At 50.3% G+C, this 57671-nt stretch carries 47 protein-coding genes and 1 tRNA gene (2 of these 48 cut by a window edge); 20 read left to right on the forward strand and 28 right to left on the reverse strand.

Annotated features, from left to right (window positions below; translation table 11 throughout):
- The 3 genes from E6C74_RS06765 to E6C74_RS06775 form a co-directional block, all read right to left on the reverse strand.
- Window positions 1-839 carry the start of a GGDEF domain-containing phosphodiesterase gene (locus E6C74_RS06765; RefSeq protein ID WP_136483922.1) on the reverse strand. Its footprint begins 883 nt before the window's first position, so 839 of the gene's 1722 nt are visible here — the first part of the coding sequence; its start codon is at window positions 837-839; its stop codon lies beyond the left edge, outside the window.
- A gap of 425 nt (window positions 840-1264) precedes the next feature.
- Window positions 1265-2569, reverse strand: a complete 1305-nt coding sequence (locus E6C74_RS06770; protein ID WP_136483923.1) for an inosine/guanosine kinase — start codon at window positions 2567-2569, stop codon at window positions 1265-1267.
- 189 nt (window positions 2570-2758) lie between these two features.
- The gene (locus tag E6C74_RS06775; protein ID WP_136483924.1) at window positions 2759-3235 is read right to left on the reverse strand and encodes a CreA family protein; all 477 of its coding nucleotides are present in this window, start codon (window positions 3233-3235) and stop codon (window positions 2759-2761) included.
- A 236-nt stretch (window positions 3236-3471) separates the two neighbouring features.
- On the opposite strand from E6C74_RS06775, the gene E6C74_RS06780 reads away from it, so the two are divergent.
- The 3 genes from E6C74_RS06780 (at window position 3472) to cutA (ending at window position 5318) form a co-directional block, all read left to right on the forward strand.
- Entirely contained in the window at window positions 3472-3981 is a 510-nt protein-coding gene (locus E6C74_RS06780; RefSeq protein WP_136483925.1) for a hypothetical protein, read from the forward strand.
- Between the two features lie 162 nt (window positions 3982-4143).
- The gene (locus tag E6C74_RS06785) at window positions 4144-4827 is read left to right on the forward strand and encodes an HAD-IA family hydrolase (protein WP_136483926.1); all 684 of its coding nucleotides are present in this window, start codon (window positions 4144-4146) and stop codon (window positions 4825-4827) included.
- A gap of 167 nt (window positions 4828-4994) precedes the next feature.
- Window positions 4995-5318 carry a divalent-cation tolerance protein CutA gene (cutA, locus tag E6C74_RS06790; protein ID WP_136483927.1) on the forward strand — a complete coding sequence of 108 codons (324 nt, stop codon included), beginning with the start codon at window positions 4995-4997 and terminating at the stop codon, window positions 5316-5318.
- 27 nt (window positions 5319-5345) lie between these two features.
- Here the strand turns inward: cutA and E6C74_RS06795 are convergent, their stop codons facing one another.
- Window positions 5346-5960 carry a DUF2238 domain-containing protein gene (locus E6C74_RS06795; protein ID WP_136483928.1) on the reverse strand — a complete coding sequence of 205 codons (615 nt, stop codon included), beginning with the start codon at window positions 5958-5960 and terminating at the stop codon, window positions 5346-5348.
- Window positions 5961-6256: 296 nt separating this feature from the next.
- Between E6C74_RS06795 and E6C74_RS06800 the strand changes: the two genes are divergently transcribed.
- Window positions 6257-7096, forward strand: coding sequence for a 2OG-Fe(II) oxygenase family protein (locus E6C74_RS06800; protein ID WP_136483929.1), 840 nt, complete (start codon window positions 6257-6259; stop codon window positions 7094-7096).
- 176 nt (window positions 7097-7272) lie between these two features.
- Entirely contained in the window at window positions 7273-7917 is a 645-nt protein-coding gene (locus E6C74_RS06805) for a DNA-J related domain-containing protein (RefSeq protein ID WP_136483930.1), read from the forward strand.
- A 149-nt stretch (window positions 7918-8066) separates the two neighbouring features.
- Here the strand turns inward: E6C74_RS06805 and E6C74_RS06810 are convergent, their stop codons facing one another.
- The 4 genes from E6C74_RS06810 to tesA all read right to left on the reverse strand — a co-directional run bounded on the left by E6C74_RS06810 (window position 8067) and on the right by tesA (window position 14258).
- Complete coding sequence (locus tag E6C74_RS06810; RefSeq protein ID WP_136483931.1) at window positions 8067-9719, reverse strand: ABC-ATPase domain-containing protein; 1653 nt, start codon at window positions 9717-9719, stop codon at window positions 8067-8069.
- 123 nt (window positions 9720-9842) lie between these two features.
- A complete protein-coding gene (locus tag E6C74_RS06815) occupies window positions 9843-11804 on the reverse strand; it encodes a bifunctional diguanylate cyclase/phosphodiesterase (RefSeq protein ID WP_168796976.1) in 1962 nt (653 codons plus the stop codon).
- A gap of 169 nt (window positions 11805-11973) precedes the next feature.
- On the reverse strand, window positions 11974-13170 hold the full coding sequence (gene fabV / locus E6C74_RS06820) for an enoyl-ACP reductase FabV (protein WP_136483933.1): 1197 nt from the start codon (window positions 13168-13170) through the stop codon (window positions 11974-11976).
- A 488-nt stretch (window positions 13171-13658) separates the two neighbouring features.
- Entirely contained in the window at window positions 13659-14258 is a 600-nt protein-coding gene (tesA, locus tag E6C74_RS06825) for a multifunctional acyl-CoA thioesterase I/protease I/lysophospholipase L1 (protein ID WP_136483934.1), read from the reverse strand.
- Here tesA and E6C74_RS06830 point away from each other — a divergent pair.
- The 3 genes from E6C74_RS06830 to E6C74_RS06840 all read left to right on the forward strand — a co-directional run bounded on the left by E6C74_RS06830 (window position 14257) and on the right by E6C74_RS06840 (window position 19173).
- Complete coding sequence (locus tag E6C74_RS06830) at window positions 14257-14934, forward strand: ABC transporter ATP-binding protein (RefSeq protein ID WP_136483935.1); 678 nt, start codon at window positions 14257-14259, stop codon at window positions 14932-14934. The genes tesA and E6C74_RS06830 overlap by 2 nt on opposite strands.
- Complete coding sequence (locus tag E6C74_RS06835) at window positions 14931-17372, forward strand: ABC transporter permease (RefSeq protein ID WP_136483936.1); 2442 nt, start codon at window positions 14931-14933, stop codon at window positions 17370-17372. The genes E6C74_RS06830 and E6C74_RS06835 overlap by 4 nt, the downstream gene beginning before the upstream one ends.
- 337 nt (window positions 17373-17709) lie before the next feature.
- Window positions 17710-19173 carry an FAD-dependent oxidoreductase gene (locus E6C74_RS06840; protein ID WP_136483937.1) on the forward strand — a complete coding sequence of 488 codons (1464 nt, stop codon included), beginning with the start codon at window positions 17710-17712 and terminating at the stop codon, window positions 19171-19173.
- Window positions 19174-19290: 117 nt separating this feature from the next.
- Here the strand turns inward: E6C74_RS06840 and E6C74_RS06845 are convergent, their stop codons facing one another.
- From E6C74_RS06845 to E6C74_RS06855, 3 genes are read right to left on the reverse strand one after another with little or no spacing between them, the layout of a single operon-like run.
- The gene (locus E6C74_RS06845; protein WP_136483938.1) at window positions 19291-20220 is read right to left on the reverse strand and encodes a biotin-dependent carboxyltransferase family protein; all 930 of its coding nucleotides are present in this window, start codon (window positions 20218-20220) and stop codon (window positions 19291-19293) included.
- Window positions 20217-20936, reverse strand: a complete 720-nt coding sequence (locus E6C74_RS06850) for an allophanate hydrolase subunit 1 (protein ID WP_136483939.1) — start codon at window positions 20934-20936, stop codon at window positions 20217-20219. Before E6C74_RS06850 ends, E6C74_RS06845 begins: the two co-directional genes overlap by 4 nt.
- Before the next feature lie 31 nt (window positions 20937-20967).
- Window positions 20968-21702: a 5-oxoprolinase subunit PxpA gene (locus E6C74_RS06855; protein WP_136483940.1), complete on the reverse strand. Its 735-nt coding sequence runs from the start codon at window positions 21700-21702 to the stop codon at window positions 20968-20970.
- 496 nt (window positions 21703-22198) lie between these two features.
- Here E6C74_RS06855 and galE point away from each other — a divergent pair, with 496 nt between their 5' ends.
- Window positions 22199-23215: a UDP-glucose 4-epimerase GalE gene (gene galE / locus E6C74_RS06860; protein WP_136483941.1), complete on the forward strand. Its 1017-nt coding sequence runs from the start codon at window positions 22199-22201 to the stop codon at window positions 23213-23215.
- Window positions 23216-23353: 138 nt separating this feature from the next.
- Here the strand turns inward: galE and E6C74_RS06865 are convergent, their stop codons facing one another.
- On the reverse strand, window positions 23354-24778 hold the full coding sequence (locus tag E6C74_RS06865) for a methyl-accepting chemotaxis protein (protein ID WP_136483942.1): 1425 nt from the start codon (window positions 24776-24778) through the stop codon (window positions 23354-23356).
- A 218-nt stretch (window positions 24779-24996) separates the two neighbouring features.
- Window positions 24997-26214 (reverse strand): aromatic amino acid transport family protein, encoded by a 1218-nt coding sequence (locus E6C74_RS06870; RefSeq protein WP_136483943.1) that lies wholly within the window; start codon window positions 26212-26214, stop codon window positions 24997-24999.
- Window positions 26215-26707: 493 nt separating this feature from the next.
- Between E6C74_RS06870 and E6C74_RS06875 the strand changes: the two genes are divergently transcribed.
- Together E6C74_RS06875 and E6C74_RS06880 are read left to right on the forward strand one after the other, a co-directional pair.
- Complete coding sequence (locus tag E6C74_RS06875; protein WP_136483944.1) at window positions 26708-27361, forward strand: ACP phosphodiesterase; 654 nt, start codon at window positions 26708-26710, stop codon at window positions 27359-27361.
- Window positions 27362-27447: 86 nt separating this feature from the next.
- Window positions 27448-28716, forward strand: coding sequence for a DEAD/DEAH box helicase (locus E6C74_RS06880; RefSeq protein WP_136483945.1), 1269 nt, complete (start codon window positions 27448-27450; stop codon window positions 28714-28716).
- A gap of 165 nt (window positions 28717-28881) precedes the next feature.
- Here the strand turns inward: E6C74_RS06880 and E6C74_RS06885 are convergent, their stop codons facing one another.
- The 3 genes from E6C74_RS06885 to E6C74_RS06895 all read right to left on the reverse strand — a co-directional run bounded on the left by E6C74_RS06885 (window position 28882) and on the right by E6C74_RS06895 (window position 30842).
- Window positions 28882-29679: a TetR/AcrR family transcriptional regulator gene (locus E6C74_RS06885; protein WP_136483946.1), complete on the reverse strand. Its 798-nt coding sequence runs from the start codon at window positions 29677-29679 to the stop codon at window positions 28882-28884.
- A gap of 93 nt (window positions 29680-29772) precedes the next feature.
- The gene (locus tag E6C74_RS06890; protein ID WP_136483947.1) at window positions 29773-30084 is read right to left on the reverse strand and encodes a cytochrome c; all 312 of its coding nucleotides are present in this window, start codon (window positions 30082-30084) and stop codon (window positions 29773-29775) included.
- A gap of 242 nt (window positions 30085-30326) precedes the next feature.
- Window positions 30327-30842, reverse strand: coding sequence for an NUDIX hydrolase (locus E6C74_RS06895; protein WP_136483948.1), 516 nt, complete (start codon window positions 30840-30842; stop codon window positions 30327-30329).
- A gap of 309 nt (window positions 30843-31151) precedes the next feature.
- On the opposite strand from E6C74_RS06895, the gene E6C74_RS06900 reads away from it, so the two are divergent.
- The 3 genes from E6C74_RS06900 (at window position 31152) to E6C74_RS06910 (ending at window position 34492) form a co-directional block, all read left to right on the forward strand.
- The gene (locus tag E6C74_RS06900) at window positions 31152-32807 is read left to right on the forward strand and encodes an ATPase RavA domain-containing protein (protein ID WP_136483949.1); all 1656 of its coding nucleotides are present in this window, start codon (window positions 31152-31154) and stop codon (window positions 32805-32807) included.
- Window positions 32808-32814: 7 nt separating this feature from the next.
- Window positions 32815-34260, forward strand: coding sequence for an ATPase RavA stimulator ViaA (gene viaA / locus E6C74_RS06905; RefSeq protein ID WP_136483950.1), 1446 nt, complete (start codon window positions 32815-32817; stop codon window positions 34258-34260).
- 158 nt (window positions 34261-34418) lie between these two features.
- Window positions 34419-34492: transfer RNA gene (locus E6C74_RS06910), tRNA-Cys, on the forward strand.
- Between the two features lie 208 nt (window positions 34493-34700).
- Here the strand turns inward: E6C74_RS06910 and E6C74_RS06915 are convergent.
- Both E6C74_RS06915 and E6C74_RS06920 read right to left on the reverse strand, forming a co-directional pair.
- Complete coding sequence (locus tag E6C74_RS06915; RefSeq protein ID WP_240798139.1) at window positions 34701-35762, reverse strand: alpha/beta hydrolase-fold protein; 1062 nt, start codon at window positions 35760-35762, stop codon at window positions 34701-34703.
- A gap of 112 nt (window positions 35763-35874) precedes the next feature.
- On the reverse strand, window positions 35875-38088 hold the full coding sequence (locus tag E6C74_RS06920) for a TonB-dependent siderophore receptor (protein WP_136483951.1): 2214 nt from the start codon (window positions 38086-38088) through the stop codon (window positions 35875-35877).
- A 137-nt stretch (window positions 38089-38225) separates the two neighbouring features.
- Between E6C74_RS06920 and E6C74_RS06925 the strand changes: the two genes are divergently transcribed.
- Window positions 38226-39170, forward strand: a complete 945-nt coding sequence (locus tag E6C74_RS06925; RefSeq protein ID WP_240798140.1) for an AraC family transcriptional regulator — start codon at window positions 38226-38228, stop codon at window positions 39168-39170.
- 44 nt (window positions 39171-39214) lie between these two features.
- Here E6C74_RS06925 and E6C74_RS06930 read toward each other — a convergent pair whose 3' ends face one another.
- Together E6C74_RS06930 and E6C74_RS06935 are read right to left on the reverse strand one after the other, a co-directional pair.
- Window positions 39215-40144 carry a CHAD domain-containing protein gene (locus E6C74_RS06930; RefSeq protein WP_168796977.1) on the reverse strand — a complete coding sequence of 310 codons (930 nt, stop codon included), beginning with the start codon at window positions 40142-40144 and terminating at the stop codon, window positions 39215-39217.
- 82 nt (window positions 40145-40226) lie between these two features.
- A complete protein-coding gene (locus E6C74_RS06935; RefSeq protein WP_136483953.1) occupies window positions 40227-41123 on the reverse strand; it encodes a LysR family transcriptional regulator in 897 nt (298 codons plus the stop codon).
- A 93-nt stretch (window positions 41124-41216) separates the two neighbouring features.
- Here E6C74_RS06935 and E6C74_RS06940 point away from each other — a divergent pair, with 93 nt between their 5' ends.
- The 4 genes from E6C74_RS06940 to E6C74_RS06955 all read left to right on the forward strand — a co-directional run bounded on the left by E6C74_RS06940 (window position 41217) and on the right by E6C74_RS06955 (window position 45099).
- Window positions 41217-42146, forward strand: coding sequence for a DMT family transporter (locus tag E6C74_RS06940; RefSeq protein ID WP_136483954.1), 930 nt, complete (start codon window positions 41217-41219; stop codon window positions 42144-42146).
- A gap of 143 nt (window positions 42147-42289) precedes the next feature.
- Window positions 42290-43702: a nodulation protein NfeD gene (locus E6C74_RS06945; RefSeq protein ID WP_136483955.1), complete on the forward strand. Its 1413-nt coding sequence runs from the start codon at window positions 42290-42292 to the stop codon at window positions 43700-43702.
- Window positions 43677-44474, forward strand: a complete 798-nt coding sequence (locus E6C74_RS06950) for a slipin family protein (RefSeq protein WP_136483956.1) — start codon at window positions 43677-43679, stop codon at window positions 44472-44474. Before E6C74_RS06945 ends, E6C74_RS06950 begins: the two co-directional genes overlap by 26 nt.
- Window positions 44475-44673: 199 nt before the next feature.
- The gene (locus E6C74_RS06955) at window positions 44674-45099 is read left to right on the forward strand and encodes a VOC family protein (protein ID WP_136483957.1); all 426 of its coding nucleotides are present in this window, start codon (window positions 44674-44676) and stop codon (window positions 45097-45099) included.
- Between the two features lie 81 nt (window positions 45100-45180).
- Here E6C74_RS06955 and E6C74_RS06960 read toward each other — a convergent pair whose 3' ends face one another.
- The 4 genes from E6C74_RS06960 to E6C74_RS06975 form a co-directional block, all read right to left on the reverse strand.
- The gene (locus E6C74_RS06960) at window positions 45181-46167 is read right to left on the reverse strand and encodes an LLM class flavin-dependent oxidoreductase (RefSeq protein ID WP_136483958.1); all 987 of its coding nucleotides are present in this window, start codon (window positions 46165-46167) and stop codon (window positions 45181-45183) included.
- Between the two features lie 109 nt (window positions 46168-46276).
- Window positions 46277-47140 (reverse strand): formate dehydrogenase accessory sulfurtransferase FdhD, encoded by an 864-nt coding sequence (fdhD, locus tag E6C74_RS06965; RefSeq protein WP_136483959.1) that lies wholly within the window; start codon window positions 47138-47140, stop codon window positions 46277-46279.
- 13 nt (window positions 47141-47153) lie between these two features.
- Window positions 47154-48056 (reverse strand): LysR family transcriptional regulator, encoded by a 903-nt coding sequence (locus tag E6C74_RS06970; protein WP_136483960.1) that lies wholly within the window; start codon window positions 48054-48056, stop codon window positions 47154-47156.
- 243 nt (window positions 48057-48299) lie between these two features.
- The gene (locus tag E6C74_RS06975; protein ID WP_240798141.1) at window positions 48300-48605 is read right to left on the reverse strand and encodes a bestrophin family ion channel; all 306 of its coding nucleotides are present in this window, start codon (window positions 48603-48605) and stop codon (window positions 48300-48302) included.
- A 758-nt stretch (window positions 48606-49363) separates the two neighbouring features.
- Here E6C74_RS06975 and E6C74_RS06980 point away from each other — a divergent pair.
- Window positions 49364-51688 (forward strand): FdhF/YdeP family oxidoreductase, encoded by a 2325-nt coding sequence (locus tag E6C74_RS06980; RefSeq protein ID WP_136483961.1) that lies wholly within the window; start codon window positions 49364-49366, stop codon window positions 51686-51688.
- Between the two features lie 149 nt (window positions 51689-51837).
- On the opposite strand, the gene uxaC is transcribed toward E6C74_RS06980, so the two are convergent.
- The 4 genes in view from uxaC to E6C74_RS07000 are tightly spaced (at most 56 nt apart) and all read right to left on the reverse strand, a layout consistent with a single transcriptional unit that may run on beyond the window.
- Window positions 51838-53250, reverse strand: coding sequence for a glucuronate isomerase (uxaC, locus tag E6C74_RS06985; RefSeq protein WP_136483962.1), 1413 nt, complete (start codon window positions 53248-53250; stop codon window positions 51838-51840).
- Window positions 53251-53261: 11 nt separating this feature from the next.
- The gene (locus E6C74_RS06990) at window positions 53262-54725 is read right to left on the reverse strand and encodes a fructuronate reductase (RefSeq protein WP_136483963.1); all 1464 of its coding nucleotides are present in this window, start codon (window positions 54723-54725) and stop codon (window positions 53262-53264) included.
- 12 nt (window positions 54726-54737) lie between these two features.
- Window positions 54738-57113: a glycoside hydrolase family 31 protein gene (locus E6C74_RS06995; protein WP_136483964.1), complete on the reverse strand. Its 2376-nt coding sequence runs from the start codon at window positions 57111-57113 to the stop codon at window positions 54738-54740.
- A 56-nt stretch (window positions 57114-57169) separates the two neighbouring features.
- Window positions 57170-57671 carry the final stretch of a TRAP transporter large permease gene (locus E6C74_RS07000; RefSeq protein WP_136483965.1) on the reverse strand. 800 nt of this gene lie beyond the right edge of the window, so the window shows 502 of its 1302 coding nt (coding positions 801-1302); its start codon lies off the right edge, out of view — the gene reads right to left on this strand; it ends in the stop codon at window positions 57170-57172.

Genomic DNA, 57671 nt, shown 5'->3' on the forward strand with positions numbered 1-57671 from the left:
ATCTCTTCGGCCGTGTCTTCGTTGCTGAACGCCGGATAAAGGCCAATACTCACATGGTTGCCAAAAAGGTGGCCTTGCTCTTGGACCGATTTGGTGTAGCGTTGCAATATGTCCTGACACAAAGCGCGCAGTGCGGTATCGCTGTCGGTACGGTGTAACAGGATCGCAAAATCGTCCGAGCGTACACGGTAAAAGTCACCGTCTTCACATCGGATTCCGTTTAATGCGGCTATAACGTGTTGCAGGACATGTTCATTGACTTCGCTGCCATACTGATTTTCGTAAGATTTAATATCGTCAATCTGCAGATAAATCAGTGAGCTAGAGGCTTGAGTGTCCTGTTTTGCGTTATCAATATCTTTGAGCAGTTTGGTCATATTGCCCAGGCCGGAGATACTGTCGTAGTAGGCTGCCTGATTAAGGAAAGTCTCCATCAATTTTTGATCAGAGATGTCGCGATGATAGCCGACCATAAATCTGTCGCCGTTCAACTCGCGATTGATAGCGATACCTTCAAGCCAGATGTATTGACCGTTAGTTTTACGAACCCGGTAATGCGAGGTCACTTGATTGTGGTTGGTCAGGTGTTCAAGCACCCTTTTTTTCAGCATGGCGCGATCTTGCGGGTGCACAACAGCGTACCATTCTTCCAATTGAATAGTATGAGCGCTAAAACCAAATTGTTGGTAAAAATCAGGGTTGTAAAAAGTTAAACAGCCCTGACTATCCATATGAAATATACCTTCACTGACGATATCAAAAATATGCACCAGACGTTTTTTCTGGGTATCGGTGAGGTTGGGGTTCGTGCCTTGGGACAGTCCCTGCGTCAATGGCATAACAAATGTACCTGGCTCTTTTTAGAATCGCATTGATTCGAGCTTAACGATGAAAATGGCTACTCATGTAGCGGCAAGGGCAAACTGAACGTATTGAAGTTACTTTTTATTTTATGCAACCATGATAACGTTTATGAAACGATGTCTCAATTATGAAATTACCCTCTACTAATAAGCGTGCGATTGCGCATGTCTTACTGCATTGACGGTTTCCTGGCGCCAGCTTTTATGATAAGTCGAAATTGTTTATATATCATTCGGATTATATTGTATTTTTTTCCTGATTTGAGTCAAAATTATCTCTGTTTAGCGCGAAACCATGACCGGCTAAGAACGCAAAAGCGGTCCGAAGACCGCTTAAATATGCTTTTTGTAGTGGCTGCTCAGTCATTACACTGCGCCGCGTTAACCCTAATCAGCTCCGATTACCGGTCCCAGTAAGCTTCTTCCAGGCTGTCTTCTCGTTCCGGCAATGCGCGCGACAGGCGAGGAGAGTGCTGAGTCAGTACTTCATAACTGACTCGGTTGGCGTATTTACACACCTGCGACAGTGATGAATAGGTCAGATAGTGACGATCGTGCTTGGCGGAGTTTGGCACATTCTTGAGGTGGTAGCTATTCGCTGCCATGTCATGCAGTAGTGCCGACAACGCTCCGTCTCCGGCTCCGTTGGTGTTCTTGATTTTCAGCGGACCACCCAGATACGGGCCGATATGGGAGTATATACGAACAGGCTGCGAACAATCCTGCTGACGCATCGCACGGCTGAATTCATACTGGTTAAACTCAGCAATATGGCCTGGCAGCAGAGGCAGTTCGGTGCTGCGTTTGACCGCATCATCCACATAACCGGCCATATACAGGCCAATTGGCCCTGCAGTGCACAGCACCATATCGACCCAGTCCAGTGCTTTGTCCGCGGCTTGCAGCGGATCGCTAAAGCCGGTCAGTGCTGCGCCTTCATCTTCGTTCATCGCCAGAACCGTGACGTTCTCTTTCAGGTATTCTTGCCACCAGGCCTGATTACCTTCAATCACGTATTTGGTGCCGAGAGTCAGGACGACAGGAACCGAGTTTTTCTTCGCCAGTTCAATCGCACGCTGTACCGCTTTTGGCATCGGATCTTCCGGTTTGCCGCGCATCAGATAAGATGACACGACTAACGCAGAGGCTTTCTCAAATACTCGTTGCGGAATACTTTCCGGACGCAGCTGGTTCATCTGACCTTCATTGATAGCAAAAGTACGCTCACCGTCTTCTGAGATCAGGGTGTAGCAGCGACCAATCGGGCCATCGACTGTCTGCAGGTAGTTGAGGTTCATCCGGGACGATGTACTGCACAGGTAACGGTACGCGTAAGAGCCAACTTCGATGTTCTTTGACATCACACCAAGCAGTACGGATTTGCTGTCGGCGAGTACCGAGTAGTTGTGCAGAGTATTGCCAATGGTATCGCCCGGGTGCTGATGGGTGATCAGATTCCTTTCCACCAGCTCCTGATAGAGCGCTTCAGCTTGTGCTTCTTCAAGCACCAGCGAATGGCCTTTACTCAGATTATATTTTGCGATGAACTCGTCATCTACTTTGGCTTCGATATCCACCATGGTCTGGCCGATGCCGACGATAGTCGGACGGTGCATGGTCGGGGTTTCACGCAGCTGATTGACCAAAGGATCACGGGTGCTGGTAGGGAAATAGTGTTTAGATTTGCGTTGTCCAGGAAACTTCATCGGTTAAGTGGGCAAAATGGGAAAATTTCGCGGATAGTATCACAAAAAATTCACTGAGGTTTCATTTTTACATTTCATTTCTTGGTAAATATCACGCGACTCAAGTCGGGCCGCGTGATGCTTGTAATTTAATGGCGCCGTGGGTTACCGGTTTGTTTTTTACACCTGCTTATTGTATTTACATCTTGCTTATTGAGATGTCTCGGCCGGAAACGCATTGTAAGCTTTTGTTCCCCACAACGGCACGGTCGACAGGCTGTGCTTAAAGCTGCCTGAGGTCTCTTTGGTCGAGTAAGACACGTACATTAATGTCTGGGTTTGCTCATCGAAAATACGACGAATTTTCATCGTTTTGAAGAAGATACTTTTCGATTTGCGGAATACAACTTCGCCGGATTTGGATTTGTCGATCTGAGCAATCATTTCCGGGGTAATTTCTCCGGTCTGACGACAGGCAATCGATGAATCAGACGGGTCAGCCAGGCTCAAATCGGCTTCGATACTGGCGATGTGACAGGTGACACCTGGTACTAAAGGGTCAGTTAAATTATTGAGTTTAATGTCTTTTGTCGTGAACAGTCCCAGGCTGACATCACCGACTTCGGAACGGTCACAACCGGCTAATGCCAGAGCACACAGGGCAACCGCTGCTAATTTCTTGATCATATTACTATTCCAACTGTTTATGCTGGAAATATGATAGCAGCATGTGTTGAGAATGACAGAGCCATGTGGTGAGAATAGGGCGATGTTGTTATCTTTTCCGCAAGACCGAGGTTTTATGAAACACCAGCCTGAGTTGTGATAGACTGCAGCCTACGACGCTTCGCTTACTATCCCGCCATGTGTGAGATGATTGGCCAGCTTATGATGTATTGTCCTATAAAAAGAAGTAAGGTCTTATGATCCAGTCATCTCTTCCAATTGTTGATACCAAAAATCAATGGCTATGGAGCCAGGTAGACGTCGAATACCCGACAGCGGAAAGCCTGCAGGGGCGCTCGCTGTACCAGGCGCTGATTGAATCACGCCAGGTTGAAGAACTCAGCGTTTCCGCGTTGCAGCCCGATGTGGTGCTGGATGATATCTATTTGGTCGACTTTCATCGCCTGACGATTATGTTCGCACTTCTGCAAGCGACCCAGTTTGATTCCGAACAGCAACAAAACCTGTTGGTGGAGTTTTTTACTCAAATCATCTATTCACAACCGTGTTCGCTTTATCTTGGCTTTGCCAATGGGCAGCCAGCGGCAGCGGCGATAGTCACTGAGCAAGATAACCAGGTTCTTGTGTCGGATATCGTGGTGAAAAACGCGCAACCATTTGGTGCTGAAAAAGAATTTGCCCTGGCAGTGCTGGCAAAATGGCGTCAGGCACATGAGTTTAGTGGCCAGGTTTACTGGCAACGCTAGTCTGGTTGTATTTCAGCACCAAGACAGAGAATGATTCTGGACGGTTAAAAAGTGACCTTAGTTGCGAAATTGATTTTACAGTTGTGAGAGCGGTTTCATTTCCTTCAATCGATCATCTCTCCTTCACAGTCTGACGATACACTGCTTAAAAAAGGAGCGTATATGTCTGACAAAAAAACGAACTGCGTTATTTTCGACTGTGAAGGTACGTTGGTCGATAGTGAACGTCTGTGCTGTGAGGCATTAGTTAACATCTTCAACGACTTGGGGGTTGAACTCACATTTGATGATGTGGCCGCTCACTTCGCTGGTGGGAAAATTGCCGAAATTCTAAATTCCACCCTAGAACTGGTTGGGATGAGTGCCGACCTGACCCTGCTCGAGTCACGTTATCGCCGTGCCGTTAAACGTCTGTTGATTCGCGAATTGCAGCCAATGGAAGGTGCAGTGCATTTGCTCGACACCCTCAGACACCATCAGGTTGAGTTTTGCGTTGCTTCAAACGCGCCACCCAAACGTATTGAATTTGCCCTTAAACTGGCGGGATTACTGCCTTATTTCGAGGGGCGTATTTTCTCTGCTTTCGAAGCCAACAGCTGGAAACCGGAGCCGGACCTGATCCGTTACTGCGCGATGAATATGGGATTCAGACTGGACGAGTGTGTTTACGTTGATGATACCGCCAAAGGGGTGGAAGCGGGGGTTCTGGCTGGCGTCACTACCTATCAGTTGCAACCGCTCAACCAGCGTAACCGTACCACTTATCAGCAAGTGGTGATTCTGGACAAAATTGATAACCTGTCGCAATTTGTTGTTCCGTCGGAACGTTTATCCGGAGCTCGCTAGTCACTTTTAGCTGGATCTCACGGTTAAACCTTACGGAGATCTCACAATGAAAGAATGGTAGGACAGACGATAACAAGTCGGTATATGCTTGATATTATGTCAGTATCCGTTCTCAAGATAGCAGATCGTCAGGCAAGATAACAGAGCGACCGATAAAGGAGGGATTTATGGACAGCCAGGCATTTTGTATCGTTTTGACCACCACCAATCGTCAGGAAAATGCCCTGCAGATTACCCAGAGCCTACTTTCCAAGCAGTTAGCTGCTTGCGTGCAGAGTATGCCGATTCAAAGTCACTATATGTGGAACGATGAGGTGTGTTGTGATGATGAAATCTTGCTGGTGATCAAAACCCGAAAAGCGTGCTATGCCGAGTTAGAGCGGGAACTGGCAACGCTGCACTCCTATGAGGTGCCGCAGATTGTCCAGGTACCGATAGTGGAAGGGTTTCACCCTTACCTGGCCTGGATTGAGCACAACACTCCCCGCTGAGCAGCTTCATCCAGGCCAGCGCCGGGTTTAATCGAAACGTTTTGGCTGCCGTGCCGATTGCCAGCTGAGGATCAACAGGGCGGTCAGTGCGCCCAGGGTATCGCACAGCATGTCTTTTTGTGCATCCCAGATATCACCTTGAGAACCCAAAAACGCAATGCCGTCTTCTCCACCGGCCAGGTCCGCGTACCACCATTCGATGATTTCATAACCTGCAGCGATACTCATAATACAAAATAGGCCAAACATGCCGGCAATCCAGGCGTTGGTCAGTTTTTTGCGGATCAGATATTCGGCGATCGGGTAGGCATACAGGCCAATTGCAAAATGAGCAACGCGATCAAAGTTGTTACGTTCTGAGCCGATTAGGTGATTAAACCAGTCAAACGGTACGTCGGCAAAGGTGTATTTGGCTCCTATGGTATGCAAGGTCAGCCAGACAAACATCAGCAGGTAGGCGGTTTTACTGAGTCTTTGGTGAGCGGAGGTCCACCATATCCCTGCCAGAATCAGCATCACCGGGACAATTTCCGCAATCCATACTGAGCGTGATGATGGCGCGATGGCAGAAAACAGGAACACCAGGGCGTAAGCCAGACTGAGGCCAATTAAACTTTTCGGGAAAGAAGGGCTGTCACTCATCTGTTTTTATCATCCTTGTTAGTTAGCTGTTATCATGGTGCCATTTTAATGAACACTGTACAATTGTCTGCGCTGGAAATTTGGTCAGAGTCGCGTAAACTTTTTTCAACTCAGCTAAAGTTCAATATATAATCAGCCGGGCCAAAAATAACCAATTTGCTTGAAAACAGCGAAATTCGCCCAAACTTGCCCGATTTAAGGCGCAAGTTCCGATTAACGTTTGCTTTACAGCACAGTGGCTCTTAAAATCGCGCGCTTATCGTTACACACAGATGCAAACAACAAAAAGTAAAGTTATGAAACTGGAAACTATCGATTATCTGGCACCAGATGCCCCGGAGCAGTTCGTACAGTCACTGCGCAATACCGGATTTGGAGTTCTTAAAAACCATCCGATCCCGAAAGAGTTGGTTGAGTCTATCTACCGTAACTGGTATCAATTTTTTACTTCAGAACGTAAGAATGAGTTCCAGTTTAATGTCGACACCCAGGATGGTTATTTTCCGCCATCGGTTTCAGAGGTCGCTAAGGGTCAAACCGTTAAAGACATCAAGGAATACTTCCATGTTTATCCGTGGGGACAGATTCCGCAAGAACTGAAAGACGAAATTCTTGATTACTACCAGCGTGCGAATGAATTTGCTTCCACTCTGCTGGCCTGGGTGGAAGAGCATGCTCCGGCGGATGTACAACAACGTTTTTCGGTTGCGCTATCGGAAATGATCCGCAGTAGTGAGAAAACACTGTTGCGCGTGCTGCATTACCCGCCAATGAGTGGTGCAGAGGAGCCGGGGGCGATTCGCGCTGCCGCGCATGAAGACATCAACCTGCTGACAGTGCTGCCGGCTTCGAACGAGCCAGGCCTGCAGGTGAAAGGCCGTGACGGTGAATGGATCGATGTGCCTTGTGATTTTGGTAACCTGATCATCAATATCGGTGACATGTTGCAGGAAGCGTCCGGCGGTTACTTTCCGTCCACGACACACCGCGTTATTAATCCGACCGGTGAGCGCCAGACTCAATCGCGTATTTCACTGCCGCTGTTTCTGCATCCTAAGCCGGATGTCGTGCTGTCTGAGCGTTATACGGCGCACAGCTATTTGATGGAGCGTCTGCGCGAGCTCGGTGTTATCTGACCTCGAGCCACCCTACTAAAGTCAATCTGAGGCCAGCATTACGCTGGCTTTTTTGTGTCAGAGATTGATCAGAAAAAGAGCTGAGTCCAAAAACTGACACACAGTCAGCGGAGGTTGCTCGACAAATTGCAGTGTATAGATTTGAATTAAAGCAGAGTTTGCTGAATGAGCTAATTATGTCTGATACACAATCGCTGAGTGCGGGCTTCCAGACTTATATGGAAAACCCGCTGCTATGGCCTATTTTGGAAGTGCTGAAACGTCAACCGTCCGGTTGGAAGGTCCATACTCTGGCGGCCCATCTCAGCGAGTTGGAGCTGGTTCCGGTTCTGGATGAAGCACCAGATAAGGATCTGTTTAAACGCAATTTTCTCATCATGAATGCCTTGTACCAGTTGCAGGAAATCCTCTACCCGAAAAAGTGGCTGCAAGTGGAGGCGATGGACATTGTTCTGATGGCGAATTTTCAGCATGCTAGCCATGTGATTGATGCCGAAGAGCCCCTGCGTGATTACTACACCCGTTGGGAGCATTACGAAGCGAGTGAGGGCGAGGTTAAACGCCTGCTTAACGAGTTCTGGACCCGTTACCGCCGCTTTGTGGGGGGCGATAATCTGCAAAGTCTGGAACGCAGTGACGCTCTGCGCCTGTTTGAACTGCAGGCCGATGCGAGTGCGATTGAGATCCGTAAGACCTGGCGCAAACTGGCCCTGCGCTGGCATCCGGACCGTGATAACGGTGATGCCGAGCGTTTTCGTGTCTTGTGTGCGGCGTGGAATGTGCTGCGTCAGGATGATGAATCGCCTCACAAATCAATATAAGCGCCAATAAATAAAGGCTCGCGAATGTTCACTTCGCGAGCCTTATGTTTTTTGCTTTGTTACTTAAGCTCTTTGCAGTATCAGTTCTTCTGACAATGCTCCGATAAGTCTGGATGTGCGAGGGTTAACAGAGCCTTAGAATTAAAGAATTAACAGGCTTTAAACTGGGATTTACGCATCCGGTTTAGTGCGGCCATCGCGTCCACAATACGTGGCTTCGCCAGATCGCCATGATTCGGCATCACGACGTGCCACTGCTCACTCAGCATGGCTTCCATATCTTTGGCCGGGTTCTTCGACCAGCCTGGCAGTTGTGCCAGTTGGAACCACAACCAGCCGATAGCATGCACCTGAGCGGATGACTCAAGCTGATCCAGTGCGGTCAGATCCGCAAATTCTTTACCAAAGCGCAGTGAATCAACCCCTTTCGCCGCGACACGGAATTTACCATCAGCCAGAATTTTCTGCAGCGCGGCACGATTCAAACTGCGTGGCGCAAAGGTTGCTAGTGGACTTTCTGATTCATTACGACGTTCGCTCGGGTGCTGAGCAATCACCTGACGGGCTTTTTCGGTTACGTCCACGGCCTGGTAGTCGTGCATCTGAATCACGCTATCTGCCACGTCCAGATAATCGCCGGAGCCGCCCATTACGATCAGAGTTGAGATATCGAGGTCATTGCGCAGCTGACCGATGCGGTCAACTAATGGCGTAATCGGCTCATCACCTTTACTGACCAGCGCCTGCATACGTTCATCGCGAATCATAAAGTTGGTGGCTGAGGTGTCTTCGTCAATCAGTAGGGTGCTTGCGCCAGCTTCAATTGATTCCTGCAGCCAGGCTGCTTGTGACGTCGAACCAGACGCATCCTGAGTGCTGAAATCTGTCGTGCTTTTACCCATCGGCAGATGGTTGATGTAGTTAGCCAGGTTGAGGCTGTGTACGCAGCGACCGTCTTCGGCGCGGATTTTAACCGCATTGGCATCGGTCACGATACGCTCACGACCATCGCCGGGGATATGGTTGTAAATCGCACGTTCCAGCGCAGTCAGCAACGTTGATTTGCCGTGAAAACCACCACCCACAATCAGGGTAATGCCTTTACGAATACCCAATCCGGTCAATGGACCCTGGTTTGGTGTATCAAGTGTCACGCTCAGCGATGACGGCGCGCTAAACGCAACCGCATCTTTCATTGGTAAATCACAGTTACCGGCAACGCGGGGCAGGATACTGCCATTGGCGACAAAGGCGACCAGGCCATGCTCGGTAAGTTGAGCGCGAAGCGCATCCTGATCTTCCACGACTTCACAGTGATGAATGAGTGCTGCTTTGTCCAGTTCACGTTCCAGTGTGGCGCGTCGAATGAACTTTGGCAGGTGGAAGGTGAGAATATTGAGTGCTTTCTTGGCGAGAATGTTGCGGCCTTCAGCTGGCATGTGCATGCGAAAACGCAGTTCGATGCCCTGATCGTTAAACAATACGGCGGTGTTATCCAGCACGGTCTGACCGGTCAGAGCTATTGACAGTGCATTCTCTTGTTTGGCCAGTTCGGCGAAAGTACGCGCGATAAAGTCACGGGCGGCAATTTGGTATGACGCCGATTTTTCGCGCAGCCATTCCAGGCCGGTCAGTGACCAGGCGCGGGTGGCACGCAAACGAGACGCAGAAGCATATGGATCAGACTGAATATGGTCGATGTACAGAGTGAAATCACCAAAATCATATTGGCCTTTAATTTGCTGATATGCCCGATAGTTCTGTTTTTCGAGTTTTTTCAGATTAGCAGTTAATACATCCATCTCGTTTGGTCGCTCGTTGAGAAAGAGAAAGGGGGGCGATTATAGGAAGCTGTGTCCTGTGAGTAAAGGCATGATGATGCTTAATCATCGTCACGCCTGTAAGTTGTCCGCTGCGGGCAGATTTTATTTGGCAATCGACTCACGCTGATTAAACATGACCAGTTCAAACTCCTCGGCGGTGAGTGGCTGCGCATACAAAGCGCCTTGAGCGACATCACAGCCCTCTGCGCTAAAAAAAGCCTCCTGATCCGAGTGGTCAATCCCTTCCAGAGCGATTTGCAGCCCGAGTTTTTTGGCGATATGAATAACGGAACGCAGGGTGGATGGGTCACCACGATCTGAGGAGAGCTGGCGCATAAAGTGTTTATCGAGCTTAATGCCATCGAAAGGCAGCATTTTAAGTTGATGAAAAGAGGTAGGCCCGGAACCAAACTCGCTTAAGGTCAGATGAATCCCCATATCGTGCAGGCTGCTCAGCGTATTGCGCAGGGTGACGTCATCACCCTGTAGCGCGTGCTCCGGTATTTCCAGTTCGATATGGATGGCGGATAGATCATGAGCATTAAGCAGCGCTTCGATTTGCCAGGCGAGCTGGCCATTTTCCATCTGTTGTGCTGACAACGGAATGGCGATGGTCAACTGGCTGAACTGACTATACCAGCGACTCGCTGTCTCTATGGCCTGACGCAGAATAAAGTTACCCAGTTCGGCACCCAGGCCGTTTTGTCTGGCAATCAGCATCAGGCTATCGTGGCGGATGTCACCAAGTTGCGGATGTTTCCAGCGCAGCTGTGGTTGGGCGCCGACCCAAAGGCGCGATTTGGGTTGTACCTTAGGCGCAAACAGCATGACAATTTCGTCCCCCTGCAGCGCCTGCTGCAGGGAGCCTGAGAATGCATTGCCCGGACTGAACGTCTGTTCTGTCGCCGATGAGTGGTAGTGAAAACCATAGCCAGAGTTTTTACACACCAGCATGGCGCCATGCGCATGCTCAAGCAGGGCGTGCACATCACGGCTGTCGAGGCTGGTAGCAATACCGACGTAGGCATGCAGATGAAATCGTTGATGCTGCCACTCCCATTCCGACTGGTGCAGATTGAGCAGTTGATGGCACAAGGTGTTGAGATGATAGCTGAGATGTGAAGAGGCGATCAGCAATACCAGATCGGTTGCACTGGGGCGAGCGATGGTCAGGTTAAGTTCCGGCTTCGACTCAATGTGTCTGGCATACAGGCGCAAAATCTGCTCCCAGGCCTGATAGCCAAAGCGCGCTTGTAAGTGACGGCCATTGGCAAAACCAAGATGCAACACTGCTATTTCTGCATTGATGTCCGCCGCCAGGAGGCGCTCGAGTTGATTTTCCAACCCCTGCTGATTAAAAAAGCCGGTGCCGGCATCGTGCAAATGTTGATGTACTAATAATTGCTCCGCGGCCTGGCGCTTATCGATTTCCTGATTGAGGGAATAATTGAGTGCGGCAAGATCCTGGGTACGACTTTGTAAACGCGTTTGCAGCTCCTCGTTTTCTCGCTGCAGTGAGTGTTGTTGCCACAGGCTGTGCAGGTGAGTTTCAATCGTGCGTCGCAAGCCATTCAGTAGCTGCAAGTAGTGGTTGTACGCCAGCGTGGCGTTATCAGACGATTCTTTATCATCATGCAATAACTTCGCCGCCGATAATTCGGATAGATAGGATAATTCAGGTAAACAGGATAATTCAGGTAAACAGATAGCCCCGAACGTTTCTCCGTCAGGCCAGCACAACGTCAGAACGGCAGATGGTGCGTAATTGGTGCCCGACCGTTTTGTATCTCCGGAGGCAAACCATGCCATATGTGACGCCTCTTCCGATGGTGATAAGTGGGCGGTCTGACGGCTTGCGGCCTTCACTCTGTTCTCTTTGCTGGCCCTGTTATCGGCCAGGCTACGGCTGTTACTGCAACTGCATATGTGATGACTGAGCGATGGGCCGAGCGTTATCATTGCGGGTGATACGTTGGCAAAATCCGCCAACTGACTGATGAGAGTCTGCCATCCATTGAGAATTTGGTCTGAAACCAAAGGTTTTGGGGAGGTTACTTTCGACATAAACGCCATCCTTAGCAAGTCGATAAAGAGTGAGCGCTCCGAGCTCTGTAATCATGCGGCTACTGGTTTGAGTATAAGAAGAACTGGTGGGGATAGACAAAAAAAGTCCCGACAAAGGGTCGGGATCTTCACATATTGACGTTAATTAAAATAAATCTGGCACTGCAGACTAGATAAATGCTTTAAAGGGTTCTAAGTCGACATCGGCACTGTAATCAATGTTGTCAAATCCAAAACCATTCAATCGCAGAAACTCCGCTTTGAAACCGGCATAATCGCCGATTTGTTGGAAGTTGTGTCCGTTCATTTCGCTGAGCAGTTGGCGGACTTTTCCCTGGGTATCAGGATTGAGTTCCCAGTCATCCATCCGCACCAGACGCTCGCTATCAACCGGAACCTTGTTCTGACCATACAGCTTATCGCTGAACAGGCGCTGCATCTGTTCGATACACCCTTCGTGGGTCTGTTTCGCTTTCATCACCCGATACAGGGCCAGAATATAAGGGCTGAGTCCGGGAATAAACACACTGGCTTTGGTGACCAGAGCTTTACACACAGTGGCATACGCTGCGCCGTCAAAATTGGCCAGTTTCAGGTTAAGAGAGTGGCTGGTCTGATGCAGGTCGACTTTAGCCCGGCCCAGCGTACCATCAAGGTAAATTGGATGGGTGACTTCCGGTCCGACATAAGAGAAGGCGATGGTTTTACAACCCGGAGCCACAGATTCGTTGTTGATCAGGGTATCAATCCAGCTTTCCCAGTCTTCGCCGCCCATCACCCTTAGTGTGCTGTCGATTTCTTCCTGACTGGCCGGTTCCAGAGTGGCATCCACCCATTGATCGTTTTCCAGCAAAATAGTCGAACCGGATACCGGCTCGCCAATCGGCTTAATCGCTGAGTGCCAAAACTGATCACTGCCTGGCCGACGACGCATACCGCTGGCGATGCTGTAAATCACCAAATCCACTTCACCTTCAAAGTAGGTTTCGATCGCTTCGATGACCTGAGTGCGCACGTCGGCGGAAAACACATCGCCATTGATATTGACGGCGGTGCGACCTTCCCGTTCCGCGTATTCAGTAAAGTACAGGTTGTTATAAAAACCTGCACTGCCAACGCCTTTTTCTGAAGGCCCGCGTTCAAAAGAGACCCCGATGGTGTCTGCTTTTGCACCACCAAACGTCAACGCGATACGTGCTGCGAGTCCAAAACCAGAGGAAGCACCAAGGATCAGTACCCGTTTGGGTCCGCCAGTGATCGGTTTTGCGGATTTAACGTACTGAATTTGTTGTAATACGGCTTGTTCACAACCGTAAGGATGAGCGGTGCGAGCTACCACTCCCTGGATAACAGGCTCAATGCGCATGGAGAATTACCTTTTTAATTAAAGTAGGGTAAGTCGTTACATTATCGTAAAGCTGGGTAAAGTTTATTGAGCTAGACCATTAAAAGGGGGGATTTTAACTCAGAGAACGCCTCTTCAACCGCTATCCAGGATTGAATGGGTTCTGAACCAGAATGGGTGAAAACGCGCTATGTTTTTAAAGCTGGAGCAGGTTTTTAAAAGCGGTAGCAAAGCTCTAAAAGCGGTAGCCGGGTTTTAAAAGTCTTAGCAGGCTGAGCGTTGACAGCAGATGCCGCTGATACCACCAGGCTGGCTATAATAAAACAGGAAGCAGATTGAGTGCGGCCCGCCTCCTGTTGTTGTGTTTTTAAGTGCGGTTCGGTTTTTAAGTGCGGTTCTGTTGCTCATGACTGTTCGTTTTAAAAACATAATGTTGGTTTAATTTTGAGCAAGTGCAACCGCTCTTAAGTAAACATTTCGGCAAGGGCTCTTTCAGTCAAAGGAGCTATCTAGAGCAACGGAGAAAGCTGTTCTGCCATAAAGCCAGCGATCCAGGGCTGTGCTTCAGGCTTAGGATGTAAGCCGTCGTTCATCATCCAGTCTGGCTTGACGATCACTTGTTCGAGGAAAAAAGGGATCAAAGGCACGGATTTCTCATCCGATAACGCCGGATAGAGCTGGGCAATCGCGTTACTGTAGCGCTGACCGTAGTTAGGCGGGATGCGGATCTGCATCAGGATAACCTGGCTGTCGGTTGCTTTGATTTGGTCAATCATGGCACGCAGGTTGTTTTCAACCACATTAGGCGGAAAGCCGCGCAGGCCGTCATTCGCACCAAGTTCAATCAGCACAGTGTCGGGTTGGTGCTGCTTGAGCAGCGCGGGCAGACGGGCCAGGCCATTGCCTGTGGTATCGCCGGAAATGCTGCCGTTAATGACTGAAACACTTTTGCCTTTTTCCTCGAGCGCACCACCGAGTAGACTGGGCCAGGCTTGCTCAATCGGCATTTGATAGCCCGCGCTCAAACTGTCACCGAGAACCAGTAAGGTTTGACTGTTTGCGCCGGCCGAAAACAGTAGAATCAGAATTAAGGAAAATCGTCGAATCATGCAAACACCTGTCATTTCAGCTCAATCATTATCCAAAGTAGTCTCCACCAATCAGGAGCAATTAACAATCCTTAAAGAAGTGAATCTGCAGATTCATCAGGGAGAAAGTGTCGCTATTGTCGGTACTTCGGGGGCGGGTAAATCGACGCTGATGACCCTGCTTGCTGGCTTAGACACTCCGAGTGGAGGAGAAGTTCACTTGCTCGGGCAGGCTCTTTCTGCCCTGGATGACGAAGCGCGGGCCGCGATTCGCAGTGAATCGGTCGGGTTTGTTTTTCAAAGTTTCCTTCTCATCCCCAGCCTGACTGCGCTGGAAAATGTCACTCTGCCTTGCCTACTCAAAGGCGAGGCAGAAGACAAAGAACGTGCGACGGCATTACTCGCGTCGGTCGGGCTGGAACATCGTATTCACCATTCGCCTGGTCAGTTATCCGGCGGTGAGCAGCAGCGGGTCGCCCTAGCACGGGCGTTTATGATTGGCCCGCAAGTGCTGTTTGCTGATGAGCCGACCGGCAACCTGGATCAGGAAACTGCAGCGAAAGTGATTGATCTGCTGTTTGATCTCAATAGTGAGCATGGCACCACACTGATCCTGGTGACGCATGACCCGAAACTGGCGGCACGTTGTCAGCGTCGTTTCCATATGCAGGCAGGAATGTTGGAGGAACGCACATGAATCATGACTCGGCCCCGGCGCTCAATCGCCGTCTCATTCGCTGGAGCCTCAGCGAAATTCGCCACGGTCAGTTGTGGCCGATTTCGGTCGCGCTGACCCTGATCATTGCCTGTGTGTTCGCTCTGACAGCCTTGGCCAGCCGGATGGAGCAAGTGGTCGTCAAACAGGGTAAAGATGCCCTCACGGCCGACAGCGTGTTTGTGTCGGCCAACCCGATACCGGAGTCTTTAACCCAGCTTACGCAGCAGCAAGCCATTGCTACCTCAAGTATGACCCGTTTTCGTACTATGGCATTCAGTGACAACAGTATGCAGCTGATTACGGTTAAAGCGGTGGACAGCCAGTATCCGCTGCGCGGTGAAATGCAACTGTCAGACGGTACGCAGACTTATTCACAGGTTCAACCAGGCCAAATCTGGCTTGATGAACGTATTTTCTCTCAGCTTGGCGTTGAGATTGGCGATCAGATTACGGTGGGTGACGCGGACTTCATTGTCAACGGGCGCATTGTTGAAGAGCCGGGCCTGAGCTTTAACCCGTTTCAGCAAATGCCATCTGCTTTTATTCATCAGCAGGATGTCGGGCGCACCGGCGCCTTGCAACTGGGCAGTCGGGTCCGTTTCAGTTTATTTATCAATGCAGAGCCCCAGCAGGTTGAACAGCTCAAATCTGCCGTCGAACTCTCACCCAGTGATCGCTGGCTTGACCAGAATAGCGCAAGTCGTACTAATGAGGTGTTTGAACGAACGGAACAATATTTGTCGCTGACGGTGGCGATTGTGATCATCATGGCGGCCACGACCCTGGTGCTGACTTGTCAACACTATGTCTCAACCCGGATTCGCACTATTGCAATGCTCAAAAGTCTGGGGGCGAGTAAACACTGGATTCGACGCTGGTTGTCGCTGCAGGTGCTGATGCTGCTCGCGTTTGCTTCGGTGATGGGCATTGTGATTGGTATCGGTCTGGAATATCTGCTTCGGGTTCCGCTGGTGGATTTATTACCTAATCCGTTGCCAGGCTATGGGATTACCCCGGCGCTGGTGGCTCTGGTTTCGAGTGTGTTGATTGCGGTGCCTGCGTTGGGTATCCCGCTCGGACATTTGCTCAGTGTCAGCGCGGTCAGTGTGATGCAACCGGCCCAAAAGCAGAGCCGTAAACGCTGGAATCTCGCTCTGATTCTGGTGCCCTTAGTGCCGATGGTATTGGTTTACTGGCAAAACCGTCTGGTGTGGATAGTTCTGGCCGGTATTGTGGTGTTGTTTGCCGTCCTTGCGGTGCTGAGTATCGCGATTACGCGTCTGCTGGCCAGGCTACCTCTCAATACTTCAATGAAGCTGGCATTAAGCCGTATTAACCGCTCCGGCACGGCGACAGGGATCCAATTTGGTGCTCTGGCTCTGTCTCTGATGTTGTTGGCGGTAATATGGCTGGTGCGCACTGATTTGTTGTCTGACTGGCGCAGAACTCTGCCACCGGATGCGCCGAATGCGTTTGCGCTTAACATCGCCGAGTATGAAAAGGATGCATATCTTGCGACTCTGGATGAAGCTGGGATTGCACGTTCGCAGGCGTTTCCTATCATTCGTGGCCGTCTGACTGAAATTAACGGCACCGATGCCAAGGCGCAGACTCAGGGCGAAGAAGGTTCCGATGCACTGCGTCGTGAGCTCAACTTTACCTGGGGTGACAGCCTGCCTGAGTACAATGAGGTGCTGTCCGGCCAGTGGACCAAGACCAATGGTGTTTCGGTTGAAGAGGATGTGGCGCGCGATCTGGGACTTAAGATCGGGGATACCCTGACGTTTGTTATTAACAGTCAGCGGTTTGATGCGGTGGTGAATACCATTCGCCATGTGGAGTGGCGCGATATGAAGCCCAACTTCTATTTTATCTTCACGCCGGATGTAATGCGTGACATTGCCGGCAGCTGGCTAGTCAGTTTTCGGGTGGAAGCAAAAAATGACCCACTACTCAACCAGCTGTCACGTAGCCATCCAACGGTCAGTCTGCTTGATATTCGCTCTATGGGGGCCAAGATACAGGATTTGCTGACTCAGATCGTTTGGTCGATTACCGTGTTGGCAGCGTTGGGGGTTGTGGCGGGGATCCTGTTGATCTTCACGCTCTTGCGGCTCAGTTTGAGTCAGCGCCAGCAGGAGATTCAGCTTTATCGCACACTAGGGGCCAGTCGCAGGCGGGTTACACGTACCATTTGGGCTGAATATGGCCTGATGGCGCTGATTGCCGGTCTGGTTGCCAGCCTCAGCGCCGACATTGTCGTCGCCAGTGTGATGAAATTTGGCTTTGAGCTGACGCCGTCGGTGCATTTTATGCTTTGGCTGATGCTTCCGGTTATCACGTTTTGCACATTGGCGCTGGTGGTCAGCAGTCTGATCAAGCGGCTGTTAGTCCCTATAAATAAAGCGTTTAATTAAAACCGAATCAGCTGAACAGGTGAGTTATCCACAAAAACAGTGGATAAAGTTTGGGATAACTCGACCTGTTAATAACTGGTCTTTTCGTGCCAGCCTTGTGGGCCGGAGGATCCCGCCAATGCGTTATACACAAGGGGGTGAAAATTGGTTTTTCGCAATTATCAGTCAAGCATTTTTTTTCATTTTTTTGTCTTGATTTGTTCATGAAGTGATCTAAGCGCCTAAATGCACATACAATGGGAGGTGGTTATGAAAGGTATTGTTTTTACGTGCTAAGACCGCGTAAAAAATGTGATTTTCATAGCGTTTTACAACCATTAGAATAAGCAGTGAATGAATGACAATCGGCAGTGAAATGTTACAAGTATCCGAAAATAGCGTGTCACCCAGCGTTGCCATTATCGGTGGTGGTGTTGCGGGGGCTACCGCAGCAGTACATATGAGCGAGCTAGGGCTTGATGTATTGCTGATGGAAAAAGGTCCGGGGCTGGTCAACGGTCCGCCTATCTGTCACTTACATGCTGGTGGCAACCTGTATCGAGAGATCTCTTTACAGCAGTGCATTGAACTGTTGCGTCAGTCGATAGATACCGTGCGCCTTTATCCGCATACGCTCAATAAACGTCCTACCGTGATAGCCGTGCCGCATTCTGATCCCGGTGTGCCGGATGATATCCTGCCGCGTCTGGGAGTGATTCAACGCGCTTATCAACAACTGGTGGATGAAGATGAACGCAATCGGGTACTGGGTTCTCCGGCCGAGTACTATCAGACATTTATGCGCGAGGATCTTGATCGCCTTGCCAAGCTGACTCAACCCGAGCAACCGGGTACGATTGAAGAGTGGCTGATCCCGTTTGCCCAGCACACCGATCTGGATACGCTTAAATATCCGGTGATCGCAGTACAGGAGTATGGCTGGAGTGTTTTTCGTCTTGCTGCCAGCGCGGAGTTGGTACTCGAGGCGCTGCCAAACTGCCGGGTACTGGCCCGTTCAACTCTGGTAGCGTGCGATTTTGTCGACAATCAATGGCAACTGACCTATCTGGATGAGCAGGGCAAAACCCGCTATGCGGCCTGCGATTATCTGGTCAATGCCTGTGGTTTCGAAACAGGTAAGCTGGACGATATGGCGCGTCAGCAGCGTCAGCGTCTGGTTGAGTTTAAGGCTGCTTATGTCACTCAGTGGCCGCAATGTCAGCAGGCCTGGCCGGAAGTTATCTTCCATGGCCCGCGTGGCACGCCGCAGGGGATGGCTCAGCTGACGCCATACGCCGATGGTGTGTTCCAGCTGCATGGCATGACACAGGGCATTACCTTGTTCGATGACGGTCTGGTTGCCTCAAACGAAACCTCTTCCCAGCCAGAATTACCTCAACATCTGGAAAACAAAATTACCCGCGGCTGGCAGCCGGAAGCGACTCAGGAACGGACTCAGCGTGCGATTGTACATATGAGTCAGTTTATTCCTGACTTCGCTCGTGCGGAAGTGGGCGGTAAGCCTCTGTTTGGCGCGCAGCAAATTCCGGGTGATGATGCCACACTGCGTGCTGCGGATGTGACCTTTGCCGGCCAGCATTACGCGCGTATCGAGGTCGTGAAAGGCTCTTCTGCGTTAGAAGCGGCAGAGAAAATCGTTGCAACCTGGAATTTAGTGAAGGCGAATCAGACTGGTTCGATTGAAGATTTGCATCCGGTCAGTATGAGACTGACGGCTGAGCAGGTTGAACGGAAAGCTCTCCAACTGGCTGATGAACGCGGTTATCCGCGCGCGCTGGCTAAGGTTGTTGGTAGTGCTTAATCAGTCGTTAAATTGGTTTGCATGGAAAAAAGCCCTGATTATTCAGGGCTTTTTTGTTCTCTGTCGTGGACGGGAACCCGTAGGAGCACGACTGCTATTAAAGAGTTGTCGAAAAGACTAATAGCCGAAAAAGCGCGCCCACTGGCACCATACTTCCTGTAAGCCTTCCAAATCACCTTTGACAAAACGTACGCTCTGGCCGGGTTTGGCCTGAGCCAGTCTCGGTAAATCGATCTTCGCGACACATCCGATTTTCGGATACCCCCCGATGGTTTGGCGGTCGTTGAGTAACACGATCGGCTGGCCGTCCGGCGGGATTTGCACCGAGCCCAGAGCGATACCTTCTGATAAAATCGGCTCTTGTGGTGGCGTGACAGCCGGGCCGGTAAGACGATATCCCATACGATCGGCATGCTGACTCACAGTGAAAGTACGGGTGAAAAAGGTATGGCGCGCCGCGTCACTGAAGGTCTCATTCTGGTAACTTTCAATCACCCGCAGGCGCAGTGGCAGATTGTAATCCGGTTTAAGGCGAAACGTCATCTGCAACGGTTTATTATCCAGCGTATGGGGGGCGAAATGCAGTTTATCGCCAGCCTGCAGTGGCTGACCATTGTGATGTAATCCGCCCAAGCTCTCTTTGGTGACGGTAGCAACGCTGCCCAGGTGAGGCTCGACATGAAAACCGCCGCGTACCGCCAGATAGGCGCGCAGGCCGTTTTTCGGCAAGGCAAACTTGATACGCTGACCTTTACGTGCGCTGAACGTACACCAGTTTGTCAGCGGTACGCCATCCAGCGTTGCAGCCAGATCACCGCCAGTGATGGCGAGCTGGCAAGCATGACCGATTTTAAATTCCGCTTGTCCCAGGGTGATTTCCAGAACCGGAACATTGACCGGATTGCCAAGCAGGTGATTGGCCCAGCTGTAAGCGTAATCGTCTACCGGACCGGATTGAGTAATGCCAAGGTGACTGAGACCAAAGCGGCCAAAGTCCTGAATCAGGCTGAGCTGGCCGGGTTTAATGGCTGTGATAAAACCGCTCATGATGTGCGTCCCCACTGAAATTGTTCTGGGCTAATTTCTCCCCCCAGATCGAGAAACTCTTCGCGGCTGATGGCGCGAAATTTGACCCGGGTTCCGATTTCCCAAAGCACCATAGGTGAGTGGTCGGGTGTAAACAGTGGCTGCGGGCAGTTGCCGATGATGTTCCAGCCACCGGGGGAGGCATTCGGATAGACCGCGGTCTGATGTTCCGCGATGGCAACACTGCCTTTGGGTAAGCTGAGGCGAGGTGAGGAATGGCGCGAGCGGCGCAAAGGCGCTGCTACTTCGGTCATAAAGGCGAAACCAGGCGCAAAGCCAATGGCTCCCACGGTATATGTAGGCTCGGTATGCAGGGTAATCACTTGCTCAAGTTCCAGCCCCTGCTGCTGATAAAGGGCAAGATCGGGGCCGACGTCCGGATGGTAGTACACGGGCAGCTCGACGATCTCCCCGAGGCTGTTTTCCTGGCTAACCGCTTTATCGATACAGACAATCACTCTTTTTAAAAAGTGTTTGCTGGCGATACGGTAGGGTAGATAGTCGATTAAGATGGTTGTGTAAGATGGGGTGACGTTCATGATGTAGTCACCCAGCGCCAAACGGATTCGTCTGGCGATGTCGCCGATCACCAGCGAAAGCGCGGCACTGGATTCGTTACCAAAACGAATCAGCAGGCTGCTTTCGGCGACCGGTTCAATGGAATAGTTGAGTTGCAATTGAAAATCCTTTTTCGTTTGATGACCCGGCTTATAACAGATCCCGAATTCTGGCTATCAAGCCAATGGCCTCATCGTTATCGCCGTGCACACATATTGTGTCTGCTTCAATCGGAACGACAAAACCGTCGGCGCTGGTTACCTTGCCGTAATGGGCGATCTGCTGTACCTGACCGAGGATGTCATCTTCATTTTTCAGCACGGCATTAGGCATTGAACGGGGAGTCAGTGTCCCGTTTGCTAAATAAGTCCGGTCTGCGAAGGCTTCAAACAGCAGCGGGACATCGTAACGGTCGGCAATATCCAGATAGTCCTGGTTATTGGATGAAGCCAAGATCATCAGCGGCAGATTAAAGCAGGACACGGCATCGACTACGGCGCGAAAAATGCTTTGGTCGCGCATCATGTCGTTGTAAAGCGCGCCATGTGGTTTGACATAACCAAGCTCGGCATTTTTGCTCTCACACAGTGCTTTCAAAGCTCCAATCTGATAGATCAGCAGTTCGCAGATTTCTTCTTCATTAAAGGCCATGGAACGGCGCCCGAAACCTTGTAAATCCGGATAGCCGGGATGGGCACCGATCATGACATCGTGCTGTAACGCGAGATCGATAGTTTTGCTCATCACATGCGGATCTGAGGCATGAAAGCCGCAGGCAATATTGGCCATATCCACATAAGGCATTACCTGGTCATCGGCCCCCATAGTCCAGGCTCCGAAGCTCTCGCCCATATCACAATTGAGTTTGATTGTTCGTTTCGTCACCGGTTTACTGTCCTTGAGGGTTAAAGGATGAATTTTACAGAGCACAGCATTATACGCATTGCTCGTTTTATGCTTGCTGTCTTTGCTTGTTCACAGTTTGTGCATACTCTTTTCTATGCGCCACCTAATCAGCTTAGGCAATTTTGCCTGGAGTGATGCAGCTCTGGCGGAGTTTTTGCCTGGCGATGGCTGGCTTAGCATCTGAGGCTAAAAGAGCGATAGATTCTAGTGTGCTGTTTCTTCAGGCTTTGTCTACATTTTTTTAGTCAAGATCAGCAACATTGAATGAATATTGGATTGACACAATGTCAGGCAGCTTCCTCCGGCGGTCACAAAAACAGTGCTGCCAAATCAGCTGAGTAGCATCATCGCGCTTATTGCTTGTGGTGGCAGAGTTTGGCTTGACTTGCCCCGCTTTGGGTAAAAATCGCAGATTGTTAAATGATCTCAGTAACTAATGTCGCTACAATATGCGCAAACGCAAAGGAGGCTAGTGATGAAGGTTTTAGTAACAGGCGGGATGGGGTACATAGGTAGCCACACCTGTATTCAGATGATAGAAGCGGGAATGACGCCGGTCATTCTCGATAACCTGTACAACAGCAAATCGAGCGTTCTGGCACGAATTGAAAAAGTGACCGGTGTGCAGCCGCAGTTTGTGCAGGGCGACATTCGCGACAAAGCGTTGCTGGTTGAACTGATGCAACACCACCAGATTGAATCGGTTATTCACTTTGCCGGATTGAAGGCGGTCGGTGAATCGGTACAAAAGCCGTTGGAATACTATGATAATAATGTTAACGGCACCCTGGTACTGGTGGATGCAATGCGTGAAGCCGGCGTGAAATCTCTGGTTTTCAGCTCTTCTGCTACCGTGTATGGCGATCCGGCCAGCGTGCCAATTACGGAAGATTTTCCGACCAGCGCGACCAACCCCTATGGGCGCAGTAAACTGATGGTGGAAGAGTGTCTGACGGATTTTCAGGCTGCGAACCCGGACTGGAGCATTACGCTGCTGCGTTACTTTAACCCGGTCGGCTCTCATCCGTCAGGTGAACTGGGTGAAGACCCGCAAGGTATTCCCAACAATCTGATGCCATTTGTGTCCCAGGTTGCAGTTGGACGGCGTGAATTCTTGTCGGTATTTGGCAGCGATTATCCAACTAAAGATGGCACTGGTGTCCGTGACTATATCCATGTGATGGATTTGGCTGATGGTCATATCGCCGCACTGCAACGGGTTGGCGCAAAAGCCGGTCTGCATATTTATAATCTGGGCACGGGTAATGGTTACAGTGTGCTGGAGATGGTGAAAGCCTTTGAACAGGCATCGCAAAAGCCCGTTCCTTATCAATTGGTTGCACGTCGCCCGGGTGATATTGCGGAGTGTTGGGCTGACCCAACCAAGGCGCAGCAGGAGTTGGGCTGGCAGGCTAAACGTAGCCTGGAAGAGATGACCACCGACACCTGGCGCTGGCAGTCAGCGAACCCGCAGGGCTATCCGGACGCATAATTTGGTGCTTTTATCCGAGTGGTAATAAAAAGCCGGTCAGTTCACTGAACTGACCGGCTTTTTTGTCAGACTGTATCTAACATAAGCAGAGGTGCCGCTTGTGGGCCAGCCATTACCGAACCATTCGCAGCATGCTCATCAGTTGGTGTGATAACGAGCCAGGATTTTACTCAGGTTTTCGGTTGCCTGAGCGATGCTGGCAATACCGGCTGACGACTGCTGCGCTACGCTGCGGATCGCGTTGGACTGGCTGCGGATATCACTCAGTTCTGCGGCGATGCCATTGGCAACCGAACTCTGCTCTTCAGCTGAAGTCGAGATTTGAATACTCATATCATTAATGCGTTGGGCCGAATCGGCAATCTGGTTGATATCCTGGCCGATATCTGCGACCAGATCACTGCTGCTTTGCGCCTGGGAGACGGTTTGCTGCGTCATATCGGCGATGTTTCTGCTTTCAGCCTGCAGTTTTTCTATCATCGACTGAATTTCAACCGTCGCCTTTTGCGTGCGTCCTGCCAGCGTGCGGACTTCGTCCGCAACGACGGCAAAGCCACGTCCTTGCTCACCGGCGCGCGCCGCTTCAATGGCCGCATTCAGCGCCAGCAGGTTGGTCTGTTCTGAAATCGCATTAATCGCAGTGATGACTTCGTTAATCTGAATCGCGTTTTCGTTCAGCGTGGTCACCGAAGAGGAAGTCTGCGAAATGAAATGTGATAGTTGGTTGATTTCATTAATGGCCTGCTCGACACGTTGGCGGCTGCTATCGACCTGCAGTGCGTCTTGCTCAGCCTGTTGTGTCGCTTGCTGTGAAATCCCCGACACCTCCTGAGCAGAAGCGGTCATTTCTTCCATCGCCGTGGCTGCAGAATCGAGGGAGGCGTATTGCTGGTGGATCTGGGATTCACTCTCTTTCATCTCACGGGCAAAAGCAGTCGAACTCTCACGCAGAGTTGCTGAGTTGCCCTTTACCGTCACCACCAGATCGGTCAGGGTATCCATCGCGTTATCGAGTGCGCAGCCAATGGTGCCGAATTCATCACGTCCCGGATAAAAGCCCAGGCGAGAAGTCAAATCACCGTCCGCAATCTTAAGCGTGGTGGTGTAAAGCACCCACAGCGCCCCGCCGATAAACGTTGCCACCCAATAAGTAAATATCGCAAACGGGATGGCCCACAGATAAGTCAGAGCAAAAGAGGTCATTGCAGCAGAGCGGGTTGCCGCTTCCTGAGCAGAAAAGTCTTCTGACAATGCGAAAATACCACCGTTTTGCGCTTGCGCCGTAGCGGTCACTTTACCGCTTAAGTATGAGGTTGGGGACAATGTACTGCGGCTTTGTAAACCCGGCAGCGTATTCACGTCACCGTGACTCAGCATACCCTGTAATTTATATTCAACCGCCTGTTTCGATTGGGTTTCGAATTGGTCGAGAGTGTCAACATAACGCAGAGCGGCCAGGCTGGATATGGCAGCGATAAACAGGGCAAAGATGACCCACATTTTGTCGTTGATGGACATCTTGATAAACACGCGGTCAATCGTCCTGAATTGAACTTCTTTCATGGTTACTCCGATGCAGATGAAAGTACGCTTAAACTCTGCACATCGTACCTGTTAACTTGCGGTTCATTGCATAAATTCATGCAATGTATGTTATTGAAATGTCATAATTGAGACTTATGTCATATTTATTGGCGTATAAAAAAAGGTGGCCTGCATAGGTCACCCTTTGTGGTGTTTTTCATCGTTCAGAGTGAACGATGAAAAACTTGTGAAATGGTTCAGCCAAGTGCAGGCAAGATTCCGAAGGTGATCATCAGCTGCGCCCCAATGATCACAACGCCGACGACGCCTGTCAGCATTAGAGCTGGAGTGCCACCCATGACCTGGTAATACTCTTGATCCGAGGTTTGACGGCGAACGCGCACGACCATGCTCAGTGGCAGGAAAATCGCCAGAACTGCCAGCGCGATAGCTGCGTAACCCAGAGCCATGATAAAACCCTGCGGGTAAAACAGCGCGAACATCAGCGGCGGAATAAAGGTGATCAGAGCGGCGGTAACGCGCTTGATCGTGCCACTTTTGTACGCACTTTTCTTATTGATGGAGTCGCCCATGAATTCAAACAGGCCCAGACTCACACCAAGGAAAGAAGTCAGCAGAGCCAAATCAGCAAATACCCCGATAACGCTGCTCAGATTCGATTGATGAACTGTCTGCGCCAGAGTACCAATCAGAGCACTCAGGCCAGCGTTTTCGACCAAATCAGGTTGGCTGACCACACCCAGAGTCACGATTTGCCAGAAGACGTAAATGAGCAGTGGGATGGCTGACCCCACCACGATCGCTTTGCGCAATGATGGTGTGTGCCCATCCAGGTAGTTGACGATGGCCGGAATACTGCCGTGAAAACCGAATGAGGTGAAAATAACCGGAATTGACGCGATCACCAGACCTTGTCCCAGCGGCATGCTCAGCAGGTAAGATTCCGAAACATTCGGTGCCAGAAAGCTCAGTACCATCACCATAGTCACCATTTTACCGGTAAATAGCAGGCGGTTTACTTTGTCGACCGTGCCAGTGCCAATGGTTACAACGGCTGCAACAAGCAGAGTAAACAGCAGCGTACCTGCCGTGCCGCTAACCTGGATACCAGCCAGCTCTGAGATTCGGCTGCTAAACTGTGCGCCGCCCCCGGCAATGTATGCTGCGCAAAGTGCGTAGAAAAGGAACAGCATAGCGAACGTGGCGATCCATTTACCTTTGGTACCGAGGATCTGTTTGGCCAGGGTGTGAAGCGTAGCACTTTTATCTGCATATTGGTGAATTTCCACCATCAGCAAGGCGGTAAATGCCATCAGGGCCCACAGGGCGAACATGATCATCAGAGAGGTTGAAAAACCGATTCCAGCCGATGCCAGCGGCAGAGCCAGCATCCCGGCTCCAATCGTGGTGCCGGCGATAATCAAAGTACTGCCAAAAAGCTTTGATTTCATCATAGTGTAAATATTCTTATACAGTTGTTGTGGTTGCATAGTGCGTTGTGCGAATAATGAACGCTAATAACTGCCATATTCGCTAGATTTTGGCTATTTTGTAGCAGGAATAAGGTTTGGTCAATGCGTTTGTAAAAATAAAAATCCAAAACCGTAAATAATTTCGTACATCTGTCGAAGCCAAGATAATGATCGGTGAAAGAGTGGAGTGTGCGAACAACCTATGATAAACATCATACTTTACTGCAAAATGACTTTCGGTTTTCATTCGGGCGTCATATAAACGGTATAAAATGGAATCTGGTCGCCCAGGGTGGGCAGGCCTGAACAAAAAGAAGGAGGTCAACAATGAGTGACCAATCAACACAGCAAGAAGAGAGTCTGGAGCTGCTTGATGCGCTGGAAATCGGCTTTGCGCTGACAGACTATAATGACGGCGAAGCCTTCGCTGAAGCGTCTTAATCACCATACCGGTTTGCATATTGACGATTAACCTATGAACTATCTCGCCCATTTGCATATTGCCGATCACTGTCAGAGTAGTCTGCTGGGCAACCTGCTGGGCGATTTCGTGAAAGGTGATCCCGACAGCCAATATGTGGCTCCCATCGCCAGCGGGATACGGCTGCATCGGCTGGTGGATGCCTATACCGATAGTCATCCTGTCATTTCGCATGCCAAACAATGCTTTAGCGCCGATACCCGTCGTTTCGCACCCATTGCCCTCGATATGTTCTGGGATCACTGTCTGGCCAGTCAGTGGGCCCACTATCATGACCTGAGTTTATCGCGTTTTGTGCGTCAGGCGCACCAGCGCGTAACCCGTGAGCAAGCTATTACATTTGCTGCAGCCGCTAATTTTTCTGAAACCAGAGCGTCTTCTGAACCGAGCGCGTCTCCTCAACCCATCGCCCTGCCGGACCGTTTTAACCGCGTCTCCGGTGCGATGTGGCAGGGCGGCTGGCTTGAATCCTACGCAGAACTCAGCAATATCGAATTTGCTCTGCAGCGTATGTCGCAACGCAGTGTGCGTATGGGGAAGCTGGCGCACTGCTTTGATGGTCTAAGCCGCCATTACTCCCGCTTAGCCGAGCTATTTACCGTCCTGTATCCGGATGTATTAGAGAAAGCCAAACGCTCTGAGCTCTGATACAATTCGCGCCCATTCAACACATTCACATCCGTTTATGTCTCTCTGTGTGAGATAAACCGGTTCATTGTTTAAGAGATTCTGATATGTCCGAAACGACTTCGACCTTTGTTTCTTTAGGTATTGCCCCAGAACTGGCGCAACAGCTCGATAGGCTGGGGATAAAAACACCGACTGAAATTCAGGCGCAAGCCATACCGCCGGTATTAAATGGTCAGGATGTATTAGCCGGAGCACAAACCGGAACGGGTAAAACGGCCGCATTTGGTTTGCCTGTCATTCAGCGCTTCGCCAATCAGCCGAAAGCACGCGAAGCCAACTCGAAAGATATTCGGGCATTAGTTTTGGTTCCGACCCGCGAACTGGCGCAGCAGGTATTTGATAACCTGACGGCCTATGCCGCTGACAGTGAGCTGAAAATTGTCACCGCGTACGGCGGAACTAGTATGAAAGTCCAGGTTCAGAACCTCAAAGGCGGTGCAGACATTCTGATTGCAACGCCAGGACGTTTACTCGACCATGCCCATGTGAAAACACTCTATCTGGGTAACACGGAAGTATTAGTGCTTGATGAAGCGGATCGCATGCTTGATATGGGCTTTATGCCCGATATTCAACGTGTGCTGCGTAAGCTGCCGCGAGAGCGCCAGACGCTGTTTTTCTCGGCGACGTTCGACAGCAAGATCAAAGCAGTAGCGTATCGTATGATGCAGACGCCGGCTGAATTACAGGTTACCCCGACCAACTCAACCGCTGAAACGGTGCAGCAGATGGTGTATCCGGTTGATAAAAGGCGCAAACGTGAATTGCTGGCTTACCTCATCGGCTCACGTAACTGGCAACAAGTGCTGGTGTTTACTCGCACTCGGCAGGGCAGTGATGATTTGGCTAAAGAGCTCAAACTCGATGGTATCAAAGCAGCCTCAATCAATGGCGATAAAAGCCAGGGCGCAAGGCAGAAAGCGTTAGAGGATTTTAAATCCGGTAAAGTGCGCGCGCTGATCGCGACCGATGTTGCCGCGCGTGGTATCGATATTGCCGAGTTAGAACAAGTGGTTAACTTTGATATGCCATTTAAGGCAGAAGATTATGTGCACCGTATTGGCCGTACCGGTCGTGCAGGCAAAAGTGGTTTTGCGGTCTCACTAATGAGCCCGGATGAGGAGCCTTTGCTGGAAGCGATTGAACGTCTGCTTGACCAGCGTTTGCCACAGGAGTGGCTGCAAGGGTATGAACCTTCTCTGGAGGTGCAGATGGATGAAAGCCAGACTCCGCGCCGTAAAGGTCGCTCTGCTGACAAGCGTAAGATGAAAGCCAAGCTGAAAATCCACGCTAACCGCGGTAAGAAAAAATAGTGCTGTGGTTAGGTTTAGGTGGTTAGGTTTAGCGGGAACCTGAACCAGGCGGCATAAAGTTAACTAATCAAATAGGGGCTGGATATACAGCCCCTATTTGATCCGAATAAAGAGTCAGTTTACTGCATTATTTTATAAGACTTAATTTGCTAAGCTTGATAACGCTTATTTGTCTGATAATGACGCCCGACACGGTAACGTTTCTTCTTCGCGGTCTTTGTTGTCGTCCTGACAACATAGAGTCACGCACTGTTTTTCCCAATCATAATCATGGGGATGTAACAGAGCTTTGACTGAGGTCGGTTTTAACACCGCTTCCTCCGGAACATGGAATTTCTGCGCCATCATCTGGTTGAACAGTTGCCAGTGACGCAGCAGGCAGTCATCGACATCATCGGTTTCATCTGACCAGGTATCTTTGAGCAGTGGCGTCATGCTGGCAGCACTGTGGGCAAACATGATGAGGTGCCACTTGGTTTCCCAGATATTTATCGGTGTTTCGGGATATTGCTCATTGTATTGTTCGGCGAGCGCTGCGATTAATGCTTCCATTTCACCTGCATTATCAATGAAATAGTCGACCAGGGCATTTTCCTGACGGGCAGCATCGGCAATCAGCTGGATCGGCTGTTTGATGATCAGGGCATGAGCCAGAATCCGGATCAGGAAACGATAAAGTTTGATATTGGCTGGTGTGTCAGCAGGAATATGGGCAATCACGGTTCGGATGTAGGACTGCATATACAGATGCAGGCCATCGCTGATGCTGTGCCAGATTTTTTCTTTACTGCCGAAATGATGGCGGATCAGGCTATGGGACACACCTGCTTTTTCACTGATGTGACGTAGCGACACCCTGGCATAACCCAACTCGCAGAACATCTCTGCAGCGACTTTGAGAATATGGTATCGGGTCTTTTGTGCATCCTGGGCGCTGCGTCGCCCCTGTCTTTTTTCAGTCATTATATTCTTTGTCCGTCTGGTCGGCCGATGTTGTACCAGATCTGATCCGGAGTTTCACGGAAAAAAGTACGCTCTTACGGACTGTTTGGCTATTTATTCACCCTGTGAGGCATAATAAGCAGCAATGTCATGTAAGTCCTCATCATTCAGCCTTTGCAACTGGATTTGCATCATACGTGCCATGGGGCCGTTACGGTCACCGTTTTGATAGGCTCGCATGGCTTGCAACAGATACAGTTCATCTTGTCCTCGCAGATTAGGGTAGCGCCCCTGCAGCGCTATGCCATCTTTGCCGTGGCAAAATGGGCAACTGGGTATCTTTGTTTGTCCGAGAATGGGATCGCCGTCATATGCAAATGAGGTAAGAGTGATAAGGCACATACTAATGAAAAGTGATAAACGCATGGTTAGCTCTCAGTAAAATCGTCTCTCAAGGCTACTGTTTGCTCTTGGGGTAAGCTCAAGATTATTTTGGAGAAATGTGGCTCTGACAATGTTACGGCCCTCCGATATTGCGTAGAATCAAAGTCGGAAGGTACTTGTCTTAGGTAAAGAGAACAAGCACATAAAACGTTTAGATGGATTTGAACGGCGCTTAGTTTTCGATAGGTAAATTTCGTCAGGTAAATAATGACCTAACTGCAGACTTACAAATAGCCGCACAGCCGGGCTTTGCTCAGGCAGGCGATGGTTTTGCTGTCGGTGATGTCACCATTGATAATCTTCTGTTCCAGTTGCTGCACCGACAGCTCGACGACTTCGATGACTTCATCCTCATCACAGCCCAGCCGATTGGTTTTGCTTAGCTGTTTTGCCACGTACAAATACTGGATTTCATCACAAAAACCAGCCAGTGGTGTCACGGACCCAAGTGCAATCATTTCGTTTGCGCTGTAGCCAGTCTCTTCCTCCAGTTCCCGGTGCGCGCAGGTCAGTGAGCATTCACCGCGCTCCATGGTTCCGGCAGGTAGCTCAAGCAACCATTTTTTCAGTGACGGACGAAATTGATGCACCAGGACGATCTTGTTTTGGGCTGTGACGGGCAAAATAACCGCTGCGCCGGGATGTTCGATGGTGGTATGAGTAATCGTGTGTCCGTTAGGTAGCTGCACCTCTTCTTCGGTCAGTGCAATAGTTTTCCAGCTGTGTATGGTTTTGCTCATGCGGGGGTACTTCGTGTCCGGTAGTCGCGAACCAGAGGTTATCTCCGGCTTGGTCTTCACCTTATCTTACTTTTCGCTCGGACCCAAATACAATTGTGCGACACTTGATGGCACTTATTCGCCGTTGATAGGGTATTCGTTCAGATTATGAACGTTATATCTGCAATCATTGATTCTGCATTACGGCCGCAGGCAGGAATCTGATATAAAGTCGTGTTGAAATGAAATTTAACTTGTAACAAAATGATAACAAATGTATAAATTTATTAATTCAAATGCCCTTTTTTCACCCCGCCGTGGAGCGATTTAATGATCAATCCTTCTTCTGCCTCGCACGCGCAACAGGCGTTGCTCTCCGAACGCATCAATAAACTGGCCAAAGCGCTGTCTGACGGTGTGTACGAACGTGAAGGTACCATCAAGCTATGTCTGCTTGCTGCACTGTCCGGCGAAAGCGTTTTTTTACTTGGTCCTCCGGGGATTGCCAAAAGTCTGATAGCAAAGCGCCTCATTCAGGCCTTTGATAATAGCAGTTATTTTGAATACCTGATGACACGTTTCTCGACTCCGGAAGAAGTCTTCGGGCCACTGAGTATTCAGGAATTGAAAGATAACGGGCGTTACGTACGCCTGACGGACGGTTATCTGCCGACCTCGCAGGTGGTTTTTCTGGATGAGATCTGGAAAGCGGGTCCGGCCATTTTGAATACCTTGCTGACGGTCGTTAACGAGAAAACCTTCAAAAATGGTAATGAGATCGAGAAAGTGCCGATGCGTCTGCTGGTCTCTGCATCCAACGAATTGCCCGATGAAGACAGCGGCCTTGAAGCCTTGTATGACCGTATGTTGGTGCGAGTGTTTGTTAACCGTATTCAAAATAAACAGAATTTTAAATCCATGCTGACGGTCGGTACGCCGCAAGAAGCGAGTATCCCGCCAGGCTTGGCGATTACCGATGCAGAGTATCATCAGTGGCAGGCTCAGCTTGACAAGCTTGCTCTGGGTGACGACGTATTTGAAAAGCTGTATCAGCTTAAGACACTGCTCGAACAGGCGGTGGAACGCAGCAATCTGGCTGAGATGGATATGTATGTGTCCGATCGACGCTGGAAAAAAGCGGTCAAGCTACTCAAAGCCAGCGCCTTTTTTAATGGTCGCAGTGCCATCAATCCGCTTGACTTGCTGCTGTTGCAGGACTGTTTGTGGAACAGTCCTGAGTCCCGTGATGTGGTACGTGATGTGATTCGTGAATTTGCCTTGCGTCATGCCTTTGACCAGTCCCAGGTCGAGCAACAGATTACCTTATGCCGTGAAGATTTATCTTCTATCCAGGATGAACTGGAAGCGGATTTTGGTATGCACTTGTCGACAGAGACCTCGACCGGCCTGATCAAAAAGCAGATCCATCACTATGATATCCGCGGCGCTAAAACCTATCGCATCGGTGCGGCTTATGACTTGGTCAAAATGGTGCTGCTGCAGAGCAATATGTCGGTATCCGAGTCGGAGAAAGGCGACAGTCGCTGGGTTTATCTGCCAAAAAACGAACTGGAGCGAGTGATCAAAGATGGCCACGGCGATGTGTACGGCTATGTGAACCAGAATACCAATTTGTGTCGTCTGCGCTTTGATGTCGATGCAGGCGATCAACTGGTCATTAAAGATATCGCCAACCGCTCGGTATTGGTTTCTCTGGTGACAGAGCATGGGCTGGACAATGAACGTTATCAGGAGTGGCTGCGTAAGGCAGAGCAGGCGATGGCACAGCTTTCTGACGCCGAACATCACCTGCGCAAAGTGCGTTCAACGTTCCATGGCGCGTTGCCTCACAACTTTATTGACCCCGAGCTGCCTACCGCAATGGAAGCGACCCTGCAGCAATTGCAACAACAACTGGAAATCATACAAACGGAGTGTGAAAAGAGCGTATTACGTTATCGTAATCTCGACCAGTTTTTCTCGTAGGTGACTTATGCTTGGTGTGGACGGATTGAATCTGGCCCTAATGATTGCGGACTCCGGTATTATCGATAGTGCCGTCAACGATTTAATGGGTCGTTCACAATTAATGATGATGGCCGAAAGCCGCGGGGTCAAATCCACGGTCAAAAACCATCTGCTTAAATGGCGTGGCAGCGTTAAGAAGCGCATTACGCGGGTGTGTGAAACTGAGCGCTTCCAGGAGGAGCTTTCTCTTTACCAGGCAGTGATTCACTGGGATGAGGAGATGTTTTTTGAGCGCATCAATGATGTGGTCAAACAGCTGGAATGGCATTCTGCATTCTATTTGCCGGCCCGTCGTCTGTTGGAAAAGAACAAGGGTATCCACAACCCGATGTTCCCGCACTATTTTTGCGATCAATGGTATCAGTCGTTAACGGACGCGATTAAGCAAGCTCAGGTGATGGAGCTGGAAGCGAACAAGGAAAAACTGCTGGCTGACCTTTATCAGCGCATGGAAACTCTGCGCAACATGGATAAGGTGACGGAGTCGGGTGATGCCGGCAGTGTTGGCCGTTTATGGGATATGGCGTCGGCGAAACTGAGTCGTGGTGATCTGTCTGTGATGAAGCGGCACGCGGAATTTCTCAAGAAGAACCAAGGGCTGCAAGACATTGCCGAGAAGCTGGGCCGAATGGCCAGTGATGTGGATGATCCGGATCTCAATCGGGCGCCGACAGAAGAGTTGCAATTGGTGGAAGAGAAATCCGATGAAGCCACCGATGATATTGTCGGCATTCACGAAAGTGATGATCTCAATAAGTTGCTGCCCAACGAAACGCTGTTTCTGGCTTATCCGGAACTGGAAGTGGTGTTTTATAAGCACTTAATCGACAAGCGGTTGATGAACTATCGCATGCAGGGCAAGTCCCGGACGTTACGCAAAGTCAAAGCGCATCGTCCGGATAATCAGCAGGCTGACATTGAGAAAGGGCCGTTTATTGTGTGTGTGGATGCATCAGGTTCTATGAACGGTTTCCCGGAGCAATGCGCGAAGGCGATGGCCTATGCTCTGATGCAGATTGCCCTGGCAGAAGACCGCGATTGTTATGTGATGCTGTTTTCGACCGAGCATATTACCTATGAACTGACGCGCCAGGATGGCTTGCGTGAGGCGAGCGACTTCCTTAGTTACGCCTTTCATGGTGGCACCGACCTTGAGCCGGTGATGCTCAAATCGATTGAGCTGATGAGCAGTGGTCGTTATAAAAATGCCGATATGGTGGTGATTTCCGATTTCATCGCCCCTAAACAGGATGAAGAGGTTCTGGCCCAGGTTAAACGACTGAAAGCCGGAAAAAACCGTTTTCATGCTCTTAGTTTGTCCAAATATGGTAACCCGGAGTTGATGAGCATGTTTGATCACTGTTGGCACTATCATCCCAATCTGGTCGGACGATTGATGAAAAAATGGTGATAACCGGTGATTGACGCTATTTTTGCCGTATAAATATTCAGTTTGGTTTATTTGTCAGCAACTAAACAAGAAAATGATTTTTTTGTTTGACTCTCCCGGCTCAATCCGTAAAGTGTGCATCGAACGCAGCGGGAGAGCCCGATGCAAGTTCAAGGTAAGGCGCGTTGGCAGAGTGGCCATGCAGCGGATTGCAAATCCGTGGACCTCGGTTCGACTCCGGGACGCGCCTCCATTCTTTCCTTGAACGTCAGACGACCAGCCAAGCGCTGGTTTTTTTATACCTGAAATTCCGGTGTGAATATTCCAATCTGATTTAACTGTGGTCCAAAGCTAACTTCGCATTTTCTGTTATCCGGGGTTCTGTTTCGTCGGGCGTTGTGCTAACCGGAATCAGCCAGGTGACTGACATGACCCGATTAGCACGGTTCGGGTAGTGGCACTTACCGGTAATAGTGCTGCAGGAGCGCTTGTGTCTGCTGTACCGAAATGTCCATCTGAGGCCAGAGGCGAGCTTTGTGTTCGAGAGCTTGTAATCGGTTGCGCTCCGGCTTCAGTGAGCTGCCAAAGCGCTGATTTAAAGACTGGTAGTTTGCACTGACGCGTTCGAGAGAAAATGTCGTCGGATTCAAATCAAGGCGATAACCACGAAACAGCCACTGCAGGCCATGATAAACCGCCAGATGATAAACGGAGTGATGGTCTTCTTCGGCATAATAGCGGCTGGTGATATCTCTTTCAGGTGCTGTCTGGCGTTGTTTCTGCTCAGAGGCTTGCAGGATTTGATCGGCAAATTTCAGCAGTTGGTCACGATGGAATTCGGAACGGCCAAATCCCGGGGTGTAAGGATTATTAGCAATCGCGATAAAGAGCGAGGACGGAAAGTGCGGCTTCTGTTTGAGCCGCTGCGTCAGTTGCTCGCTATGACGGGGAAAATCAAACCACAGACTGGCATCAATCGAGATAATTCCTTGAAAAGCATCATTATCTTGCGTAAACGCATCCAGGGCCAGCAAGCCACCCAGAGAATGGCCGACTAACAACGCTGGGCGTGTGGTACGAAACTGCTGTTCAATCTCCTGGCGTAACTCACGGATGAGGTAGGTTAAAAATTTGTCGCCACCACCAGTGGTAGCATAGGCTTTTCCTGCGGGCTGGCCATTAGGCAGCGTTTGAGTGTGGCTGGGAGTGTAATCCCGCATTCGGTCGGTGTTATGGATGGCGACGATGATCATCGCGGGCAGCGCGGGCATGAGCCCTCCCCGCAAAGAATCGGTGATACCGGCAACTTCTAGCAGGTGTTGCTCTCCATCCAGCAGATAAAGCACCGGAAAGTGCTGCCCGGTCTGTGAATCATATTCTTTGGGCAGATAAACGCTGTATTGTCGTTCTTCATTCAGAACGGATGAATGGTGGGTGTAGCTCGAAGCATAATTTACAGGTTGTGCCTGGGCTGTCGTGAAGCTCAACATTGCGATCAGAGTACTCAGTAGTTTTTTCATCATATAATGGTGTATCGGCGCTCGCTCATTTGGCCAGACTGATGCTAAACAGCGTGGCAGAAGATTCCCCGCCACGCCGCGTGTCTGGGTCGCTGAATAAAGGATTTTATCGGTATCAGTTAAATTTGTAGGTAAAACCAGCCATGACATTAGCGGGCTCACCATACATATTGAATGTCGTGGTAGAACCGACACGGTAGAAGTATTCGCGATCAAACAGGTTGTAAACATTGAGCGTTGCCTGCATGTTGTCGGTGATATCATAACGCAGGGCAGCATCAAAGATCGCGTAACCAGCCTGATGTGTGGTGACTCCACTCTTGCTGAACGAGTAGTTGCTCAGCGCGGTCATACCACCACCGATGTGTAAGCCCGGGATCCAGTCAGCCAGGTGGTAGTCAGTCCACAATGACAATGAATGGTGCGGTATGGCATCAAACTTACCGTTGTGATCGCCTGACTTTTCATTAATGTCGGTATAGGTATAGCCGGTCATTGTCATCCAGTTATCGGTCAGGTAACCGGTCGCTTCAAGTTCTATGCCTTGTGTTTCGACTTTTCCGGTAGCCCAGTAGGTGTTGCTGATTGCCACACCACTGTCATCATAGGCTTGCGCGGCAATATTATTGTCTTTCATCAGGAACAGCGAGGCACGGGTATTCAGGCGGCCGTCAAGCAAGGCCGATTTGATACCGGTTTCCCACTGATGGCCCTCTCGCGGTTTCAGCATGTCGCCATTTTCATTTTGGCTGGTCTGTGGTTTAAAGACCTTGGAATAACTGGCGTACACAGAATGCTGATCGTTGAGGTCATAAACTACGCCAGCGTAAGGGGTCAGCTTAGCGTTGAAATCGTCTTCCTGTTTGGTGTCAGCCCCGGTGCTGATGACAGTATTCACCGTTTCCAGATCGTACCAGGATACCCGGGCGCCGGTAATGACCGCCAGAGGTTCCAGCAAACGCCAGGTCACCTTGCCATATAAACCGATCTCGGAAGACTCGGAATGGACATTTTTGCTGTAGCGGTAAGTCGGTTTAGTGACACTGGCCGGGTCATAATTAAACACGTTAATTGAGGCGATGCTGCGGTTGGTGTAGCTTTGTACATCGGATTCATAGCGTTTGTAATCACTGCCCACGACCATTTCGCTGTGTAGCCCAAACAGATCAAACATCTGGCTGTAGTTGATGTCGAGAGACGTGTTTTTTTGCTGGTTAGCTTGCGCGCTGAACATCAATCCGGTGTTACCGTCTTCATCAACGGCGCCGTTGGTGTAAGTTTGCTCCAGGGACATGTCATGATCCATATAGCGCGCAGAAATCTGACCGACACCGCCATTGCTAAAAGCGTGCTGTAAAGAAAAGCCGACATCTGTGGTATCAGCATGAAAGTTGTCGTCATCCGCTCCCAGGTAGGTCGTACGGCTAATATCGAGCATAGAACCATCACTGTAGGCAGGCAGACCATTGGTGGGCACAATGTCTTTGGTTTGATGCAGAGCGTAGACAGAGAGCAGGGTGCGATCCGTCAGATCAAACTCCAGAGTACCGTAATAGGTGCCGTTGTCATTGTCGTTGTCATCGACCTGGTTTTTAATATCGGCATTAGCGACAACCATGCGCCCGCGTACGCTGCCTGAGTCATTCAGTGAACCACCCACATCCGCTTCGAGATAATGACGGTCCCAGCTGCCGTAACGTGCCGTCACTGAACCACTGAATTCTTCGGTGGGGCGCTTGAGAACCATGTTGATCACACCACCCAGTTCGCTGGTACTGTTAAATAAACCAGAGGGGCCGCGCATGATTTCTACCCGGTCTACAGCAGCCAGCGCAGGCAGAGTGCCGTATTTACTTTGCATCGGTGCCGGTAAGCCATTCAAATTGACTTCATCGTATTCATAGCCGCGCGAGAAGATGGACGAGCGTCCGCTGTCATTCACCATGGTACGTAACCCGGGGGTATATTTGGCCAGGTCGTCGACCGCAACAAAATTCCGCTCTTCAATGTAGTCATTGGTCAGCACCGTGATGGACTGAGGGATATCGCGCAGTGCCGCTGGTGTTTTGGTTCCGACTGTCGCTGAATCAACACCATAACCACCCGTCTCTTCAGAAGAGGCCATACCGTACAGGGGGTTACCGTATACCACGAGGATCTCTTTAGAAGATGATTCCGCTGCTTCGGTGTGGTTTTCCTGTCCGGTGTAGTTCTCCTGTCCGGTGTTGTGGTGCTCTTGGGCGAAAAGCGATGGAGATGCAGTCACACCAAGTGCAAGACTGACCGCGATGGCTAAAGGGCGCAGATGGGTAGTATTAGCGACAACCATGAATATTAACTCCTTAAAGCGATATGATAATCATTTTCATTTGTTTTTGTCGGCGTTAATATACCACTCAGTATCCGGCAGGAATTTTGCGGATTGTTCATTTTATTTTTTGAAATGGTCAAAGTGATGATGGTGGATTGGATAAAGCGATGATGGATAGCGTGGTTAAAGATACCAGTGCGCGACAACGCGGGCTGTTTACCGGCAGAGTCGAAAATCTGAAAATGCAGCAGGGAATCCTGTTTCACAACAAAGACATTGTGCATAAGGCGGATTTTGCCACGCAACGCCAGCTCACGCCGCAGCTGATCATTGCTATTCCCTTGGAAAGTAAAGCCCTGATGACATACGGCGATGTTCATCGTCTGAGGAGTTGCCGTTATCACCGTTCTGATCCTATCCAGGCGACGGCCATATTCTATGCACGACCGGATTCTGTCCAGGGTGCGGCGAAAGCGCATGTGCGCAGCCGCAGCATCGTGCTGTCTCTGTCTACGGAATGGTTGGACAAACAGCTTTCAGGTGCGAAGCGACAAGGTTTTGAACGTAGTTTTTGCCAGCACCTGAGTCGTTTTGACTGGTCTTTACCCCCTCATCTGGGGCAGATGGCGGAGGTGCTGAATCTGACCAATAGTCATAACCAGGCAGAGGCTTTGATGCGAGAGGCATTCACCCTGGCGGTGTGGGAAAATCTTCTGCTTAATATGAAGCATCAGCCATTACTCAGCGAACCACAACCCAAGCCACAATCGACCCGACTCAAGATATTCCTGCGTCAAAAGCAGGTGGACGAAATGTCATTGGTTGAGATGGCATCTGAGCTGGGGATGAGTGTGTCCACTTTGCAGCGTATCGCGCGCAAAGAGCTTGGTATGAGTCTGCAGCGATACCTGCGTGAACGGAAACTGCACCAGACTAAGATTTTGCTGGAACAGGAGGCGATTTCGATTCAGCAAGCTGCGCTCATGGCCGGATATCAGCATACCGCCAACTTTATCACTGCCTTTGGCAAGTTATTTGGCGGCCCGCCGAGTCAGGTGTGTGGTGTGACGAACAATCCGCACGATGGCCAGCCTGAATAAACACCTCTTAAGTGGGTATTACGAAGGTGAAGGTTATCAGGCATTTAATGCGCTGCCTTTTTTGTTCCGTGATTTACCAATGTGGCGATATTGTTCAGTACCTGCTGCTTGCTGGCGTGATGCTGTTCCCGGCTGTATTTAACAAAGGCGTCAACAGCTTGGACGGTCTTTGTGTTTGTCTGCAGTGGCGAGAGATGGGTCAGACAAAAATGTAACTGACTTGAAGTATCGTTAAATTTTCCCAATTCGCTCTGCCAATGTTTTAGCTGAGCTTGTTCAATCAATGACTGCTCTGCAGTGGTTATCCCCACAGCGCGGCAAAAGTCATTCAGGTAACGTAATTTCTTACAACCAATCCGCAGTTTATGAATCTCTTCGTCTGTGCTGCCGGGCTTGATTCGGCGGCTGGATTTCAGCAGTTTCCGAGTCTGTTTTTCGAGGTGATAAGCAGCGACAGAATGCAAACTTTTCAAACCGGCTTGAGTCGGGTGCTGAGCACAATCGATGAAACGGGTAAAAATCTGCTGCGTGATATGCTGGTACTCATCACTCTCGATCCAATGTGAAAAACGCTGAAATACTCTGCTCCGTTTGGCGGTCACAACAGGCAGCAGCTCACTGAGTATTGTGCTCAACGATTCCGGGTGCGAATCGGGATCAGTAAACACGTCTAAGTCTCGCAATAATCCACTGGGTTCCATCATCACTTTAAGCTGCTGTCTGAGTTTTGTGACGGCCTGAGGCGGATAAACGACGGCGAAAATAGCCAGCATGGAACGACAGCGGCGCAGGCTGACCCGATACTGATGCAGATACTCAGGATCACGATCCTCGAGTATGCCTGGCTCATGCAGCAGGGCATACTGAAATTCATTGAGCAGATATTGGCTCAACAGCCAACATACCGGTGTGTCGTCTTCACAACGCAGCTGTTTGGCCGGGACTGGGATCGTTAACGGGGAAAAGAGCGTCATGATGCACCTCCGTTCCATTAGTGTAGTGCCCGGCTTGGGAATTGGAGGTTAAGCGAGCAAAAAGTCTGTCGCTCTGTGTCATTTATTCATGGCTGTCGAAATATTGCAGGACAAACTCAATAAACAGTCGCACGCGCAGAGGAATATTTTGACGCTCGCGATACAGCATAAACAGGGTGCGTTCTTTACTGCGCCAGTCTGGTAATACGTGCTGCATTTCACCTTGCGCTATCATTGGCAGGGCAAAATAGTCGGGGATATAGCCTATTCCCAGTCCGGTTTTGACCGCATGCGACAGCATCTGAATTTCATCGAGTTCGAGCCGGACACCTTTTTGCGGATGGTAATCAAATTCCTGGTGATTGGTTTTATTCACCAGTTGCCAGGGAATCATAGGGTGACAAAGCACCGTCGGGTGACCACACAGATCTTTGGGGTGCTGTATCGCGCTGAGATCATAATCCGGATGGGCGCACAGGAGGAAATGAATATGTTTGAGTGGGCGGGCGATCCAGTTATCGACCACCGGACTGCCAACCCTAAATACCACATCCATGCCTTCCGCTTCGATATCAATCAGGGAATTGGAGAACCGCAGGTCGAGCTGAATATCCGGCTGTTGCAATAAAAAATCATAAAAAATCGGGCGCAGAAACTGGGAGCCGGCGTTGATAGGCGTGGAGATACGAATTTTTCCGGTTGGCTGGTGTTTATCGCGGTGTAAATCCTCATCAATGTCTCCGAGCTCGTCAAACAAGGCCTCTGAACGCTGGAAGTACTGTTCACCGGTATGAGTGAGAATCACCCGATGGGCATCGCGGTTAAGAAGCCTGAGTTGCAGATCGGTTTCCAGTTGGCGGATACGACGGCTCAAGGTGGAAAGGGGCATTTCCAGATAAGCAGCGGCTTCTTTAAAACTGGCAAAGCGGGCAACAGCACAAAAACAGCGCAAATCGTCTAAAGAGTAGTTAGGTTTCATTTATGGCATTTACCGTCTTAATTTTGCTTATTTATTCTAATGTTGAAATCAATACACTAGGCAACCTGTTTTGACAAGTTCTTTGGAGTGACGATGAATTCCGATTCAATCCTGAAAGCAGTTGTGCTTCTTCTTATCTGTACCTTTTTCTGGGGCAGCAGCTTTCCCATCGGCAAACATGCGTTGCAGGAAGTGAATGCGCTGACCTTAGTCTTCTGGCGCTTTGTTATCGCTGCAGCCTGTCTGGCGCTGTATGTGCGTGTCGCGCGCATGCCTAAACCTGTCATCACCAACCGCCAGTGGCTGTGGGTGTTTGCGGTCAGCGCTGTGGGCGTGGGTGGTCTTAATCTCGGGCTTTTCACCGGCCTTGCCTATACCAGCGCAACCAATGGCTCGCTGATCATGGCTCTCAGCCCGTTAATGACCTCGCTGATCGCTAGTGTCGCTCAGCGCAGCTGGCCGTCACGCGCACAATGTTTCAGTCTGCTGGTCAGTCTGACCGGGGTACTGATGGTGATCACTAACGGCCATCTTGAAACCCTGCTTTCCTTGCAGATTAACCATGGTGATAAGCTCATCTTCTCAGGCATGCTAGCCTGGAGTCTGTACACCTATTTCAGCCAGGGTATCAGTCGTTGGATGGCGGTGATCCCTTACACTCTGGTAGGAATGCTGAGTGGCGCGGCCGTGATTGGCGTGATGTGCCTGTTCTCATCTGACGTGCATCCGTTTGCCGAACTGTTTAATGCCAGCGCTGTCGGCATTAGCGAGGTGGTGTACATCGGTTTGTTTGCCACCGTGGCCGGTTATCTGTTGTGGCTCAATGGTGTGCGACGCCTCGGTTCGGCCAGCGCAGCACTGTTTTTTAACTTCGTGCCGATTTTCTCAGTCCTGACTTCCTTTGTGATGGGGCATGCGGTGACTCAATTGCAGTTAGCCGGTATTGGATTAGTGGTGGCGGGCCTGCTTCTGCCTCGGATTCGTTTGCCGAAACGCAAATCAATGGCCTGTCCTCAGCAGTGATGTTGTGAAGATTGAGCAATAATAACGAGCAACAGCCAGCAGGGCGGGATATTCCCGCCCTTGTTTTATCTATGGCGATATTCACACAGCAAAGGTGAGGATTTTAGCTAAACTCTAATTAGAGTTTTATACCGGATCTGATTATGTATCGTCGGCTATTTGCAGCGCTTTTGTCGGTGCTGCTGAGTGTCTCAACACTGGCGACGGGTGAAACGGACAGTGGCACGCAGCCAGAACAGTCAGCATTGCCACAGTTACAGCGTTCATCTACCGTTCCAGTGATCACCATCAGTGGTGCTATCGGCCCTGCTGTTGGCGACTATGTGATCAAAGAGATTCAACGTGCCAATTCCATCGCTGATGCTCCGGCAATCGTTATTGCGATTGATACTCCCGGTGGCCTGGTGTCCAGCCTACGCGATATAAACCAACATATCCTTGCTTCCCACATACCTGTGCTTTGTCTGGTTCATCCGCCAGGAGCTCGCGCTGCCAGTGCGGGTACCTATATTCTTTACGCCTGCCATATTGCAGCAATGGCACCTGCGACCACACTTGGGGCTGCGACGCCGGTACAAATGGGTGGCCCAGGCCCGGGTGGAGAACAGCAGGACAAGCCCAGCGAACCCAGTGCGATGGAGAAAAAGATCCTCAACGACTCAATAGCTTATATTCGTTCTCTGGCACAGTTGCGTGGCCGTAATGTCGAATGGGCGGAAAAAGCAGTGCGTGAAGCCGCTACCTTATCGGCTAGCGAAGCACTCGAGCTGAACGTGATTAACGTTATGGCTGAGTCACCCCAGGATTTATTGTCAGCAGCGACAGGGCAAACGCTCGAGCTGAATCATCAGCAAGTGATGCTCGATTTTAGTCACGCTCAGGTCGAAAAGCGTGACCCTGATTTACGCAATAAGTTTTTGGCCACCATCACTGACCCTAACGTCGCCTATATCCTGATGATGATCGGGGTATATGGCCTGTTACTCGAATTCTATAGTCCGAGCTTTGGTATTGCCGGGATCACCGGCGCAATCTGCCTGCTTATCGCCTTGTATGCTTTCCAGTTGTTGCCAGTGAACTATGTGGGGCTGGGCTTGATGTTGCTCGGTATCGCTCTGTTTATTGCCGAATCCTTCCTGCCCAGCTTTGGGTTGCTCGGTTCAGGTGGCATTGTGGCCTTTGTACTTGGCTCGGTGTTTTTGATCGACAGCGATCTGCCTGAGCTACGTGTTTCCCTGACGTTGATTTATGCGATTGCCGCTGTGTCGGCAGGGGTGATCATTTTTGTGCTCAAGCGCGTTATGGAGCTGCGCAAAAAACAAGTGGTCAGTGGCAGCGAAGCGCTGGCTGGTGAGCATGGCGTTGCGTTGGAGAGTTTTACCGGACACGGTTTTGTGCATGTCGAAGGTGAACGTTGGGAAGCCATCAGTGACGTACCGTTAAGCAAAGGGGACCCGATACGAGTCATTGAACTGGATGGCTTGATTCTGAAAGTCACTAAAGTTTCTCAAGTAAAAAGGAGTACAGACGATGCCAGCAATTCCAGTCAACACTGAGCTGCTAACACCGATTCTGATTGTGGTGCTGGTGGTGCTGATCGCAGTGCGCTTATTCCGTATTCTGCGTGAGTATGAACGCGGGGTGATTTTCTTCCTCGGTCGATTCCAGAAGGTGAAAGGTCCGGGTTTGATCATCGTCATCCCGGTCATCCAACAAATGGTGCGGGTCGATTTACGCACGGTCGTGATGGATGTACCGAGTCAGGATGTCATCAGCCGTGACAACGTGTCGGTGCGGGTCAATGCCGTGCTCTATTTCCGCGTGGTTGATTCACAGAAAGCCATTATTAATGTGGAAAATTATCTCCAGGCCACATCGCAACTGGCTCAGACCACCTTACGTTCGGTGCTGGGTCAGCATGAGTTGGACGAGATGTTAGCCAACCGGGAAATGCTCAATGCGGATATTCAGGCCATTCTCGATGCCCGCACGGAAGGGTGGGGGATTAAAGTCTCCAACGTCGAAATAAAACATGTCGATCTGAATGAATCGATGATCCGCGCCATTGCCCGTCAGGCCGAAGCTGAGCGGACCCGACGCGCGAAAGTGATTCACGCATCCGGTGAGATGGAAGCTTCAGAGAAACTGGTGGAAGCGGCTAATCGTCTGGCGACTGAGCCGAATGCCATTTTGCTGCGTTATTTGCAGACATTAACCGAAATCGCCGGCGAAAAAAGCTCGACCATACTATTTCCGATGCCAACCTCAATGATGGAAGGTTTGTTCCAGACCCTGACTAAAAACAAAAAACCTGATAAAGAGCCCTGATTCTGGGCGCGTGAGCACGGGGCAGAGCGGCCGGCACAGGTACACTTGAACAAGTGGTTGACGTTTGAGGTGTTCAACTACTTAAGTCAAAGGGAAGTAAGGTGTTAACGCCAAGTCTGACCGCTGTATTAGTGGCAAAACAATGCAGTATCAGTGGCAAAGCAGTGCTGTAGCAGTAGCAAAAATCAAGGAAGTGCTCATGAGTTTACAACCGTTTCATTTAGCGATACCTGTCTATGATGTGCCGCTCGCCCGGCAGTTTTATCGCGAAGTCTTTGGCCTCGAAGAGGGGCGCAGCGCAGAAAGCTGGGTCGATTTTAATTTTTTCGGTCACCAGTTGGTGATCCATTTTCATCCGCGTACCGCCGATCAGGAGCGGGCGGTGACTAACCCGGTCGATGGGCATGATGTTCCGGTGCCGCATTTTGGTGTGGTGCTGACCTGGGAGCAGTGGCAAGCGCTGGCCGAGCGTCTTAAGCGCTACAACATTGAGTTCGTGATTGAGCCGTATATTCGTTTTCAAGGCCAGGTTGGTGAACAGGCAACTATGTTTTTTTTCGATCCGTGTGGTAATGCGCTGGAATTTAAAGCGTTTAAAGATATGGGGCAGTTGTTCGCCAAGTAGGCAGGAACTGTGCTTTAAATCGACAACAAAGCCGCGTTTTGACGCGGCTTTGTGCTGTTTGTGGTTGCGCTCAGACCTGGCTTAGCGTAACTCTGACAGCAGCTGATACGATTTCAGTTTTTCCTGATGATCGTAAATCATGGCGTTCACCATGATCTCATCGGCCTGAGTCCGCTCAAGCAGATTTTCTAAGCGGCGACGGACTGTCTCCTGGCTGCCGTGGATCGATTCCCGTAATTGCGTTTCAACATGGCGCTGCTCATGGGGCAGCCACAGCGGGTCCATGCTCATGACCGGTGGCGGTAGTTTGTCGCGTCCGCCACGTGCCATTTTAAGGAACTTCTGCTTTTCCGTCGTGCCCAGATACTGTGCCTGACGATCGGTTTCGGCCACGATTACGTTCACGCCGATCATGGCGTAAGGCTTGTCGAGTTGTTCAGACGGGCGGAAATTATCACGATAGATGTCCAGAGCGCGTAACATCGAATCCGGGGCGAAATGAGCGGCAAAAGCGAAAGGTAATCCCTTGATACCGGCTAAACGGGCACTGTAGGTACTTGAGCCGAGCAGCCACAAAGGCACTTTCGCGTTGTTGCCCGGATAGGAGCGTACCGGCTGGTTGTCGGATATCGGGCCCATAAAAAACTGCAGCTCTTCCAGCAGTTCATCAAAATCAGGATCCATGCGCTCCGGATCGCGGCGCAGCGCGTGCATGGTTGGATAATCGGTACCGGGCGCACGACCTAATCCGAGATCAATCCGGCCCGGATAAAGGGCTTCCAGGGTACCGAACTGTTCGGAAATCACCAGCGGAGCGTGGTTAGGCAGCATTATCCCGCCGGAGCCAAGACGAATTGTCTGCGTATTGGCGCCGATGTGGCTGAGCAGTACGGAAGTGGCGGCACTGGCAATATCGGGCATATTATGGTGTTCCGCCATCCAGAAGCGCTTAAATCCTAACGCTTCAGCGTGCTGGGCCAGAGAAACCGAGTTGCGGAATGTGGAATGAAAATCGGAGCCTTCAGAGACTGGCGCCAGATCCAGGATTGAAAAAGGAGGTAATTGCATGAGGACTCTTGTGTCATGGACGAGTGATCACTATGCCTGTTTATCACGCCAAAATAAACCGACAGAATGTAAGGGCTGCGCTGTTCAGGCGCAGCCCTGATGAAACCGGCTAAGCAGGCACTAAAGATGAAGTACTGCGTGGGCCGGGAGCCGGGCTGTACAGACGTGGCGCGCTGTGCTTGGGCAGATGAATCAGATTGAGATTGTGTTGCCGCGCCCATTGCACAGTTAATGCGGTTGGGGCGGAGAGCGTAACCAGTGTGGCTACTTTCGCGCGCACGGTTTTGTGAATCAGTTCCAGGCTACAGCGACTGGTCATCACCACAAACCCTGTTTGCGGATCAATTTTCTGGTGCAGCATCGCCCCAATCAGTTTATCCAGTGCGTTGTGACGACCAATGTCTTCACGGCACAAGGTAATTTCACCTGCGCTGTTAGCGTACAGCGCTGCGTGCAGGGCACCGCTTTGGCTGGCGAGCACCTGAGCCTCGGCAATGCGTTGGCGTAAATTGATGAATTGACGCGGGTCGGGTGCGGCTACCGGAGTCAGTACTTCAAGCTGCGGCAGTGCCTGCTCCAGAGCTTCAACCCCACAAATACCGCAGCCACTGGTTCCGGCCAGGGTACGGCGCTGGGTTTTCAGTGCCCAGAAGGCGCGGCTGCTCAGTTCCACTTCTGCATTGTGCGAGTCCTGGCCGGTGCGCAGTTGAATGTCGCGAATTTCACTCATCGATTGCACGATGCCGCTGCTGAGGCTAAAGCCGCAGATAAAGTCTTCGATATTACCGGGCGTGACCATCATCACCGCATGATTGAGGCCGTTATAGCTGATAGAAAGCGCGGTTTCACTGGCCAGTGGTTTGTAAGCGATATTCTGTTGCTGATCCATTTCGACGTAGCCGTACTCGTCCGGATTTGGCGCGGCAACGTTAGTATCAGCCAATTCACTTAACTGAGTTAATGTACATGTCATGCTGACCTCCGCGTTAATCTGTCTGATGGCTGCCGGCAGCAAAAATTTCTTGTGCCTTGATAAAGCAGCGTTCTGCTACTGCTGAGCGCGGTTCGGTTTTTCGCATCAGCAATCCCATGCGGGCGCGGACACGGGCGTCTTCAATCGGAATGATGTGCAGCGCATCGTTCATGTGTTCCAAACCGCTGTTGAGCGGCATGATTGCGCAGCACAACCCTGCGTTGACCGATTGCAGCAGTTGGAAGGTGGAGTCACTTTCCAGCAGGATTTTAGGTGTGATGCCTTTACTGCTGAAACTGATATCAATCGACTGCCGATAGTGCATACCTTGAGTGAGCAGGCCTAAAGGCATGCTGTTTAACCTTGTCCAGGCCATCTCGGTCTCGTCGAAATCAAAATAGCGCTGATCGTAGAGCAGCCCCATTTGGGTGGAAGGCAGCTCGATGACGTCAAAATGAGTGGTATCAATCTGATCCATATAACATAAGCCAAGATCGAGCTGGTTGCGGTTAAGGCCGTCGATCACTTGCTCTGAGGTCAATGAAGAGAGCTGATAACGCAGCTCCGGATAACTTTTGGACAAGGGCTCAAGCAACACCATTGGATTCAGGCTGGCCAGAGGAACCATCCCCAGACGCAGGCTACCCACAACCTGGCCGCGACAGTTAGCGGCTTCCGTTTGCAACGCATCGTGCGCCGCCAGTAGGGTATGTGCCCAGGCCAGGATTCGTTCACCCGCTTCGGTTAGGCCCTGATAGCGCTGACCACGATTGATCAAGGTCAGATCCAGCTCTTCTTCCAACTGACGAATGCGCATAGACAGCGTCGGCTGAGTGATGTTACACATTGCTGCGGCTTGCCCGAAGTGCTGGGTTTCATCCAGAGCGATGAGGTATTTGAGTTGCTTAATGTCCATACTACTTCCTTAAGCGGCCCTTTCTTTAAGCGCACTCGTCACTGCGGCAGCCATACTGTGAATGGCAATTTTGGTGCAGGCCGCGTCATGTCCGGTGACCAAAAAGGTCCGCTTGTGTTGAGACTGACAGACTGAATAGATTCAGTTCGACATTATTATCGGCTTTTATTTGTTGTTAGCCGGTTCTCGTCGCGCCGCTACCTGGCTCTGCCGGCGGTTATCTGATCCCCTACAGGGCCAAATTCAGCTCAGGATATAGTCCACCGGCTTTTTCTGCGGAGGCAGTTCGGTAACGTTCAGAGTATCAAGAATATCACGTTCGATGATTCGTACCAGTGCATCGAGTGGCCGTGCATTTTCATCATGACCGAACGGGCCTTCCAGTTCGTCACCAATTGCGTCCAAACCAAACAAGGCATAGCTGACGATAGTGGTAACAATCGACAGGGAGATGCCCAGCAACGTAAACGGCGTCGCTCTGACCTGACTAAACAGTGACGAATACCCACTTTCGACCAGAACAATGATCGCAGCCAGAGCAGTAATCATGAAAATGCGTTTCGCTATTTTTTAGCGATAGACCCTTTTAATGAAAAAAGGATATCAAATAAATTTGGAGTAAAATACACGACCATAGTATTTCCAAACGTATATTCAGCCAGGTGTTGACGTTGTATGACGTATTAAACTAACTGAGGAGAATTAATTATATATAATGAATTTATACGCCTTAATTATTTTGTTGCTACCTGAAATAACCGCAAGAAAATGAGTTACACCGATCGTTAAACCGGATAAAAATATCAGATGATCCCAGGTAGCTTTGTTGCTTGCCTCGTTCTGATGACAAAAAATCTTATCGACATGGTGAAGAAATCGACAGCTTCATTGATCTGGGTCAATCATAATCCCACTATTATGTCTGATCAAATCGGTTGTGTTTATCAAACCATAGAGCCGGCTGATAAATGCGCTTGCATAGCTGAGTATAAAACAGGTCTTAAACCTTGTTTAAATTGTGGACTAGGTGGGTTTAAAATAACCGATAGATGCCATCTATCAAGTGTTAGATAACCTCAATTGGACGATGCAAAATTTTAGGATTACTCTCAGGCCAAATAAAAAACTCGGCAATTTTTATTGCGAGAGTTTGAATTATAACTCAATGAACTTGTCTCTTTATTTCTGTCATCGCACCATGATGCATTGCTCTTTTATGGTTAATGATGCCTGTTTTCAGGGGAAGTTTGCCACATGCTCACAGGTAGATCGTAAGTTCATTGTTATTCCTAACGAGGAGTGTCGTCATGAACCAAAAGGAAAATATTACCGATTATAATGGCCCTGCTGCCGGATGGGGGGCATTAAAAGCGGTAACAACAAGCTGGTTTCGCAGTGAAAATGGCTTTCGTAACCTGCGAGCTTTGTTAAAAACCAACCAGAATAACGGTTTCGACTGTCCGGGATGTGCCTGGGGCGAATCACCGGAAAGCGGTATGGTCAATTTCTGTGAAAACGGCGCCAAAGCCGTCAACTGGGAAGCAACCAGTCGTCTGGTTGATGCGACGTTTTTTGCTCAGCACAGTGTGAGTGAACTGTTCAAACAGACCGACTACTGGCTTGAATATCAAGGCCGTCTTAGCCAACCGATGCGTTATGACGCTGCCAGTGACCATTATGTTCCGGTTTCCTGGGAAGATGCCTTTGCGCTGGTTGCCCAGCATCTGAAATCTCTCGAATCACCTGATCAGGCTGAGTTTTATACGTCCGGCCGTGCCAGTAATGAAGCGGCATTTCTTTACCAGCTTTTCGTGCGTGCTTTTGGCACCAACAACTTCCCAGACTGCTCAAACATGTGCCATGAAGCGAGTGGCGTGTCGATGTCGGAAACGTTGGGCGTTGGTAAAGGCACCGTCGTGTTTGATGATTTTGAGCACGCGGATGCGATTTTTGTTATCGGCCAGAATCCGGGTACCAACCACCCACGTATGCTGGAACCGTTGCGTGAAGCGGTTAAACGCGGCGCTGAGGTTATCTGTCTCAACCCGCTGAAAGAGCGTGGACTTGAACGTTTCCAGAATCCGCAGAAACCAATCGAAATGCTCAGTAATGGTTCTAAACCAACCAGCAGTGCTTACTTCCGTCCTGCTCTGGGCGGAGACATGGCGGTGTTCCGTGGTATGGCGAAGTTCCTGCTGACCTGGGAGCAGCAAGCGCAGCAAAATGGTGACGAGCCAGTTTTTGATCACGATTTTATCCGTGAACACACTTCAGGACTGGATGCTTACCTGCAAGCCGTGGAAGAGACCTCCTGGGATCACATCGTGCAGCAATCTGGCCTGCGTCTGGATGAGATTGAAACGCTGGCGCTGATGTTCCGTCGTGCTGAGCGCGTAGTGATGTGCTGGGCAATGGGTCTGACGCAGCACCGTCATTCAGTGCCAACGATTCAGGAAGTGGTTAATCTCCAACTGTTACGTGGTAACGTAGGTAAGCCGGGTGCAGGCCTGTCTCCGGTGCGCGGACACAGTAATGTGCAGGGCGACCGTACTATGGGCATTAACGAGAAGCCGCCACAGTTTCTGCTGGATGCGATCGAAAAACGTTTTCAGTTTAAGGTGCCGCGTCACCACGGCGATAACGCCGTGACGGCCATCCAGGCGATGGAAGAGAAACGTGCCAAAGTCTTTATTGGCCTGGGCGGCAACTTTGCCCAGGCGACACCGGATACACCGCGAACTCACGATGCGATGCGTAATTGTGAGCTGACCGTGCATATTGCGACTAAGCTGAATCGTTCTCATCTGGTGACCGGCCGTGATGCCCTGATCCTGCCGTGTCTGGGGCGTACCGAAGTGGATATGCAGGCCAACGGCCCGCAGGGTGTGACGGTTGAAGATACCTTCAGCATGGTACACATCTCTTACGGTCAGTTAAAACCGCGCTCTGATCAAATGCGCTCTGAACCGGCTATCCTGGCTGGTATTGCCAAAGCAACGCTGGGCAATTTCCCGATAGACTGGGATTGGGCGATTGAAGATTACGGCCGGATACGCGATATGATTGCAGATACGATTCCGGGCTTTAGCGATTTTAACCACAAGATCGCCAACCCGGGCGGGTTCTATCTGGGTAACACAGCGGCACGTCGCGAGTGGAATACGGCCAGTGGTAAGGCTCAGTTCTCTGCGTCGACGCTACCGGCGCAGCTGATTAATGAAACGGTCACTAAACTCGGTGATACGCCGGATCTGATCCTGCAGACCATGCGTTCCCACGATCAGTACAACACTACGCTGTACGGCCTGAATGACCGTTATCGCGGTGTGTTTGGTAAACGTGAAGTGGTGTTCGTGAGCGAAGACGATATCCTGCGCCTTGGTTTTGAACCGGGTGAAAAAGTGGATATGGTGACGCTATGGGAAGACGGGATTGAACGCCGCGTCAGCGGATTCGAACTGGTGCCCTATGATATGCCAAATGGTCAGGCAGCGGCTTACTACCCGGAAACCAACCCGCTGGTTCCGCTGGAAAGCTACGGCGATCGTACGTTTACTCCGACCTCTAAATTTGTCGCGATTAAGCTGGAAAAATCCAAACCGGATAATATTATTCCGACCACAGCGGCTTAACCTGGCTCTGGCTTACTGCTGAAAAACGAAAGGGAAACACATCGGTGTTTCCCTTTTTATCTTTCTAGCTGGCAAACCCCTGAGTTTCTGCCCGTTAACTGAACTTAACGAAACCGTACTTAATGAAACCGTACTTAACGAAACTAAGCTTAGCTGCGCAGCTCAAAATAGCGTTTGGCGTTATGGAAACAGATGTCTTCCACCATGGATCCTAGCAAGGAGAGGTCGTTTGGCACTTCACCATTTTCTGCCCAGCGGCCGAGTATGTCACACAAAATACGGCGGAAATATTCGTGACGGGTGTAGGATAGGAAGCTGCGTGAATCGGTCAGCATACCGACAAACTGGCTCAGAAGGCCAAGTTGTGACAGTTGCTCGATTTGACGTTGCATGCCGTCTTTCTGATCGTTAAACCACCAGCCGGACCCAAATTGAATCTTACCGGCAATACCGCCACCCTGGAAGTTGCCAATCATGGTTGCCATCATTTCGTTATCGCGCGGATTGAGGCAATACAGAATAGTGCGCGGCAGCTCGTCGCTTTTATCCATCGCATCCAGCAGATTGGCGAGTTCAAAAGCAAACGGACGGTCGCCAATCGAGTCAAAACCGGCATCAGCGCCGAGCAGACGGAACATACGGCTGTTGTTGTTACGCTGCGCGCCGATGTGCAGTTGCATAACCCAACCCAGTTGGCAATAGCGCTGACCAAGCCACACCTGCACAGCGGTTGAGAACTGGGCGCATTCGGTTTCGCTGAGCACAGCGCCGTCTAAACGTTTAGCCAGCAGGGTATCGAGCACTTTCTCCTCAGGAACCGGCGCAAAGCGAACCACTTCAATGCCATGATCCGCGGCGCGGCAGCCATGAGCGTCAAAGTGGGCCAGACGTTTATCCAGAGCGCTGAGTAAATCGCTGAAACGGCGAATCTCAATATCACTGACCTGGCCAAGCTGATGCAGGTAATCGGTAAATCCATCGAGTTCAATTTTAAACACTTTATCCGGGCGCCAGCTTGGCAGCACATCGACATTAAAGCTTTCATCTTCTGCAATTGTGCGGTGATGCTGTAAAGAATCAATAGGATCATCCGTGGTTCCTGCCATGACCACATTCATTTGTTGCATGATCCCACGGGCAGAAAATTCTGGTGTTGCCAGTAATTCGTTGCAATGTTGCCAGACTGATTCGGCTGTTTTTGGCCCGAATAAGGTGTTCGTGATACCGAATGGACGGCGCAGCTCAAGGTGAGTCCAGTGATACAGCGGGTTACCCAGGGTTTGCGGGACTGTGTTGGCCCAGGCCAGGTACTTGTTATAATCACTCGCATCACCGGTGATTAGCTGCTCACTGACCCCGGCGGAACGCATGCCGCGCCATTTATAGTGATCGCCTGCCAGCCAGATTTGAGTCAGGTTTTCAAAGCGGCGGTTACCTGCCACTTCAGCCGGATTGAGGTGACAGTGATAGTCATAAATCGGCTGGTGGCTGGCGTACTCATGGTACAGACGGCGTGCTGTTTCGTTGGAAAGCAGGAAATCTTCGCACATAAATGGTTTCATTTGGGTTCTCCTTACAGGGCGGCAACGGTGGCACGCGCACCGTGATCAAGCAGGGACTGGTAAGCTTTGCTGACAGCTGTGATAACGGCCGGGTTCTGCCCCAGTTCTGGCGGGAAGATCGCCTCCACGCTCAGTAAAGCGGGTACGACCGAGATGTTGTGATCATGCTGATCGCAGATTTGGCGCAGCATATCGGCCATAGGATCGCGGACATCAATCGGATTGCCCTGTTCGTCCACACCGGAGACATAACGCATCCAGCCAGCGATTGCGGTCGCCAGCCAGGAGAAGTCACTGTCGTTGGCGAGATGGAACTTGAGACTGCCGCCCAGGCGTTGCGGAATCTTCTGACTGCCGTCCATGGCAATTTGCCAGGTACGGTGTTTGAGACTCGGATTGGTAAAGCGCTCAATCAGCAGTGTGGCATAGCTTTCCAAATCCGTTCCCTGAGGCATGTTCAGTGACGGTGCCTGCGCCTTCATCATCATGTCAAAGGCGGCTTTGCGATAGCCTGCGTCGGTCATGGTGTCGGAGATATGCTCATAGCCCCCCAGATAACCCAGATAGGCGAGGAAAGAGTGACTGCCGTTTAACATGCGCAGTTTCATCTCTTCATAAGGCACGACATCCTGAACAAATTCCGCACCGGCGACGTCCCAGTCTGGCCGGCCGGCCACAAAGTTGTCCTCAATCACCCATTGACGAAATGGCTCACAGGCAATGCCGCATGGATCATCACAGCCCAGAAGAGAGGAAATTTCAGCCAGTGTATCCTCGGTTGCCGCAGGGACGATACGGTCGACCATGGTACTTGGGAAGGCCACGTTGGTTTCTATCCAGTCGCGTAATTCAGCATCCAGTAACTGGGCAAACTCCAGAATTGCGGCTTTGGCGACATGGCCATTTTCCTGTACGTTGTCGCAGGACATGACGGTAAATGGTGTTAAGTCGCGTTCACGGCGCAGTTTTAGCGCCTGCACTATGTACCCTAAGGCTGATTTTGGTGCTTTTGGATTGCTCAAATCGGCCTGAATCAGCGGATTATTTATATCCAGTTTACCTGTGGCCGGATCGGTGCAATAACCTTTCTCGGTAATGGTCATAGAGACGATGGCGACCTGAGGTTCGGCCATTTTTTCCAAGATTGCATCAATGCCATTGTCCGCCGGATGCATGGCTTCAGTCACCGCCCCGATGATCTTAACCTCTGTCTCCTGTACGCCTTTTTCTACCACAGAGTAAAGACAATTTTGCTGTCTGAGTGCTTGTATCAGTGGGGCACCACTGAAAAGATTAATTTCACAAATTCCCCAATCACTGTTCGTTTTGGTCAGCATGTCATGGGTGAATAATCCCTGATGGGCGCGATGAAACGCCCCAAAACCTAAGTGAACGATTCTGGTCACTAAACGGCTGCGATCATATTGGGGCAGACATACGTCAGATTTTAGCAGCGTATTAGAAATATTTTTCATCTTGGTAGACTCTCAGATAGAAAGGCGATAAAGGTTGCCTGCAGATTCACCGTTGATAACGAGCGTTCGTTGTTCGGTTGCTGGCAGGCGAATTTCGACTGCAGAGTAATCTGGCTTGAATTCACCAGATTGGGTGATTACCACATGAATACACTTCGCGTCCGTTGTAACCACCAGGGTCAGTTCCAAGTATTCACCATCCTGGTAAGCGTAACTTTCACCGTCGTCATCGAAAATGGTTTGGGTAAAGTGATGCACACCCTGAGCCGGGAAGAGCAGAATTGTACGCTGGTTATCATCCTGAGTGGTCTGTACCCCAACTTCGGGATTCAATGGCAAAGCACATCCAGCTTTGACCATAAGTGGAATGGTTTCCAATGCTGCCGGTAGTGTGATGATTTGACTTGCGCTAAACCATTGATGTGTATAAAAGTCATACCATCCCAGACCGTTGTCAGGGAGATACACTTCACGCTCACGTTGATGAGGTTCAACCACGGATGCGACCAGCAGAGATTGCCCGAGGATAAAGTCGTCATTCTCTTCCCACGTGTTGGCATCGTGTTCATGATCAAGGAACGTCGGCCGCAACATCGGTTGATGATAGCGGTGTGCTTGCCACAGGGTATCGTAAAGATACGGCATGAGTTGATATCTGAGCGCCATTGCTTTGCGAATAATCGGCGTGACCTCAGGATACATCCAGGGTTCATTGACTGTGCCGTCGTCATTCCAGGAGTGAATGGTAAAGCGCGGGTGCATCACGCCATTTTGAACCCAGCGGACAAATAGTTCAGGATCGGGTTTGTCACCGGAAAAACCACCGACATCGTGTCCCAGATTGTACAAACCAGACAGGCTCATGCCGAGACCCATTTTGATATTGTATTTCAGGCTGGTCCAGTTGGTACGGTTATCGCCGCTCCAGGTTTGCACATATCGGTTCATTCCCGGGCAGCCAGAGCGTGAGATTAAATACGGGCGCAATTGCGGCGCGAATTCGCGTTGCGCGTGATACGATGCTTTCATCATTAATAAAGGCTGTAACGGTCTGATCAGCCCAATTGGAATCGATTGCCCAAAGCCAAAACAGCGTGCGCTGTGATCCCATATTTCATACTCGTTATTGTCGTTCCAGGTCGCATCGATGCCTTTTTCAAGCAATTGGGTAGTGACGTTACTTTTCCACCAGTCGATCGTTTTGGGATTAGTGAAATCGAGGTGTGAGCCATCGGCATCCCAGAACACAGAAATTTCCGGCGTATCGCTTTCCGAATCCTGAATAAACAACCCCTGTTGTTTGACGTCCTGATACATTGGATGGTCATGCAGTAAACAGGGTTTGATATTGGCGGCCAGCTTCATATCATGCTGGTGGAAGTGGTGTGACATATCTTCCGGACTCGGCACTTTGTCGTGGTTCCAGTTAAAGACATAGCGTTTGTCACCGATTGAAGTATAGCCGGATGACAGTTGGAACGAGTCACACGGAATCCGATGTTGCTGGCATTGATCGACAAAACTTTCCAGCAGTTGCTGAGAATGAGGTTCATCGGTATATCGCATTGTCGAGCCGCTGTAGCCTAAGCTCCATTTGGGGCCGAATATCGTCCCACCCGTTAATCGCGTGAAGGAGCGAGTGACATCCAGGACGGTAGGGCCGAGGATAAAATAGAAATCAAGGTCACCATCTTCAGCGCGATAGCTACGGTATTTTATGTGGTAATTATCGAGCTCATTGCCCAAGTCAAACCAGCAATTGGCCAGGTTGTCGTAGAACAGGCCGTAACTGACATTTTGTGGTGTGCGAGTGATATAGAATGGAATGTGTTTATAGAGCGGGTCGGTTGAGCTGGCGTTGTACCCCATGGCATCCAGGTTACGCATTTCAAATCGACGTCCTTCACGATTGAGATTGCCCGTTTTTTCGCCCAGACCAAAGTAATATTCGTCATCACCACGGTGCATGAAATGGGCAATACCTTGCGACTGGGTGGCGAGTTGAATGGCTCCAGTTTTACGATCATGGGCCAGCGGTTGCCATTGGCCTTCACTTAAATAGCTCCAATGCATCTGTAGTGGCTGACTGATGGTTAATTTCAGGCGGTCGGTCTCAATGTCGACCGTATCCTTGGTGTGTGTGAGTCTGTAGTCGGGTAGGGAATAACCTTGGGTGGAGACTCGTTCACGGCCTTGCCACTCGACATCATCGGTTGATGGCGCTACGGTCCATGTTCTGTCCAAGCGAAGTTGTTGGTTTTTCTTTATCAGAATGCGGAAAATGTCCTGTTCCAGGATAAATATATGCAGCGTATGCTTAGAATCGCACCGAAGGACTACTTCGTTGCCTTTAGCTGAGTCCCATTCCCAGTGTTTCAGTGTTTTCATTATTGAGTCCTTAAATACAAGCGCACACTGGGTGCGCTTTGAAAATGCAAATTGGATTAATAGCCGAGTAAAGCCCGAGGCAGAGTGAGGCTGACTTCTGGAATGTAGGTGACAAGCATCAGTGCCAGCACCAATACCGCATAAAACGGTAATAAGGGCTTGATGACTTTATCAATTTTTACTTTACCGACAGAGCAGCCGATGAAAAGTGCACTGCCGACCGGCGGGGTACATATACCGATACATAGGTTAAACGTCATCATGATGCCGAAGTGAACCGGATCCATGCCCAAGTCCATCGCGATAGGTAGGAAAATCGGTGTAAAAATCAGCAATGCGGGCGTCATATCCATGAAGACACCAACAATCAACAGAATCAGGTTGATGATAAGAAGGACAACCAGGGGGTTTTCGGACACAGCCATCAAGGCGTCGCTGATCATGTATGGAATATCGGCATTGGCCATCGCCCAGGACATCCCCATTGATGCCCCAATCAGTAGCAGAACAATCGAGGTGGTGATGACAGACTCCAGAATGATGGTGGGCAATTGCTTG

This window comes from Vibrio sp. H11 (assembly GCF_004804295.1).
In the GTDB taxonomy this organism is placed as follows: domain Bacteria; phylum Pseudomonadota; class Gammaproteobacteria; order Enterobacterales; family Vibrionaceae; genus Vibrio; species Vibrio ostreae.

Excerpts from the sequence above, each read along its gene's own strand:
- E6C74_RS06770 (WP_136483923.1), bottom strand. The coding sequence starts at position 2,569 with ATGAAGTTTCCTGGACAACGCAAATCTAAACACTATTTCCCTACCAGC.
- E6C74_RS06775 (WP_136483924.1), bottom strand. The coding sequence starts at position 3,235 with ATGATCAAGAAATTAGCAGCGGTTGCCCTGTGTGCTCTGGCATTAGCC.
- E6C74_RS06780 (WP_136483925.1), top strand. The coding sequence starts at position 3,472 with ATGATCCAGTCATCTCTTCCAATTGTTGATACCAAAAATCAATGGCTA.
- E6C74_RS06785 (WP_136483926.1), top strand. The coding sequence starts at position 4,144 with ATGTCTGACAAAAAAACGAACTGCGTTATTTTCGACTGTGAAGGTACG.
- cutA (WP_136483927.1), top strand. The coding sequence starts at position 4,995 with ATGGACAGCCAGGCATTTTGTATCGTTTTGACCACCACCAATCGTCAG.
- E6C74_RS06795 (WP_136483928.1), bottom strand. The coding sequence starts at position 5,960 with ATGAGTGACAGCCCTTCTTTCCCGAAAAGTTTAATTGGCCTCAGTCTG.
- E6C74_RS06800 (WP_136483929.1), top strand. The coding sequence starts at position 6,257 with ATGAAACTGGAAACTATCGATTATCTGGCACCAGATGCCCCGGAGCAG.
- E6C74_RS06805 (WP_136483930.1), top strand. The coding sequence starts at position 7,273 with ATGTCTGATACACAATCGCTGAGTGCGGGCTTCCAGACTTATATGGAA.
- E6C74_RS06810 (WP_136483931.1), bottom strand. The coding sequence starts at position 9,719 with ATGGATGTATTAACTGCTAATCTGAAAAAACTCGAAAAACAGAACTAT.
- E6C74_RS06815 (WP_168796976.1), bottom strand. The coding sequence starts at position 11,804 with ATGTCGAAAGTAACCTCCCCAAAACCTTTGGTTTCAGACCAAATTCTC.
- fabV (WP_136483933.1), bottom strand. The coding sequence starts at position 13,170 with ATGCGCATTGAGCCTGTTATCCAGGGAGTGGTAGCTCGCACCGCTCAT.
- E6C74_RS06830 (WP_136483935.1), top strand. The coding sequence starts at position 14,257 with ATGCAAACACCTGTCATTTCAGCTCAATCATTATCCAAAGTAGTCTCC.
- tesA (WP_136483934.1), bottom strand. The coding sequence starts at position 14,258 with ATGATTCGACGATTTTCCTTAATTCTGATTCTACTGTTTTCGGCCGGC.
- E6C74_RS06835 (WP_136483936.1), top strand. The coding sequence starts at position 14,931 with ATGAATCATGACTCGGCCCCGGCGCTCAATCGCCGTCTCATTCGCTGG.
- E6C74_RS06840 (WP_136483937.1), top strand. The coding sequence starts at position 17,710 with ATGACAATCGGCAGTGAAATGTTACAAGTATCCGAAAATAGCGTGTCA.
- E6C74_RS06845 (WP_136483938.1), bottom strand. The coding sequence starts at position 20,220 with ATGAGCGGTTTTATCACAGCCATTAAACCCGGCCAGCTCAGCCTGATT.
- galE (WP_136483941.1), top strand. The coding sequence starts at position 22,199 with ATGAAGGTTTTAGTAACAGGCGGGATGGGGTACATAGGTAGCCACACC.
- E6C74_RS06865 (WP_136483942.1), bottom strand. The coding sequence starts at position 24,778 with ATGAAAGAAGTTCAATTCAGGACGATTGACCGCGTGTTTATCAAGATG.
- E6C74_RS06870 (WP_136483943.1), bottom strand. The coding sequence starts at position 26,214 with ATGATGAAATCAAAGCTTTTTGGCAGTACTTTGATTATCGCCGGCACC.
- E6C74_RS06875 (WP_136483944.1), top strand. The coding sequence starts at position 26,708 with ATGAACTATCTCGCCCATTTGCATATTGCCGATCACTGTCAGAGTAGT.
- E6C74_RS06880 (WP_136483945.1), top strand. The coding sequence starts at position 27,448 with ATGTCCGAAACGACTTCGACCTTTGTTTCTTTAGGTATTGCCCCAGAA.
- E6C74_RS06885 (WP_136483946.1), bottom strand. The coding sequence starts at position 29,679 with ATGACTGAAAAAAGACAGGGGCGACGCAGCGCCCAGGATGCACAAAAG.
- E6C74_RS06890 (WP_136483947.1), bottom strand. The coding sequence starts at position 30,084 with ATGCGTTTATCACTTTTCATTAGTATGTGCCTTATCACTCTTACCTCA.
- E6C74_RS06895 (WP_136483948.1), bottom strand. The coding sequence starts at position 30,842 with ATGAGCAAAACCATACACAGCTGGAAAACTATTGCACTGACCGAAGAA.
- E6C74_RS06900 (WP_136483949.1), top strand. The coding sequence starts at position 31,152 with ATGATCAATCCTTCTTCTGCCTCGCACGCGCAACAGGCGTTGCTCTCC.
- viaA (WP_136483950.1), top strand. The coding sequence starts at position 32,815 with ATGCTTGGTGTGGACGGATTGAATCTGGCCCTAATGATTGCGGACTCC.
- E6C74_RS06915 (WP_240798139.1), bottom strand. The coding sequence starts at position 35,762 with ATGATGAAAAAACTACTGAGTACTCTGATCGCAATGTTGAGCTTCACG.
- E6C74_RS06920 (WP_136483951.1), bottom strand. The coding sequence starts at position 38,088 with ATGGTTGTCGCTAATACTACCCATCTGCGCCCTTTAGCCATCGCGGTC.
- E6C74_RS06930 (WP_168796977.1), bottom strand. The coding sequence starts at position 40,144 with ATGACGCTCTTTTCCCCGTTAACGATCCCAGTCCCGGCCAAACAGCTG.
- E6C74_RS06935 (WP_136483953.1), bottom strand. The coding sequence starts at position 41,123 with ATGAAACCTAACTACTCTTTAGACGATTTGCGCTGTTTTTGTGCTGTT.
- E6C74_RS06940 (WP_136483954.1), top strand. The coding sequence starts at position 41,217 with ATGAATTCCGATTCAATCCTGAAAGCAGTTGTGCTTCTTCTTATCTGT.
- E6C74_RS06945 (WP_136483955.1), top strand. The coding sequence starts at position 42,290 with ATGTATCGTCGGCTATTTGCAGCGCTTTTGTCGGTGCTGCTGAGTGTC.
- E6C74_RS06950 (WP_136483956.1), top strand. The coding sequence starts at position 43,677 with ATGCCAGCAATTCCAGTCAACACTGAGCTGCTAACACCGATTCTGATT.
- E6C74_RS06955 (WP_136483957.1), top strand. The coding sequence starts at position 44,674 with ATGAGTTTACAACCGTTTCATTTAGCGATACCTGTCTATGATGTGCCG.
- E6C74_RS06960 (WP_136483958.1), bottom strand. The coding sequence starts at position 46,167 with ATGCAATTACCTCCTTTTTCAATCCTGGATCTGGCGCCAGTCTCTGAA.
- fdhD (WP_136483959.1), bottom strand. The coding sequence starts at position 47,140 with ATGACATGTACATTAACTCAGTTAAGTGAATTGGCTGATACTAACGTT.
- E6C74_RS06970 (WP_136483960.1), bottom strand. The coding sequence starts at position 48,056 with ATGGACATTAAGCAACTCAAATACCTCATCGCTCTGGATGAAACCCAG.
- E6C74_RS06975 (WP_240798141.1), bottom strand. The coding sequence starts at position 48,605 with ATGATTACTGCTCTGGCTGCGATCATTGTTCTGGTCGAAAGTGGGTAT.
- E6C74_RS06980 (WP_136483961.1), top strand. The coding sequence starts at position 49,364 with ATGAACCAAAAGGAAAATATTACCGATTATAATGGCCCTGCTGCCGGA.
- uxaC (WP_136483962.1), bottom strand. The coding sequence starts at position 53,250 with ATGAAACCATTTATGTGCGAAGATTTCCTGCTTTCCAACGAAACAGCA.
- E6C74_RS06990 (WP_136483963.1), bottom strand. The coding sequence starts at position 54,725 with ATGAAAAATATTTCTAATACGCTGCTAAAATCTGACGTATGTCTGCCC.
- E6C74_RS06995 (WP_136483964.1), bottom strand. The coding sequence starts at position 57,113 with ATGAAAACACTGAAACACTGGGAATGGGACTCAGCTAAAGGCAACGAA.